The sequence below is a fragment of the Lentzea sp. NPDC005914 genome, assembly GCF_040629405.1.
In the GTDB taxonomy this organism is placed as follows: Bacteria; Actinomycetota; Actinomycetes; order Mycobacteriales; family Pseudonocardiaceae; genus Lentzea.
Map to the genome: position 1 here is coordinate 1 of NZ_JBEXVQ010000046.1, position 57,671 is coordinate 57,671.

The following is a 57,671-nucleotide window of genomic DNA, read 5'->3' on the forward strand; positions in this document are numbered from 1 at the left end:
GACCCGCTACGCCAAGCGCGTCGCCTACTACCAGGCCGAACTCACCATCGCCGCCATCGTGCTCTGGCTCCGATGACTTACAGGACACGCACTAGACCGTGCCGCCCTCCAGCACCGGCTTGAGCTTGGGTGCGCCGGGGCCGTGTGCGGCCTGCTCGTCGTCGATGTTCTGCAGTGCGCAACTGCGCAGCGAGAGGCAGCCGCAGCCGATGCAGCCGTTCAGCCGGTCGCGCAGCCGGAACAGCGCGTCGATGCGGGCGTCGAGTTCCGTCTTCCACGAGCGGGAGAGGCGTTCCCAGTCGGATTTGGTGGGCGTGCGGTTGTCGGGGAGTTGGGCCAGGGCGTCGCGGACGTCCTCGAGGCTCAGGCCCACGCGTTGTGCGGTGCGGATGAAGGCCAGGCGGCGCAGCACCGAGCGCTGGTAGCGGCGTTGGTTGCCCGCGGTGCGGACGGAGGCGATCAGGCCGCGGTCCTCGTAGAAGCGCAGCGCGGTGTGGGGGACGCCGCTGCGGTCGGCGACCTGGCCGATGGTCAGCATTTCCGGCAACTTGCTCACCCGATCATGGTAGCCGCTTGACCTCCAGCTTGGTCGAGGTTGAACAGTTGGTGGCATGCAACGGATACCAGAGCTGTTCGCGAGGATGACCGGGGACGAGAAGCACGAGTGGGCGGCGGCTTCCACGATCGACGTGCTCTGGGTCCTGTACGACAAGGTCCTGAACGTCACTCCCGCCACCGTCGACGACCCCGGCCGCGACCGGTTCCTGCTCTCCAAGGGGCACGGGCCGATGGCCTACTACGCGGTGCTGGCGGAGAAGGGGTTCATCGACGGGTCCACTTTGGACGGCTGGACGTCGTGGGACAGTCCGCTCGGCCAGCATCCCGATCGGGTGCTCGTGCGCGGTGTCGAGATCAGCAGCGGATCGCTCGGCCACGGGCTGCCGATCGCGGTGGGGACGGCGATCGGGCAGCGGGTCGCCGGGAGCGCTGGGCGGACGTTCGTGCTGGTCGGAGATGGTGAGCTGGACGAGGGCAGCAACCACGAGGCGATCGCGGTGGCGGCGCGGTTGAACGTCGCGAACCTCGTCGCGATCGTGATCGACAACCAGTCGGCGATGTACGGGTGGCCCGGCGGCATCGCGCGGCGGTTCGCCGTCGAGGGCTGGCAGACCACCGAGGTCGACGGTCGCGATCACGAGGCCATCTTCGCCGCACTGACCGCGCAGCACGACCGCCCGTACGTGGTCGTCGCCAAGATCGAGAGGAGCTACTGATGACGACGATGCGCCAGGCCTTCGTCAAGACCGTCAACGACGAGATCGGCAGGGACCCGCGGATCGCCGTCGTGACCGCGGTGATCTCCAGCAACGAGTTCCCGCAGGAGAACGAACGCGTCGTGGACGTCGGGATCCGCGAGCAGACCATGGTCGGAGTGGCGGGCGGTCTGGCGTTGGCCGGGCTGCGGCCGGTCGTGCACAGCTACGCGCCGTTTCTCGTTGAACGGCCGTACGAGCAGATCAAGCTCGACATCGGCCATCAGGACGTGGGCGCGGTGTTCGTGAGCATCGGCGCGTCCTACGACGACCCGGCGTGGGGGCGCACGCACCAGTCGCCGGGTGACGTCGCGTTGTTCGACACGTTGCCCGGCTGGACCGTTCACGTGCCTGGCCATGCGGACGAGGTCACGCCGTTGTTGCGACAAGCTTTGAAGGACGACAACCGGGTGTACGTCAGGCTTTCGCTGCACGAGAACACGCAGGCGTATCCGGTGGGTGAGGGATTCACCGCGCTGCGTCACGGAAAACGCGGTGTGGTGCTCGCCGTCGGACCGATGCTCGACCGCGTGCTGAAGGCCGTCGACTCCGAAAACGCCGACCTCACGGTGCTTTACGCGGCCACGGTCCGACCGTTCGACTCGGACGGACTGCTCAAGGCGGTGCGGGACACCGATCAAGCCGACGTCATGGTGGTGGAGCCGTACCTCGAGGGAACTTCATCTCATCTAATTTCCGAAGCCTTGCAACTAATCCCGCACCGTGTGCGTTGTATAGGCGTCAAACGACACGCAGAGCTCCGCAACTACGGCACGGCCGAGGATCATGACGCCGCGCACGACCTTGACGTGGTGGGGCTGGGGAGTGCTGTGCGGAGTTTCTTCAGGGGGTGAAGAAATGTTCGCAGTCATGGGGGATGACTGGACCGGCGCGCCTTCTCGCGCCGTCTGAGGGATGAAGTGGCCGGCGCGATCGGGCCGGATGCCCGGTCGCGCGGCCGCTGTTCGCAACGTCCGTCCGTTTCGGAACGCGAAAACCTTGGCATGTCTGCCTCGGGTCGCGGGGCGGACGAGGAATGATGTTGCTCGTGAGAATGCTGATCTGGACCCCGTTGAACGCCGCCGAGCTGCAGAAGGCCATGCACAGCGGCAACGTGGGCCCCGCGGCGCTGGTTCCGGTCCAGTCCGGCACGGTGCTGCTGCCTCCTCCGGCCACCAGGCTCGGCGAGGCCGCGTACATGGCGAACAGGGTCCGCAAGATCGGCGGTGGCGCCGCGCTGGCGGTGTGGAACGACGACGCCGCCCTGCTCTACCTCTTCACGACCTCGCTCGGCCGCGCCACGATGTGGGGCTCGCGCGAGGCGGTGCTGCGGCTGTCGGCGGAGGCGAAGCAGTCCGGACCGGTGGGAAAGCTCCTCGACCGCTCGACCGCGGGCCTCGTCAACCTGCGGGAGAAGGAGAAGTGGCAGCAGGACGCCATCGACAAGCTCACCGCGCTGTACCCGGCGGCCGGTCGCAAGGGCCCGCTCGCGCGCATTCGCGACTTCGAGAACGCGCGCCAGGCGATCCCGGACTTCTTCCGCGCGGCGGGACTGCCGGAGGTCGCTCAGGTCGCTGAACTCACGGAGGAGGGCCGCGCGGACTTCATGCTGCAGACGCTGGAGCCACCACGCGCGCAGCTGTGGCCGTTGGCGCTGTTCCTGCCGTTGATCGTGCTCATGGCGTTGACGACTGTCCTGCTTCACATCCCGACGGTCTTCTACTACCTCGTCGGCGCACTCCTGATCGTGTTGCTGGCCGGGGCGCTCGTCGTGCTGAGGCGGCGCCTCGTGCGGACGAAGCCGATCAACACCGTGTTGCCGGTCATACCGGTGACGCAGGGTGCCGCGCCGACCGACTAACCTGGTGGTCGTGGCACGTGTCGTCGTACTTGACTATGGATCCGGCAACCTGCGCTCGGCCGAGCGCGCGCTTCAGCGGGTCGGCGCCCATGTCGAGGTGACGGCGGACCCGAAGGCCGCGCGTGACGCCGACGGTCTCGTCGTTCCCGGCGTCGGTGCCTACGCCGCGTGCATGGAGGGCCTGAACTCCGTGCGCGGGGCCCGGATCATCGGTGAGCGCCTCGCGGGCGGCCGGCCGGTGCTCGGCATCTGCGTGGGCATGCAGATCCTGTTCGAGCGCGGCATCGAGCACGGCGTGCTGACCGAGGGCTGCGGCGAGTGGCCCGGCACCGTCGAGCGGCTCGAGGCGCCGATCGTGCCGCACATGGGCTGGAACACGGTCCGCGCGCCGGAGGGCTCGCAGCTCTTCGCGGGCCTCGACAAGGACACCCGCTTCTACTTCGTGCACTCCTACGGCGTGCGCCGCTGGGAGCTGGAGCCGGCCGAGCACCTCAGGCCGCCGCTGGTGACGTGGGCCGACCACGCGGGCGACGAGTTCGTCGCGGCCGTCGAGAACGGTCCATTGTGGGCGACCCAGTTCCACCCGGAGAAATCCGGTGATGCCGGAGCACAACTGCTGCGGAACTGGTTGACTACCTTGTCGTGATCACACGACTGTTGACGGCAGCCGCACTGACGGCTGCCTCCGTTGCTGTGCCTGGGGGCGCACTCGCCGCACCGGCTCCGTTCCACGACAACTTCGACGGCGCCGTGCACGCGTCACCGACGCTGGGACTGAACGACAACCTGAAGCACCGGCAGGGGACCGGTGCCGTGACCTACACCCGCACATCCGCCGGTGGGTCGGTGGAGGTCAACGACCCCAAGCATCCGGGCACGCTCCTGATGCGCTCCGGGCCGACCTTGGTGCGCCTCGACGCACCGTCCACCGGCTCGGCCATCTCCGCGAAGCTGGTCCCGGCCGGCTCGTCGACCGTGGTGCTCAGCCGCTCCGCCAACATCGCGGGTGAGGTGACCGACCCGGCCGTCGACCTCGGCTTCTCGTTGCGCGCCAACGGAAGCGTGCAGATCTACCAGGCCGGTCAGGTCGTGAGCACGCTGGACAGGTTCGCGAAGGCCCGCAAGGACGGCTCGTTCGACGTGACGCTGAAGTTCGGCAGCGCGCTCGACCTCACCGTCAACGGCAAGCGCACGACGGTAAAGCTCGAGCTGCCGACGGAACGGCAGTGGGTCTACCTCGGTCACTCCGGCACCGCGGCGGGGCTCGTCGACAACCTGACCATCGAACAGCTGAACTCCGACGACCTGCGCAAGCGGCCCGGCTCGACGCTGCGCTACTACGGCTACGTCGGCGCGTCCCCCTCGGCGGTGCGCGGTCACAGCAACCTGAACCTGATCGAGGTGGGGTCGGTCACGGCGGCCGGGCACCAGGTCGACGGGTTCGTGGCTCGAGACGGCGACACGGCGCGTCAGGTGAAGAAGCTCTTCCCCGGCAAGAAGGTCATGCTCGTGGTGGCCGCCTCGCAGGTCGACGACGCGTTCCAGGCGCCGGAGGAGGTCGACGGGGTCGGCTTCCGCGCGCCCTGCGCCGGTTACGACGAGCTCGAAACCCTGATGATCAAGCTGCAGGAGCGCGTTCCCGCCAAGGACCTCTTCCTGCTGCCGGAGTCCTCGCCGCAGGCACCGTGCGCGGACCTGGGCGATGCCGATCTCGCGGGCACCCAGTACCTGTACCTCGCGCTCATCCAGCAGTACCCGAGGTACGCGGGTTTCCTGGCCGCGCCCGTTCCCGCGCAGTTCACGCGCACCGCGGACGCCCAGGAGCGCGTGGCCGCCCTCGTACTGGGGGACGCTAGGCTGAGCGGGTGACGTTCACACTCCTCCCCGCTGTTGACGTGGCTGACGGCAAGGCCGTCAGGCTCGTGCAGGGCGAAGCCGGTACCGAGACGAACTACGGCGAGCCGCTCGACGCGGCCTTGCAGTGGCAGCGCGACGGAGCGGAGTGGATCCATCTCGTCGACCTCGACGCGGCCTTCGGCCGTGGCTCGAACCGCGACCTCGTCGCCCGCGTCGTCGGCGAGCTGGACGTGAAGGTGGAGCTGTCCGGCGGCATCCGCGACGATGCGTCGCTGGAGGCCGCGCTGGCCACCGGCTGCGCTCGCGTCAACCTCGGGACCGCGGCCCTGGAAGACCCGGAGTGGTGCGCGAAGGCCATCGCGGCGTACGGCGAGAAGATCGCTGTGGGCCTGGACGTCCGCATCACCGAGCAGGGCCACCGGGTCAAGGGCCGTGGCTGGACGTCGGACGGCGGCGACCTCTGGGAGGTCCTCGACCGGCTCGACCGCGACGGCTGCGCGCGTTACGTCGTGACGGACGTGTCGAAGGACGGCACGCTGACAGGTCCGAACCTCGAGCTGCTGAGCGAGGTCTGCGCCCGCACCGACGCCCCGGTGATCGCGTCCGGTGGCGTGTCCACTGTGGACGACCTGGTCGCGCTGTCGAAGCTGTCGCGCGATGGCGTGGAGGGCTCGATCATCGGCAAGGCCCTGTACGCCGGTGCTTTCACGCTCCCGGAAGCACTTGCTGCGGTCCGTTGACGACCTTCTCGATGTGAGCGGCCGCGGCCGCGTGCGTGACTCCGGTGGAGTGCAGCACGCGGGCCGCGGTCCCGTCTTTGTCGAGCAGCACGCCGAGCAGGATGTGCTCGGTGCCGATGAACATGTGGCCCATCCGGAGTGCCTCGCGCACGGCCAGTTCCAGCGACTTCTTGCAGTGCGCCGAGTACGGCTGCTTCTCCGGGCGCTGCTTGGCCTCGTTGTCGAGCCGGTGCAGGGTGGCGATGCGGGTGCTGCCGTCGCCGGACTCCAGCTTGGCGATGGTCTTGGCCGCGAGCCCCGCCGACTCGTCGAGCAGGCCCAGCAGCAGATGCTCGGTGCCGATGCGTTCGCTGAACCGCGCGTGGTGCCTCGCCAGCGCGATGACGCGGCGTGAGCGCTGGGTGTAGCGCTCCGTCGACGGCTTGCTCAGCTCCGGCGACTCCTTGGGCACGAACCGCTTCTGCGCTGCCTGCTTGGTGACGCCGAGGCTCTCGCCGATCTCGGACCAGCTCGCGCCGCCACGCCGTGCCTCGTCGACGAAGTGGCCGATGAGGTGGTCGCCGAGCTCGTTCAGCTGACCGCTCATCTCCACCGCCTTCGCGAGGCGCAGGAGGGCGTCGTCGGCTTCTTGAGCGACCGTCACGATGAGGTCGGTCAACTGGATCATGCGTCAACTTTAGGTTGACGATGAGTGTGGGGTCAACCTCGGGTTGACGCTCAATGTTGACGCTGGCACTCAATGTTGACGGGCGCGATCAACGTCGATGGGCGCGATCAACGTTGACGAGCTCAATCAACACGCACGGGTGACAACGTTGTCATCCCGCCAACGCAGTCCACGCTGCTTCGGGGCAGGCGATGTTGATCGCGCAGTCCATGTTGATGGGGCGCGTCAATGTTGAGTCAACGTCGATCGGCGCTGTCAATGTTGACTGCCTGAATCAACATGGACTGGCCGAATCAACATGGACTGGCCGAATCAACATGGACCGTGGCAGCTGGCGGGGTCAGCCGGCGGGCGTGATCTCGATGCCGACCGTGCCGGTGCGGCCCCGGCGCAGCTTGCTCCCGGTCATGGTCAGCCACCCCATCAGCCCGTACTTCTTCACGATCCGCGAACGGACGGCGTCGCTGGCGTCATCGTCCAGCAACCGGGCGCGCGCCTTGATCGACTCGCCCTTGGGGTTGCCGCGCAGGTCGCACGGGCCGATCTCGACGTCGCCGCTGCGCCGGATCCGCTTGACCTTGCCGGTGTCCTTGGCGCTCCAGGCGTAGATCACGTCGTCGGTGTCGCCGGGAGCGACCCAGACCGGCGTGGGCACCGGGGTGCCGTCCTTGCGGAACGTCGTCAGCAGCAGGTAGTCGCCACGGCCCAACTCGGTGATCATGGTGTCGCAGCGTAGTCCTCGGACGCCCCTTGTAGGCTTTCGCGCATGTCAGTGGCTGTTCGCGTCATCCCCTGTCTCGACGTCGACCGGGGCCGGGTGGTGAAGGGCGTCAACTTCACGAACCTCGTCGACGCGGGCGATCCCGTCGAGCTGGCCAGGGCGTACGACGCCGAGGGGGCCGACGAGCTGACGTTCCTCGACGTGACGGCCAGCAGCGGTGACCGCGAGACGACGTTCGACGTGGTCCGGCGCACGGCCGAGCAGGTGTTCATCCCGCTCACGGTCGGTGGCGGCGTGCGCAGCCCCGAGGACGTGAACAAGCTGCTGCGGGCGGGTGCGGACAAGGTCAGCCTCAACACGGCGGCGATCGCGCGGCCGGAGCTGCTCAGGGAGTGCTCCGAGCGGTACGGGGCGCAGTGCATCGTGCTCTCGGTCGACGCGCGGCGCGTGCCCGGCGGCACCGGCTTCGAGGTCACCACGCACGGCGGGCGCAACGGCACCGGGATCGATGCCATCGAGTGGGCCGCGAAAGGCCAGGAGCTGGGCGTCGGCGAGATCCTGCTGAACTCGATGGACGCCGACGGCACCAAGGCCGGATTCGACCTCGAGCTGATCGAGCTGGTGCGGCGTGAGGTCGACGTGCCGCTGATCGCCAGCGGTGGCGCCGGCGCGGTCGATCACTTCCCGCCCGCCGTCGCGGCCGGTGCGGACGCCGTGCTCGCGGCCAGCGTGTTCCACTTCGGGCAGCTCCGCATCGGCGAGGTCAAGGACGGCCTGCGCCAGGCGGGGGTCGTGGTGCGATGACGCCGGTCGAGGTGCGGGTGGCCTCGGCGGTCGCGTTCGGCGGGGCACTGGTCTTCTTCGTGGTCGGGCTAATCCTGTGGCGCTCGACCGGGGAGGCCGACGTGCTGAAGCTGCCGTCGTTCGTCGCGGCCGTCGAGCTGCCCGTGGCGGCGGCGTTGCTCCTCAGACTGCGGTTCATGCACTACCCGGCGATGGTCGTGTTCATCCTCGTCGCGCTGCTGCATCTCGTGATCGTCCTGGCCGACGGCCCGGTGTGGGCGCGCGTCGCGTCCGGCGTGCTGTCCGCCGTGCACATCTACGGAGTGGTCCTGCTCAACACCGGACCGTCTCGCGAACACCTGGGAGGCCCCAGTTGAGCAGCCCGCTCGATCCCGCCGTCTCCGCTCGGCTCAAGCGCACACCGGACGGCCTGGTCTGCGCGGTCGCCCAGCAGCGCGGTACCGGCGAGGTGCTGATGGTGGCGTGGATGGACGACGAGGCACTGCACCGCACCCTCACCACCCGCCGCGCGACCTACTACTCGCGCAGCCGCCAGCAGCTGTGGGAGAAGGGCGAGACGTCCGGCCACACCCAGTACGTGCACGAGGTCCGGCTCGACTGCGACGGCGACACGCTGCTGCTGACCGTCGACCAGGTGGGCGCCGCGTGCCACACGGGCGACCGCACCTGCTTCGACGCCACGGTCCTGCTCGCCGATGGCTGACATCACGCTCCGCGTCGAGGCCTCGGGCGAGAACCTGACCAGGGTCACCGCGGAGCTGCTCGAACTCCTGGCCACGGCCGCCAGGCTGGACGCGCGACGGCTGGACGCCCCGGTGGACGGCACCGCCCGCTCGATCAGCTTCGACGAGTTCCTGGCGATCGGTCCTGTGCCGCCGGACAAGGCGGGCGCGGTGTCCGCGGTGCTGGCGGAGTGGGCGAAGAACTCGAAGCGCAGGCTCACCCTCAGCTCCGGGGACGACCAGCTGGTCGTCGACGGCACCGCCGCGCAGACCGCGGTCGAGCAGTGGCTGGGTGAGCGCGGCTAGTCCAGCGAGCCGGTCAGGTACCGCTGCAGGTTGGGGCCGATCGCCTTCACCACGGTCTCGACGTCGACCGACGCCAGCGGTTCGAAGTGGACGACGTACCGGACTATCCCGAGCCCGACCATCTGCGTGGCGCACAAGGTCGCGCGCAGCTCGCGTTGCTCGGCGCCGATCTCCGCGAGCAGGTTCTTGAAGATCGCGTTCACGAAGAACGACTTCAGTGCGTTCGCCACTTCCTGCTGGCTGGTGACGCTGCGGATCAGCGCGGCGAAGGTGCCGCCGCCGGTCGCGTCCCAGACGCCCACGAAGGTGCGGACGATGCGCTCGCCCGCCTGCTCGACCGGACCGTCGACCAGCCGTTTGAGGATCTCGGCCGGATCGAACGGGAGCTGCAGCACGGACTGCGCGAACAGGCCTTCCTTGCCGCCGAACCAGTGGTTGACCATGGCGGCGTCGACGCCGGCGCGGGCGGCGATCGCACGGACCGTGGCGCCGTCGTAGCCTTTCTCGACGAACACCTCGCGGGCCGCCGCGATGAGCGCCGCCCTGGTGTCCTCGCCCGCGGCGCGGCGGCCTCGCCGTTTCTGGTTCACTTGCTCCACGCGGGTCATAGTTCAACAGATGTTGAATTTATGCAACAATTACCGGCATGGTGAGCGTCATCGGGGCTGTGGCCGCCGCTGGTCTGGGGGCCGTGAGCCCAACGCGCGAGGAGTTCCGCGAGCTGGCGGTCAACCGCCGGGTGATTCCGGTGGTGCGCAGGTTGCTGGCGGACGCCGAGACGCCGGTCGGTCTCTACCGCAAGCTGGCCGCTGACCGGCCCGGCACGTTCCTCTTCGAGTCGGCCGAGAACGGGCATTCGTGGTCGCGCTGGTCGTTCATCGGCGTGCGGTCGTCCGCGGCGCTCACGGCGACCGGCGGCGAGGCGTACTGGACGGGCACGCGGCCCGTCGGCCTGCCGGACGGTGGTGACCCGCTGGAGGCCCTGCGCGAGACCGTCGAGGTGTTGCGCACCGACCCGTTGCCCGGCATGCCCCCGCTGACGGGTGGCATGGTCGGCTACATCGGCTACGACGCGGTCCGGCGGCTCGAACGGCTGCCGGTCATCGCTGAGGACGACCTGAAGATCCCCGAGCTGGTCATGCTGCTCGCGACCGACCTGGCCGCGCTCGACCACCACGAGGGCACGGTCACGCTCATCGCGAACGCGATCAACTGGGACGACTCGCCGGAGCGCGTGGACGCGGCGTACGAGGACGCGGTGCGGCGCCTGGACGAGATGACGACGCAGCTGCACACGCCCGCGCCGCCGACCGCCGCGGTGTTCAGCAGGCCGAAGCCCGAGTTCCGGCGCCGGCGTTCGCAGGCGGACCACTTCGCGGCCGTCGAGAAGGCCAAGGAGGCCATCCGGGCGGGCGAGGCGTTCCAGGTCGTGGTGTCGCAGCGGTTCGAGATCGAGACGGACGCCGACGCGCTCGACATCTACCGGGTGCTGCGCGCGACCAACCCCAGCCCGTACATGTACCTGCTGCGCCTCGAGGGCTTCGACATCGTCGGCTCCAGCCCCGAGGCCCTGGTCACGGTGCGCGACGGAAAGGCGACCACGCACCCCATCGCGGGCACCCGCTGGCGCAGCGAGGACCCCGAAGAGGACGCGCTGCTCGAGAAGGACCTCCTCGCAGACCACAAGGAACGCGCCGAGCACCTGATGCTCGTCGACCTCGGCCGCAACGACCTGGGCCGCGTCTGCAAGCCGGGTTCGGTGCACGTCGTCGACTTCTTCAAGGTCGAGCGGTACAGCCACGTCATGCACATCGTGTCGACCGTGACCGGTGAGCTGGCCGAGGGCAAGACGGCCTACGACGCGGTCGCGGCCTGCTTCCCGGCCGGCACGCTGTCCGGTGCGCCGAAGCCGCGCGCGATGGAGCTCATCGAGGAGCTGGAACCCACCCGTCGTGGCCTCTACGGCGGCGTTGTGGGCTATTTCGACTTCGCCGGGGACGCGGACACCGCCATCGCCATCCGGACGGCTCTCGTGCGCGACGGGGTGGCCTACGTGCAGGCCGGTGGCGGCATCGTGGCGGACTCGGATCCGCTCGCCGAGGACAACGAGTGCCTGAACAAGGCGGGCGCGGTGCTCGCCGCGATCGCCACGGCCCAGACGATGCGGCCCGCCGTTGAAAGCTAGTCCACTGTGGATCGCCGCACTCCTGCTCGTGGGTGCGGCGGGTGCCTTCTGGGGCGCGGGATCCGTGCCACTGGCGCTGCTGAGCCTCGCCGCCGTCGCCGCGGCCGTGGCGCTCAGCGGCGTGGCGCGCCGGATCCTCGGCGTGTTGCTGGTCGTCGTGGGTGTGGCGGCGGCGTTCACCGGCCACTGGCTCGCGATCGCGGGCGGCGCGCTCGTGGTGGTCTCCGGCGTGCTTCAGGCAGCACTCGGGGCCCGGATGCCGAAGATCGGGATGGGCGGGCAGAAGTCCCGTCCGCGGGACGCGGAGACGGACATGTGGCGCGCTTTGGAGCGTGGGGATGATCCGACCGACGATAAGACCCCCGGCGGACCTTCCTCGAACGAGTGAAGATCATTCATCCACGTTCACGCATGTGACACGTGCACAACCTCGGCTAGCTGCGTGGACACAGAACCCCCGGTGGCTGAGGCGTTACTCCGCCGGGGTTAGCATCCCCCTAGCGGGAAGGGGAGCAAGACTGTGACGGTTCTCGAGTCGATCCTCGAAGGTGTGCGTGAGGATCTCGCCGGTCGCGAGGCTCAGTTGTCCTTCGACGTCGTCAAGGAGCGCGCGGCCAAGGCAGCCCCGCCGCTCGACGTGATGTCTGTGCTGCGAGGCCCCAACGTCGGTGTCATCGCCGAGGTGAAGCGCCGCAGCCCCTCCAAGGGCGCGCTGGCGGAGATCCCGGAGCCTGCCGAGCTGGCGGCCGCCTACGAGGCGGGTGGCGCGTCGGTCATCAGCGTGCTCACGGAGCAACGGCGGTTCGGCGGGTCGCTCGCCGACTTCGACGCCGTGCGCAGGACGGTGAAGATCCCCATGCTGCGCAAGGACTTCGTCGTCTCGCCGTACCAGGTGCACGAAGCGCGCATGCACGGCGCGGACCTGGTGCTGCTCATCGTGGCGGCGCTGGAGCAGAACGCGCTGGTGTCGCTGCTCGACCGCGTGGAGTCCCTCGGGATGACGGCGCTCGTCGAGGTGCACACGGCCGAGGAGGCCGACCGGGCTCTGGAAGCCGGGTCGAGCGTCATCGGGGTGAACGCGCGCAACCTCCACACGCTCGAGGTCGACAAAGACGTTTTCGGCAGGATCGCTCCCGGACTACCCTTCGAGACGATCAAGATCGCCGAGTCGGGTGTGACCGGGCCTGGCGACCTGATGGCCTACGCCGGAGCGGGTGCCGACGCGGTGCTCGTCGGCGAAAGCCTGGTGACCAGCGGCGACCCCAAGGCCGCCGTGAACAAGCTCGTGACCGCCGGATCGCACCCGGCGTGCCCGAGGCCGAGCCGATAAGGCGTTCTGCAGGAGGAGCTACTCGATGGGCCAGTTCACGCCCACGCCCCACGATCCCGACGAGCGTGGCCACTTCGGCCCGTGGGGTGGCCGGTTCGTCCCGGAAGCTCTGATCGCGGCGGTGGACGAGCTGTCCGCCGAGTACGACAAGGCGCGCATCGACCCGGAGTTCCTGGGTGAGTTCCAGCGTCTGCTCAAGGACTACGCGGGCCGTCCGTCGCTGCTGACGGAGGCCCCGAAGTTCGCCGAGCACGCCGGGACGCGCGTGTTCCTCAAGCGCGAGGACCTGAACCACACGGGTTCACACAAGATCAACAACGTGCTGGGTCAGGCACTGCTGACCAAGCGCATGGGCAAGAAGCGCGTGATCGCGGAGACCGGTGCCGGCCAGCACGGCGTGGCGACCGCGACGGCGTGCGCGCTGCTGGGCCTCGACTGCGTCGTCTACATGGGCGAGGTCGACACCGAGCGGCAGTCGCTGAACGTGGCCCGCATGCGGCTGCTGGGCGCCGAGGTCATCCCGGTGAAGTCCGGCTCGCGCACGCTCAAGGACGCGATCAACGAGGCGTTGCGCGACTGGGTCACCAACGTCGACGAGACGCACTACCTGCTCGGCACGGCCGCGGGCCCGCACCCGTTCCCGCTGCTGGTCCGCGACTTCCACCGCGTGATCGGCATCGAGGCGCGCGAGCAGATCCTCGAGAAGGCCGGGCGCCTGCCCGACGCCGTCGTCGCGTGCGTCGGTGGCGGGTCGAACGCGATCGGCATCTTCCACGGCTTCATCGACGACGCCGACGTGCGCCTGGTCGGTGTCGAGCCCGGCGGTTCCGGCATCGAGTCCGGCCACCACGGCGCGACTTTGACGGCCGGCACGCCCGGTTCGCTGCACGGCGCGATGTCGTACGTGATGCAGGACGAGGACGGCCAGATCACCGAGGCCCACTCGATCTCCGCGGGTCTCGACTACCCCGGCGTGGGTCCCGAGCACTCGCACCTGAAGGACATCGGCCGCGCCGAGTACTTCCCGGTGACCGACGCCGAGGCGATGGAGGCGTTCGCGCTGCTGTCGCGGACCGAGGGCATCATCCCGGCGATCGAGTCGTCGCACGCTCTGGCGGGCGCGCTGAAGCTGGGCCCGTCGCTCGGACCGGACGGTCTGCTGATCGTGAACCTCTCCGGGCGTGGCGACAAGGACATGGACACGGCCGTTGCGTACTTCGGCCTCGGAGACGGGGGACAGGCCTGATGTCGTTGTCTGACGTTTTTGCGACGGCGAAGGCCGAGTCGAGGGCTGCTCTGGTCGGGTACCTGCCGGCCGGGTTCCCGACGGTCGAGGGCTCCAAGGGGTACCTGCGGTCGATGGTCGAGTCCGGCTGCGACCTGATCGAGGTCGGTCTGCCGTACTCCGACCCCGTGATGGACGGCCCGACGATCCAGGCCGCCGCCGAGCAGGCGCTGAAGGCCGGGTTCCGGGTGCGCGACGTGTTCGACGTCGTGGCGTCGGTGGCCGAGGCCGGTGGGCGTGCGGTCGTGATGACGTACTGGAACCCCGTGCTGAAGTACGGCGTGGACGCGTTCGCGCGTGACCTCGCGGCCGCCGGCGGGCTCGGGATGATCACGCCGGACCTGGTGCCGGACGAGGCCGACGACTGGATGGCGGCCTCCGAGGCGGACGGGCTGGACCGGGTCTTCCTGGTGGCGCCGTCGTCGACGGAGGACCGCATCGACATGACGGCCCGTGCGTCGTCCGGGTTCCTGTACGCCACGGCGGTCATGGGTGTGACCGGTGCTCGTGACGTGGTGTCGTCTGCCGCGCCTGAACTGGTCGCGCGGGTGCGTGCGCATTCCTCGATCCCGGTGGGTGTCGGGCTGGGTGTGCGGTCCGGGGCGCAGGCCGCGGAGATCGCCGGGTTCGCGGACGGGGTGATCGTCGGATCGGCGTTCGTTTCCGCGGCGAACGAGGGCGACGCCGCGGTGCGCGCGTTGACCGCTGACCTGGCGAAGGGTGTGCGCTCGGCTGCCGCCATCGTGTGATGGCATGGAGTTCCTCCAACTGCCAGCTTGGTCGTATGTACAAGCCAGTTGTCCGCCCGGCGTGCCACACTGGTGGTCGCCGGGCGGTTTTCGGAGGTGATGCCCTGTGGCGGCTCCAGCTGAAGCGGCAGCAGCCGCTTACCTGCTGCCGAGGCACGTGGGCCCGTGGTCGCTCGATGACGTCTTGTCCTTGCCGGAGGACAACAGTCAACGTGTCGAGCTCGTTGACGGGATGCTTCTCGTGAGCCCGCTGGGGTCTTTTCGGCATCAGGAGTTGGTGTTCGACTCCGCGGCTGCCCTGCGCGCCGCGTGCCCGGACTACTTCCAGACGACGATCGAGCTGAACGTCCTGCTCGCCAGCGGCCGCCTCGTGATCCCGGACTTCACCGTCGTGAATCCGCGCGAGGTCGGCGTCATGTACCCGGTCTCGGACGTGGTGCTCGTCGGTGAGGTGCTGTCGCCGGCCACGCGGCTGAACGACCTCGGTCTGAAGCGCGAGCTGTACGCCCAGGCCGGTGTGAAGTACTACATGATGGTCGATCCCGAGCCGAAGGTCGCCGAGGCGATTCTGCTCGAACTCCAGGGCACCGAGTACGTCGAGATCGCGAAGAGCGTGAACGGCGTGTTGGAGATCGAGCGGCCCTTCCCGGTCACCATCACGTTCTAGCCGTAGAGCCACTCCAGCCGTTCGTGCAGGTCAGCCGTAGTCCAGGACGCGAACATCGCGTTGCGGGCGTCGGCGGCCGCACCGGCCGGGTGGTAGACCTCCCGTCCCATCAACCGTGAGACGTGGTGGACGCGCGCGGTCCTCGCTGCACGCAGAGACACGTACCGGGCAAAAGAGCCATTCACGTCCCGCGGATCGAACACCGACGAGAGGCACACGGCGTCCTCCAGCGCCTGGCACGCCCCCTGAGCCGCGTACTGCAGCACCGGATGAGCGGCGTCGCCGAGCAGCACGACGCGCGAGTCCTGCCAGGTGGTGATCGGCGAGCGGTCGCACAGCACCCAGGCCCGCCACTCGTCGGCCAGCTCCATGATCCGGGCGGTTTCTGCGCACAACGGCGTGAAGTGCCGCAGCACCTCGTCGTGCTCGACGGGCTTGCCGGTCATCGGGTCCTGAGCGCCGTTGTCGGCCGTGGCCACGAGGTTCACGTACCGCCCACCAGCGATGACGTACCAAACCACGTGATAGTGCGGCCCGGCCCAGAGCGTGACGACGTTCTCCTTGAGCTCGTGCGGCACGTCAGCAGCGGGAATGACCGCCCGGAAGGTCGTGTGCCCGGACACCTGCGGATCCCCGTCGCCCACGAGTTGCCGCCTCACCGCTGACCGCAGCCCGTCCGCGCCGATCAACGCCGTCCCGTGCACGAGGTCGCCCGACCGCAGCACAGCGGTAACTCCCGAAGCGTCCTGCGTGTAGGCCTCGACGCCGCTGTTCACCCGCAGGTCGACGCGCTCGTCGTTCTGGCACGCGTCGAGCAACGGCGTCAGCACGTCGTTGCGGTGGACCACGGCATACGTCCCGAACCGCTCCTGAAAAGCGGAGTCGACGGGCAACGCCGAGATCACCCCGCCGGAAACCCCGCAACGTAATCGCAGCTCATCGACGTGCACGGCCCGCGCCCGCACCACCGCGCCCGCACCCAGCGAATCGAGCATGCGGAACCCGTTGGGCCCGACCTGGATACCTGCGCCGATCTCCTCGAACATCGCGGCCGACTCGAGCACCGTCACGCGGTGCCCGGCCCGTGCCAGCCCGAGCGCCGTAGCCAGACCACCGATACCGCCGCCGACCACCAGGACCGTCATGCGTCCGAGTATCTCGGCTCGGCGATCACGATCTCCCTAAGAAGGCCTTGCGAACCTCATGCGAAGCTCACCTAGGTCGCGAACCCCTAACGAAGGAGCGTCGCCAGGAGACGCCACCGGGCCCACCGGTACGGTGAGCGCGTGTTGAACGGCATCCTGGCCACGATCCCGAGCCCCGACCAAGGTGTGTGGTACCTCGGTCCGCTCCCCATCAGGGCCTACGCGCTGTGCATCATCGCCGGCATCATCGTCGCCATCTGGTGGGGTGAGCGCCGCTGGGTCGCACGCGGGGGCATCAAGGGCGAGGTGACCGACATCGCCGTGTGGGCGGTGCCGTTCGGCCTCGTCGGTGGGCGGCTCTACCACGTCATCACCGACAACCAGAAGTACTTCGGGCCGGGGAAGAACCCGCTCGCGGCGCTCGAGATCTGGAACGGTGGCCTCGGCATCTGGGGCGCGATCGCCCTGGGCGCGGTGGGTGCGTGGATCGGCTGCCGGCGCAAGGGCATCCCGCTTCCCGCGATGGCCGACGCATTGGCGCCCGGCATCGTCGTCGCGCAGGCCATCGGGCGGCTCGGCAACTACTTCAACCAGGAGCTGTACGGCGGCGACACGACGCTGCCGTGGGGCCTGGAGATCTACCGCCGCGTCACGCCGGAGGGCCGCGAGGACGCGCTGGCGGGTGTGGCCATCGACCACACGCCGATCCAGGTCGTGCACCCGACGTTCCTCTACGAGCTGCTGTGGAACCTCGGTGTCGCGCTGCTGATCGTGTGGGCCGACCGCAAGTTCCGGCTGGGTCACGGGCGGACGTTCGCGCTCTACGTCGCGGGCTACACGGCCGGGCGGTTCTGGATCGAGCTGATGCGCACGGACGAGGCGACGCTGATCCTCGGCACGCGCGTCAACGTGTTCGTGTCGGCGCTGGTGTTCATCGGCGCGGTCGTCTACTTCATCGTCGCCAGGTCGCGCGGCGAGCGTGAGGACATCGAAGCCCTGCGCGGCACCGACAAGCCTGCGGACTCCGAACCTGTCGCGGCGGAGCCCGAAGCCGTCGAAGAGACCGAGGACAAGAGCTCCGAGGACACCGTCACCTCCCCGGAGACCGTCAAACCGGAGTCCGTCAAACCGGAGTGATCTGTGCGCGTGCTCGTCGTCGAAGATGACGACCGGGTGGCCAGAGGCCTGCTGACCGCGCTGCGGCACGCCGGCTACGAGGTGCATCGGGTGGCCACGGCCGCCGACGCTCTCAAAGCCGCACCGGCTGACGTCGTGCTGCTCGACCTCGGCCTGCCCGACGGCGACGGCCTGGACGTGCTGCGCGAGCTGCGGCACCGTCCGGGCACCGCGGTGATCACGGTGACCGCGCGCGGCGAGGAGCGCGAACGCGTGCTCGGGCTGCGGGCGGGTGCCGACGACTACGTGGTGAAGCCGTTCGGCACGTCCGAGCTGCTCGCCCGCATCGAGGCCGTCCTCAGGAGAACCCGCACCCACCGCGCCGGGCCCGAGAGCGACGGGCCGATCCAGGTCGGCGCGCTGCAGATCTCCGCCTCGACCCGCGCGGTCACGCTGGCGGGGGAGCCGTTGTCGTTGACGCGCAAGGAGTTCGACCTCCTCGCCCTGCTCGCGACCAGGGCGGGTGAGGTCGTGAGCCGCGACTTCATCGTCGACCAGGTGTGGCAGGCGCACTGGGAGGCGCCGTCCCGGACGCTGGACACCCACATCGCGGCGTTGCGCGGAAAGCTCGGCGGCCACATCAAGATCGAGACGATCAGGGGCGTCGGCTACCGCCTCGCCACGTGACGAGCCTCCGAGAGACATCCGCGGACGGGTGCGGAACAATCGCGGCTGATGCTCCGCCGACTGCTCGTCATCACCGTTCCGCTGCTCGTCGCCCTGGTCGCGGCGCTCGGCATCCCGTTGGCGTCCGCGGTGGTGCAACGCGAAACCCAGACCACCTACCTCGACCGGCTCGGTGACGCGCGACGGTTCGCCTCGCTGGCCGAGAGCGCGCTGCAGTCCGACCGGCTCCTCGCGCTCGACTTCGAGATCCAGCGCTACGACCAGCTCTTCGACATCCCGGTCGCCCTGGTCAGCGCCGACAAGCGGGTGCTGCTGACCTCGCGTCAGGGCTTCAACCCGACCAACGATCCCGAGGTCACCACGGTCCTCAACGAGGCGCTCAACGGCATCCAGCCCGACGTCGCCTACGCGGCCTGGCCGTGGCGCGGCGGCCCGATGGTCGTCGTCGAACCGGTCGGCAGGGACAGCGAAGCCGTGGCCGCGGTCGTGTCGATCTCGTCCACGAGCGCGTTGCGGGCAGAGGTGCTGCGCCAGTGGGGCCTGATGGCTCTGGCCGGACTCGCTCCGATGCTGGCCGTCGTCGCGGCGGCGTGGCCGATGTCGCGGTGGGTGTTGCGGCCGGTCAGCAGGCTCGACGAGGCCACCGCCGCGGTCGCCGCCGGCAACCTGGACGTGCGGGCGGACGAGGTCGGTGGTCCGCCGGAACTGCGCAGGCTCGCGAAGAGCTTCAACACCATGGTCGACGTCGTCGGCAAGGCCCTGAACAGGCAGAAGGCGTTCGTCGCCGACGCCTCGCACCAGCTGCGCAACCCGCTGGCCAGCCTCCGGCTCGCCGTCGACAACCTCGCGCCGCACGTGGACGGCGAGCACGGTCAGGAGGCCCACCAGATCGCCGTCGAGGAGGCCGAGGAGATGGGACGCGTGCTCGACACCCTGCTCGCCGCGACCCGCCTGGACAGCGCCCGCAAGACCGAGCCCGTCGAGATCGACCAGCTGCTCGCGACCCACCGGCCGGCCTGGCAGGCGCTCGCGAAGTCCTCCGGCGTCGGCCTCGAGATCGAGATCCCGGCCGGCCTCACCATGCAGGAACCGCCCGGCGGGCTCGGCAGCGTGCTGGACGAGCTGGTCAGCAACGCCATCCGGCTCGCCAACGCCACCGAGGTCCGGATCATCGGCAGGCCCGGCGAGCTGCACGTCGTCGACAACGGCGACGGCCTGAGCGCCGACGAACGGGAGCTGGCGCTGCAGCGGTTCTGGCGCGCCACCAAACACCAGAACGTCGCGGGCACCGGGCTCGGGCTCGCGATCTGCGCCGAGCTGATCGAGTCGGCGGGCGGCACGCTCACGCTGCACGACGCCGGGCCGGGCCTCGACGTGAAGGTCGCCCTCAGCGCTTGACGGACCGGAACCAGCGCGCGGCACCGTCGTGCAGCGGCACCAGACCGGTCGCGATGCCGGTGCGGACGTTGATGCGCGCCGCCTCCGGATGCCCCTCCACGATCCGCGCGGTCTCGGTGAACACCGTCCGGGTGACGATCTCGACGACGTCCGCGCTCAGCGACTCGTGCGCCAGCAGCAGGTTCGGCACGGAGAACGTCTTGTTGGACGGCAGTGCCTCGTAGGTCTTGCCGGGGATCGTCGCCGGGATGTACGGGCCGCGGAAGGTGTCGGTGAACTCGATCGCCTCCTGCCCGATGTCGATCAGCCGCACGTTGCCCTTCAGCGCGGTGATCGCGGGCGTCGGGATTCCGGTCAGCGCGAGCATCGCGTCCAGCGACCCCTCGGCCACCCGGCGCGACGCCTCGGTGTGCGCCATCCGTTCGTCCACTGCGGACACCTTGAAGTGGTTCAGCATCCGGGTGGCGGTGAACTCGGTGCCGGAACCGATGGGGCCCAACGAGATCCGCTTGCCGGCCAGGTCGCGGAACCTCTCGATGCCCGAGACCGCCGGCACCGCGATCTGCATGAAGCTGTCGTAGAGCCGCCCGACCGCGCGGACGCTGCGGGGGTCGTCGATGGGGTCCAAAGAGGACAACGCGAGCTGGGCCTCGCCGGTGCGCAGCAGCCGGAGGTTCTCCACCGACGCGCCGGTGGGCCGCGGGATGACCTTGGTGCCGGGCAGCTGCTCGGCCAGCGCCTCGGCCAGAGCGCCCCCGACCTCGCGGAAGACGGCACCGTCCGGCCCGGTCGCGAGCACCAGTTCGGCGGGTGCCTCGACCTTGCGCTGGGTACACCCCGCGAGACCGAGAGCGGCCCCTAGCAGAAGTGTGCGACGGCTGAGCGACACGGAAGAAGCCTAGCCGTTACGTCAGAGGTGTCTGAAGTTTCCGTGTGTCGGCTTGTAGCTGACCGTGGCGCGGCTCACCCTCACTCCCAACGCGAAGTTCAAGGAGGAACCGTGGCGACCACGAGCACAGGCCGCAAACCGATCTACAAGCACCTCTACTTCTGGGTGCTGGTCTCCATCGTGCTGGGCGCGGCCGTCGGCTTCCTGTTCCCCAAACAGGCGTCCGAGATGAAGTGGCTCGCAGACCTGTTCGTCAACCTCGTCAAGGTCGTCATCGCGCCGACCATCTTCGCGACGATCATCGTCGGCATCGCGGGCCTCGGGAACCTCGCCAAGGCGGGCGGGCTCGCACTGCGGACGATCCTCTACTTCACCGCGATGACCACGGTGGCGCTGGCGATCGGCCTCATCGTCGTCAACATCGTGCAGCCGGGTCACCACGGCGGCGAGATCCACCTGAACGCCGAGGCGGCCAAGGACACGCTCAAGTCCGCGTCCAGCGCCGAGACCGGGGTCACCGGCTTCATCCTGAGCCTGGTGCCGAAGTCGTTCGTCAGCGCGTTCACGGACGGGCAGCTGATCCAGGTGCTCGTGGTCGCGATCCTCGTGGCCGTCGCGGTCGCCGGCATGGGCGAGCGCGGTGCCAAGGTCGTGTCCGCGATGGAGACGCTCTCCAAGGTCATGTTCGGCATCATCAAGATCGTGATGTACGCGGCGCCGATCGGTGCCTTCGGCGGCATCGCCTACACGGTCGGCAAGTTCGGCGGCGGCATCCTCAGCAAGCTGCTGTGGCTGATGGGCTCGTTCTACCTGACGTGTCTGCTGTTCATCATCGTCGTGCTCGGCATCGTGGCGCGGATCGCGGGCTTCAGCCTGCTGAAGTTCCTGCGCTACATCAAGGACGAGATCCTGATCGTGCTCGGCACCTCGTCGTCCGAGTCGGTGCTGCCGCGCATGATGGTGAAGCTGGAGGCGGCGGGCGCGCAGAAGTCGGTCGTCGGCCTGACGATCCCGACCGGTTACTCGTTCAACCTCGACGGCACGTGCATCTACCTGACCATGGGCGCCATCTTCATCGCCCAGGCCACCGGTCACGACGTCTCGCTCGGTGTTCAGATCGGCCTGCTGCTGTTCATGCTGATCGCGTCGAAGGGCGCGGCGGGCGTCACCGGCGCCGGCCTCGTCACCCTGGCCGCCTCGCTGCAGGCGTTCGAGGCGCACTCGGCCATCCCCGCGGTCGGCATCGCGCTGATCGTCGGCATCGACCGCTTCATGTCCGAGGCCCGCGCCATCACCAACGTGATCGGCAACGGTGTCGGGTCGCTCGTGGTCGCGGCCTGGCAGAAGGGTCTCGACAAGGAGCGTCTCAACGAGGTCCTGGACAACCCGGACCTGGTGGACGTGGACGACCTGCTGGAGAAGCAGCACACCGAGGACAAGCTGGCCACCGCTCAGTAGGCGTCCGTGGCCGGGGGCGTCTCTCCCCGTCTCCGGCCACGTGACCAGAGCAGGCCTCATGAATGCCGAGGCCCCCTTCTCCCCGCATGCGGCGCGGGAAGAAGGGGGCCTCGGTCTTTTGGTCCTGAACAACGGAGTGGACGGTGGCCAGGTGGCTACAGCTGGTCGCGAGTGAACGTCCACTAACTGAGACGACAGTGGTCGGACCAGGCAGGACGCTGGCTTACCCACTGAATCCAGTGTCAACACGTGAATGTCGCGCAGCTCTCAACACGCTGGCTGATGTTGAACACTCGGTTACGCTTACGCGGCTGTAACGAAGCTCGACGTCCGCTGCAATGTCGCTCAGCGCTGGGAAATCGTTACGCTTCCATGACCTAGATCACCCATTGGCGGGTGTCCCTGGGTTTCGCGGCTGTTAAAGTCGCGTCAACACGCGGGCCATCGTCGTCCCGTGCTCCCACCTGTTGGTTCGAGGTCTGAGCACGAGGACATCCGTTCTTTACGCGAGGACGACGAAGGAGGTCTGCGCAGTGATCTTCTCCGCCATCCCCGGCCCCCAGGGTCTTTACGACCCGGCTGATGAGCGCGACGCCTGCGGTGTCGCCATGGTGGCCGACATCCAGGGCAGGCGTTCGCACGGCATCGTCGTCGATGCGTTGACAGCACTGGCGAACCTGGAACATCGAGGTGCCGCGGGCGCCGAACCCACCTCGGGTGACGGTGCGGGCATCCTTCTCCAGTTGCCGGACGAGTTCCTGCGCGCGGTCGTCGAGTTCGACCTGCCGGAACGCGGGCAGTACGCGGCGGGAATCGCATTCCTGCCGTTTGAGTCCGAAGAACGCACTTCGGCAATGGAACAGATCGAGCGCATTGCCGAAGAGGAGAACCTCGTCGTTCTCGGCTGGCGCGATCTTCCGGTCGACGCGGAGAAGGCGAATGTCGGCCCGACCGCCCTTTCCGTGGCTCCGCACTTCGCGCAGCTGTTCGTGAAGGGCACGCGGGACGAGGCCGGCGTCGCGCTGGACCGCCTGGCTTTCTGCCTGCGCAAGCGGGTGGAGCACGAGGGCAGCGTGTACTTCCCGTCGCTGTCCGCGCGCACGATCGTCTACAAGGGAATGCTGACGACCGAGCAGCTGCCGGCGTTCTTCCCCGACCTGCGCGACGAGCGCCTCTACACGGCGATCGCGTTGGTGCACAGCCGTTTCTCCACGAACACGTTCCCCTCGTGGCCGCTCGCGCACCCGTTCCGGTTCGTCGCGCACAACGGTGAGATCAACACCGTCCGCGGCAACCGCAACCGCATGCGCGCCCGCGAGGCGTTGCTGGACAGCGATCTCATCCCCGGCGACCTCGCGCGGCTGTTCCCGATCTGCGACCCCGACGGGTCCGACTCGGCGTCGTTCGACGAGGTGCTGGAACTGCTGCACCTCGGCGGTCGCAGCCTGCCGCACGCAGTGCTGATGATGATCCCGGAGGCGTGGGAGAACCACGCCACGATGGACCCGAAGCGCCGCGCGTTCTACCAGTTCCACGCCTCGCTCATGGAGCCGTGGGACGGCCCGGCCTGTGTCACGTTCACCGACGGCGAGCTCGTCGGCGCGGTGCTCGACCGCAACGGCCTGCGCCCGGCCCGCTGGTGGCAGACCAAGGACGGCCGGGTCGTGCTGGCGTCCGAGACCGGTGTGCTCGACGTGCCGTCCGACCAGGTCGTCGCGAAGGGGCGCCTGCAGCCCGGTCGCATGTTCCTGGTGGACACCACCGAGGGCCGCATCGTCGACGACGAGGAGTTCAAGTCGGGCCTGGCCTCGGAGTCGCCCTACGACGAGTGGCTGCACGCCGGCCTGCTCGACCTCGGCGACCTGTCGGACCGCGAACACGTGGTGCAGAGCCACGAGTCGGTCGTGCGCCGCCAGCTCACCTTCGGCTACACCGAGGAGGAGCTGCGGATCCTGCTCACGCCCATGTCGATCATGGGCATGGAACCGCTCGCCTCGATGGGCACGGACACGCCGGTCGCCGCGCTCTCACAGCGTTCCCGGCTGCTCTACGACTACTTCGTGCAGAACTTCGCCCAGGTCACCAACCCGCCGCTGGACGCGATCCGCGAAGAGATCGTCACGTCCGTCAAGCGCGTGATGGGTCCTGAGCAGAACCTGCTCGACCCCGGCCCGGTCTCGTGCCGCCACGTGACGCTGGACTACCCGGTCATCGACAACGACGAGCTCGCCAAGCTCATCCACATCAACGACGACGGCGACCTGCCGGGCTTCGCGTGCACCGTCCTGTCTGGACTGTACGAGGTGGACGGTGGCGGCGAGGCGCTCACGGCGGCGATCGAACGCGTGCGCCGCGAGGCGTCGGAGGCCATCGCGAACGGTGCCCGCACGCTGGTGCTGAGCGACCGCGACTCCGACCACCGCATGGCCCCGATCCCGTCGCTGCTGCTGGTCTCCGCGGTGCACCACCACCTGGTGCGCACCAAGGAACGCCTGCGCGTCGCGCTCGTCGTCGAGTCCGGCGATTGCCGCGAGGTCCACCACGTCGCCGCGCTGCTGAGCTACGGCGCCGCCGCGGTGAACCCGTACCTCGCGTTCGAGACGATCGAGGACCTGATCAGCCAGGGCGCCATCACCGGCGTGCCCGCGCACAAGGCGATCCGCAACTACGTCAAGGCGCTCGTGAAGGGCGTCCTGAAGATCATGTCGAAGATGGGCATCTCGACCGTCGGTGCCTACACCGCGGCGCAGATCTTCGAGGCGGTCGGCCTGTCGAACGACCTGCTGGACGAGTACTTCAGCGGCACGCAGTCCAAGCTCGGCGGCGTCGGGCTGGACGTGCTGGCCGAGGAGGTGGCGCTGCGCCACCGCCGTGCGTTCCCGGACAACCCCACCGACCGCGCGCACCGCAGGCTCGAGGTCGGCGGCGAGTACTCGTACCGCCGCGAGGGCGAGGTGCACCTCTTCACGCCGGAGACGGTGTTCCTGCTGCAGCACGCCACGAAGACGCGCAAGGAGGACGTCTTCCGCCAGTACACGGCGGAGGTCGAGCGCATCTCGCGGCAGGGCGGCACGTTGCGCGGCCTGTTCAAGTTCCGCACCGAGGGCCGCACGCCGATCCCGATCGACGAGGTCGAGCCGGTCAGCTCGATCGTCAAGCGCTTCAACACCGGCGCCATGTCCTACGGCTCGATCTCGGCCGAGGCGCACGAGACCCTCGCCATCGCGATGAACCGGCTCGGTGGCCGGTCGAACTCCGGTGAGGGCGGCGAGGACCGCGAGCGCCTGTACGACCCGGAGCGCCGTTCCGCGGTCAAGCAGGTCGCGAGTGGACGGTTCGGCGTCACGAGCGAGTACCTCGTGAACTCCACGGACATCCAGATCAAGATGGCGCAGGGCGCGAAGCCCGGCGAGGGCGGCCAGCTGCCCGGCTTCAAGGTCTACCCGTGGATCGCGCGCACCCGGCACTCCACGCCGGGCGTCGGTCTCATCTCGCCGCCGCCGCACCACGACATCTACTCGATCGAGGACCTGGCGCAGCTCATCCACGACCTGAAGAACGCGAACGAGCAAGCGCGCGTTCACGTGAAGCTGGTCTCCTCCATCGGTGTCGGCACGGTCGCGGCGGGCGTCGCCAAGGCCCACGCGGACGTCGTGCTGATCTCGGGTTACGACGGTGGCACCGGTGCCTCGCCGATGAACTCGCTGAAGCACGCCGGAACGCCGTGGGAGATCGGCCTCGCCGAGACCCAGCAGACGTTGCTGCTCAACGGTTTGCGCGACCGCATCACCGTCCAGGTCGACGGTGCGATGCGCACCGGTCGTGACGTCGTCGTGGCCGCGTTGCTGGGCGCAGAGGAGTTCGGCTTCGCCACGGCACCGCTCATCGTCGCGGGCTGCGTGATGATGCGCGTCTGCCACCTGGACACGTGCCCGGTCGGCGTCGCCACGCAGAACCCCGACCTGCGCGCCCGCTACACCGGCCAGGCCGACCACGTCGTGAACTTCTTCGAGTTCATCGCGCAGGAGGCCCGCGAACTGCTGGCGGAGCTCGGTTTCCGCACGATCGACGAGGCCGTCGGTCACGCGGAGCTGCTCGACAAGGACGACGCGATCGAGCACTGGAAGACCGCGGGCCTGAACCTGAACCCCGTGTTCGAGGTGCCCGAGACCCCGTACCCGACGGCGAAGCGCAAGATCCGCGACCAGGACCACGGCCTGGACAAGGCCCTGGACCGCACGCTGATCCAGCTCGCCGAGGCGGCGCTGGAGGACGCGCACCAGGTCACCCTCGAACTGCCCGTCCGCAACGTCAACCGCACGGTCGGCACGCTGCTCGGCGCCGAGGTCACCCGCCGCTACGGCGGCGAGGGCCTGGAGGACGACACGATCCGGGTGAAGCTCACCGGGTCCGCCGGCCAGTCGCTCGGCGCGTTCCTGCCGCGCGGCATCACCCTGGAGATGGTCGGCGACGCGAACGACTACGTCGGCAAGGGCCTGTCCGGCGGGCGGATCATCGTCCGGCCGCACGACGACGCGCCGTTCCGCGCCGAGGAGCAGGTGATCGCGGGCAACGTGATCGGCTACGGCGCCACGGCCGGCGAGGTGTTCCTGCGCGGCCGGGTCGGCGAACGCTTCTGCGTCCGCAACTCCGGCGCCCTGCTGGTGGCCGAAGGCGTGGGCGACCACGCGTTCGAGTACATGACCGGTGGCCGGGCAGTGGTGCTCGGGCCGACCGGGCGCAACGTCGCGGCCGGCATGTCCGGCGGTATCGCGTACGTGCTCGACCTGGACCCGTTGTCGGTGAACCAGGAGATGGTGCAACTGCAGCGCCTCAACGCCGAGGACCTGCGTTGGCTCAAGGACGCCATCACCAAGCACCACAAGGCGACGGGTTCCGCCGTCGCCGCGTCGCTGCTCGGTGACTGGACCCGGCGAGCCGGTGCGTTCACGAAGGTCATGCCCGGCGACTTCCAGCGAGTGATGGACGCGATGCGCCTCGCTCGCGCTGAGGGCCGGGACGTCGACCAGGCTGTCATGGAGGCGTCGCGTGGCTGATCCACAGGGTTTCATGAAGTACTCCCGCTCCGACGCGCCGAAGCGTCCGAAGCCGGAACGGTTGCAGGACTGGAACGAGGTCTACCTCCACGAGGAGCCCGCCGAGCGCAACGCCGCCGTGCGCACGCAGGCGACGCGGTGCATGGACTGCGGCATTCCCTTCTGCCACAGCGGAACTGCGGGCTGTCCACTCGGGAACCTGATCCCGGAGTGGAACGACCTGGTGCGCCGCGGCGACTGGGAGCTCGCCTCGGATCGCCTGCACGCCACCAACAACTTCCCGGAGTTCACGGGTCGTCTGTGCCCGGCGCCGTGCGAGGCCGCCTGCGTGCTGTCGATCTCGCACGACGCGGGTGGCGCGGTCGCGATCAAGCGGGTCGAGGAGACCATCGCGGACATGTCCTGGGAGAACGGCTACGTCCAGCCCGCCCAGGCGACCGTGTCCTCCGGCAAGCGCGTCGCGGTCGTCGGTTCCGGACCGGCCGGCCTGGCCGCCGCTCAGCAGCTGACCCGTGCCGGGCACGAGGTCGTCGTGTACGAACGGGACGACCGGCTCGGTGGCCTGCTGCGGTACGGCATCCCCGAGTTCAAGATGGAGAAGAAGGTCCTCGACCGGCGGCTGTCGCAGCTTCGCCGTGAGGGCACCAAGTTCGTGACCGGCTGCGAGGTCGGCGTCGACATCACGGTCGAGCAGTTGCGCGCGGAGTTCGACGCCGTCGTGCTGGCCGTGGGTGCTCTGCGCGGCCGTGACGACAAGACGACGCCGGGCCGTGAGCTCGCCGGTGTGCATCTCGCGATGGACCACCTGGTGCCCGCGAACCGCGCCGTCGAGGGCGACGGCCCGTCCTCGATCTCGGCCGAGGGCAAGCACGTCATCGTCATCGGCGGTGGCGACACGGGCGCCGACTGCTACGGCACCGCGACCCGCCAGGGCGCGCTGTCCGTGACGCAGCTCGACCAGTACCCGATGCCGCCCAACGTGCGCGACGACGACCGCTCGCCGTGGCCCGTGTGGCCGCACATCCTGCGCACCTACCCGGCGCACGAGGAGGCCGGCGAGCGCCGCTTCACCGTGGCGGTTCGTCGCTTCGTGGGTGACGACGACGGCCACGTGCGCTTCATCGAACTGCAGCAGGTGCGGGTCGAGAAGGACTCGTCCGGCCGCCGCTCGGTCGTGCCGCTGTCCGACGAGATCGAGGTCCTGCCCGCGGACATGGTGCTGCTGGCGATCGGCTTCGAGGGCGTCGAGCACATGCGGCTCCTGGACGACCTGGGCATCTCGCTGACCACGCGCGGCACGATCTCGTGCGGCTCCGACTGGCAGACTTCGGCGCCCGGTGTGTTCGTCTGCGGGGACGCGCACCGCGGTGCTTCCCTGGTGGTGTGGGCGATCGCGGAGGGCCGGTCCGTGGCCAACGCTGTGGACAGCTTCCTCACCGGGTCCTCGAACCTGCCCTCGCCCGTCATCCCGAACCAGCTTCCGCTCGCTGTGGTCTGACAACGGCGTCAGATCAGCGGAGAGCAGCATGACGCCCCGGCCGACAACGACGTCGACCGGGGCGTTCGCCTTTCGATAGCGTGCTCGGCGTGGAGAGCGCCTCGGAGTGGCCGTATCAGCCCGTCGGTGACGGGTTCAGGACCGTCGGGTGGGAGTGGATCGGCGGTGAGGTGCGCGAGCGGTACGTCACGGGTCCGCTGGCCGCGGCCGGCTTCGGGTACCTGGCGGAGATCATCGACAGCGTTCTGGCGAGCGGAGTGCGGGATCGGCTGTGGGTGAGCACGGCCATGCACGACCTCACGATCGTGCCCGCGAACGTTGGCCAGTGGGAGTCGATCTTCGTGGTCTCGCCGGCGAACTATCCGTTGCTGCGCGGCCACATGGGGCTCGCCTTCTGGAGCGAACACCGGCGGTGGGAGTACCGGCAGTACAAGGTCGAGGACGCGGTCGAGGCGTTCTGGGAGATGGTCGAGGAGAAGTTCGGCATCACGCGTTAGGCGTGCACGAGTCCCAGCCGACACGCTTGCACACCGCCCGCACCGGTTCGTAGGCCGAGTCGTCCACCTTCGCGTACCCCCACGCCGTGGCGTCGCCGACCGGGCACTCGCCCTGGCAGAACCCGTTGGCGCGCAGGTAGTCCGCGGTGGCCTTCGTCTGCAGGGCCGAGACGATCCGCTGCCGCAACGGCTCAGGCAGATCGTCCGCCACCGCGAGCGGCGCACCGGGGATCGGCTCCGACGTCCAGATCTTCGTCAGCTGCCCCGGCTGGATCTGGCCGCGTTCCACCAGGTGCCGGTCGACCATCTCGTCGAACGCGAACCCGGCGTCGCACTGCTTGTTCGCCACCGCGAGCACGGTGGCCTCGTGGCCGCTGGTGAACACGCGCACGGTGTCGCGCACCGGGTCGATGCCGATGTCCAGCAGTGCCGCGCTCGGGTAGAGGAAGCCGGACGTGGACACGCGGTCGGGGTAGCAGACCTTGCGGCCGCGCAGGTCGGCCAGCGACGAGATGCCCGAGTCGGCGTGGGTGAAGCCGAAGCCGCGGTACGACGGCAGGACGCCCTTCTCCTTGACCTGCGCGGAAATCGGCGTGATGCGGGCGCCGCGCTCGCGGGCCACGACGTAGGACTGCGGGCCGAACGCGCCGATGTCGATGGAGCCGTCGCGCATGCCGTCGATGAGCGCGTCGTAGGTGGTGGGTTCCTGCACGCGGATCTCCACGCCGGTCTCGCGGCGCAGCATGTTGATGATGGGCAGGAACGTCTGCTGCGTCGTGATCGAGCTGGCGGTCGGGATGCCGCTGAACACCAGGGTCTGTTGCGGAGGCGCGGCGTCGCCGGACGACGGCTTGCAGGCGGCGACCAGCAGCAGTACCAGTAGGAAGCGCTTCATCGCTGAGCTCCTGAGCAGGTGTCGCGGTAGGTCAGTTCGGGGAGGTACTGCTGCCACTCCAGCGGGCTCAGGCCACCGCCGGCCACACCGCAGGCGCGCGCCACGACGTCGTCCAGCAGCGCCATGTCCCACAGGACCGTGGTGCCGTCCGAACCGGCGGTCGCGAGGACGGAACCGTTGGGAGCGAACGCGAGGGAGTTCACGGCCATCCGGTGACCTTCGAGCTGACGGCCGACCTGGCGCGGCTGGTTGGGGTCGGTGATGTCCCAGACGAGCGTGCTGCCGGTGGAGGTGCCGGCGACCAGCTTCGTGCCGTCCGGGGCGAAGGCGAGGGCGGTGACTTGCTTGTTCTGACCCAGTGGCTGGCCGATCGGATGCGGGTGGTCGGGGTCGGAGATGTTCCACAGGATCGTCGTGCCGTCGATGCTGCCCGCGGCGAGAACCGTGCCGTCGGAGGAGAACGCGGCCGCGCTCACGCTGTTGTTGTGTCCCGCCAACGGTTTGCCGATCGGCTTGCGAGAGGGGACGTCCCACAGCACCACGGTGTTGTCGCCGCCCGCCGTCGCGTCCACGTTGCCGTGCGAGGCCAACGAGTAGAGCCGGGAGGGCGCCGTTCCTTCGCTGATCTTGCGCGGCTGGTACGGATAGCCGACGTCCCAGCGGATCTGGTGGTTGTCGGACCCCGTGGTGACGAGCGTGTCGGCGCCCTCGAACGCCACGGACTTCACCAGCATGCCGTGCCCGGTCAGCGGTAGCCCGATCCGGCGCGGCCGGTCGGCCATCTCCCACACGATCGCCGGTCCGTGCGTGCTGCCGCTCACCAACCGCAGTCCGTCCGGGGAGAACGCCAGCGACGACACCGCACTTCGTTGCCCCACCAGGGGATCGCCCATCTGGCGTGGCTGTTCGGGCGTGCTGATGTCCCACAGCACCGTGGTGGCGTCATAGCTCCCCGCGGCGAGAACCGCCGAGCCGGGGGAGAACGCGACCGACGAGACGACGCCGCTGTGCCCGGTCAGCCGGGTGTGCGTGCGACGAGCGAGGTGCCACAACGTGGTCGTGCCGTCCGAACCACCGGTCGCCAGCAACGTCCCGTCGGCGCTGAACGCCACCGAGGTCACGGCCTTGCGGACGTTGTCGTTCAGCGGCTCATCGGGAACCGGGTGCTCCGGTGAGCTGATGTCCCACACGACGACGGTTCCGTCGTGACTGCCGGTCGCGATCTTCGTGCCGGAGAACGCGACCGACGAGACCCCGACGCCCTGGCTCTTGAACGGCTTGCCGATCTGCGCCGGCCGCACCCCGAGCGACCACAACGTCGTGGTGCCGTCCGAACGACCGACCGCCAGCAACGTCCGGCTGTCGTCGAATGCCACCGAGGTCACCGGCGGCCCGGGCGGCAGGCGGTGGCGCCGTGATGTGTCCCCGGTGTCCCACAACAACACCGAGCCGTCCGAGCCGCCGATCGCGGCGACGTCGAGCGTCAGCGCCACCGACGCGACCACCGCGCCGGTGCCGGACTCGCGGGACAGCAACCTGGGCCTGTCGGTGAGGTCCCACAGGCCCACCGTGCCGTCCGTGCTGCCGACAATGGCCGTGTGCCCGCTGGGACCGAACGCCACCGCGGACACCATCTCGCCGAACGAGCCGCCGTAGCGCGTGGTCAGCAACGTGTTCACCAGCTCGGTGTTCGTGTCCGAGCTGGGCGCGAGGTCGTGCGCGGTCAGCCCGAGACGCAACGCGAGCTGCGGCGACGAGTTGCGTGCGACCTGTGCCTGCGCGACGAGTGCGCGCGCTGTCGCCGTGTCACGTTCGACGCTCGCGTTGCGCCATTGCAACGCCGCGACGCCCGCCGCTCCAACGGCTGCCACGAGAAACACGGCCAGCCAACTGACCGTGCGGCGACGGTCGTGGCGTCGTTGCCGTTGCAGCAGACGGATGCGGTCGCGGCTCCTCACCAGGAACTTTTGCGCGTTCTCGGACAGATCGTCGTGAGCCACCAACGGTTCGATGGCGGCGAACGTGTCCTCGTTGAGCAGCAGGTGGTCCGCGTTCGCCCCTTCGATCCACTGCGAGGCGTCCAGCTCGACTGACTGCACCGCCCGCAGCCCGATCAGCCGGTCGTCGATCGCGCTCCGCAGCGGTGGCCACACCGTGAACAGCGCCTCGTGCGCCACGCCGATCCAGCGGCCCCGGCTGTCGCCGCTCGCGGTCAGCAGGCGGTGCCGGACGAACACCTCCAGCGCCCGTTGCGCCACCAGGTCGAGCTGGGCCAGGTTGACGCGCTTGCGGGCCGGCCTGCCGGTGCCGTCGAGCGTGGCCAGCGACGCGAGCCGCGAGAGCAGCTCGTCCCTGCTCAGCCCTGTCTCCGTGACGGCGAGGTCCAGCACGTCGTCGGCGTGACGCGCGAGTGCGCCGTGCACGCCACCGAGGTGCTCGTACCGTTCGCTGGAGAGCGTTCCTCCTCTGGGGACGTTCATCGCCAGGTGCTGCAACGTGAACGCGAGCATCGGCAGCGCCTCGCCGCTCTCGGTGTCCTCCACGAGCCGGGCCACGAGCTCGGGGTGCACCTTCAACCCGGCCACGCGGGCCGGCCCGGTGATGACGACGTTGAGCACCTCGCGCGCGAGTGGCGCCAGCACGTAGCTGCCGATGTGGACGCCGGCCAGTTCGGGCAAGGTGCGCAGGTCGTCCAGGAACTCCGACCGCAGCGTGGCGATCACCCGCACGTTGTCGCCGAGCGCGTCCTTGAGCAGCGTCGCGACGGTCTGCCGGTCGCTCTCGCCGGCCCGCGTGAAGAGCTCCTCGGCCTGGTCGATGGTGATCAGCAACCGGCGGTCCTCGTCGACCAGCTCCGCGGCCACACCGCGCAGCCCGTCGCGGAGCAGTCGGTCGCGGGCCTCCTGCCTGGACCAGTCGAGGCCGACGCGTTCGGCGGTCTTGCGCGCCGAGCGGGACAGCGCGTCCAACGGGTCGCTGCCCGGCAGCCACGGCGGCATGACGAGCCAGCGCGGGTCGTCCGCGAGCTGGGCCAGCAGACCGGCCCTGACCAGCGACGACTTGCCGCACCCCGAGGGTCCGACGACGGTGAGGATCCCCGGGCCGCGGCGCACCTTGCGGGCCAGCGCGCGGGTTTCCTGGTCGCGGCCGAAGAACACCGCGCTCAACGACGTCGTGAACGCGTCCAGGCCGGGGAAGGGCTCCTGGTCCTTGGCGAGCTTGCGGCCACCGGCGTCGAACTGCCGCAGCGCCCTCTCCAGGTGCTCCCGCGCGGTGGCGTGCGGGATGTGGTTGAGGTGCGGGATCAGGCGGTGGATGACGCTTTCCCCGGCCTGCACGGGCAGCAGCAGGCAGCCCAGCGCGTCCGCGATCGCGACCTCGGCGGTGCACCAGCTCGACGCGATCGAGGCCTCGCTGACGACGCACACCACGGCGTCCGCGCGCCGCAGCTCGTGGTGCAGGCGCTCTCTCCAGGCCTCGCCCACGCGAATGCCGTCTTCGGGGTGGACTTCGAGGAACGTCTCGTGGTCGCCGTCGAGCCAGTCACGGATCTGCCTCGCGATCGCCACGTCCTGCGTTGCGTGGCTGATGAACACCCTCGCCACGACGGCCTCCTTCGACAGTCGGTCACCGATTGTGCACAGCAGGGTTGGGGCGGGTACCGGTTGTCCTTGTATTGGCACCTCTACAACGCAGTGGCGGTTGCTCGCCGCATACGTACGTCTCCGTGAAACTCGAATCTCTTTCGAGTGAATCTGCTCCTGAATGCGGGCGAACTCAGTCTCGGATATCGCGAAGGTTGTCCACTTCGGGCGAAACTGGTAGCTGTAGATCAACTCGGTCGGGGGGTGAGCATGCGCAGCGTTCTGCTCGCTGTCGTGATCGCCCTGTGCGCCGTGCTGGCACCGGCGGTCACGCCCGTGCCGATCGGCGCGCCGCCGCCGAAGTCGAAGACCTCCGTGCCCAAGGAGGAAGCACCCCGCGAGGAGCGTGAGACGAGCCGGTTGCGCCTCAAGGCCGCCGCCGTCGAGCGGGTGTCCAGGTTGGTCATGCCGTCGCTCGTGGCCGAGTTCGCGCACCGTCTCGCGCCCGCTGTCGTGCTCGTGTCCGCCGTCGAACCGATAGTCGTCTGGCGCACACCCCCTGCACTGCAGGTGTTCCGAAACTGATCCTGGTCGCCCCCACCGGATCGAACCGAACACTTTTCCTTAGCAGTGAGGAATTCCATGGACTTCCATCGCTTTGTTCAGCATGCCCGCGCACACGCCAAGTCGCGTTCCCAAGCGGCAGGACGACGTCTCGCGGCCGGCCAGCAGCCGACGACGATGTTCATCACGTGCGCCGACTCGCGCATCGTCACGGCCGAGATCACCGGTGCGGAACCGGGATCGCTCTTCGAGCTGCGGACCGCGGGCAACGTCATCCCGCCGTACTCGCTGACCGCGCCGTCGGGCGAGATGGCCACGATCGAGTTCGCGGTGCTGCAGCTCGGGGTCAGCGAGATCGTCGTCTGCGGCCACTCGCACTGCGGCGCGGTCGCTGGCCTGAACGGCGCGGCGATCGACCACCTGCCGGCGATGCGGGGATGGTTGCGGCCCAGGCACAAGGCTCGGCAGCCGGATGACCCGGCGATGCGCTCGGAGGGGCAGGAACACGTCCGCGCGCAGCTGCAGATCCTGCTGGAGTACCCGTTCGTGGCTCAGCGCGTCGCCGACGGCTCGTTGCGCGTGCACGGCTGGTTCTACGACATCGAGACCGGCGAGGTCTCGGCGGGCTCCGAGCACGCTTTCCTGCCGCTGTAAGGGAAGAGGTACTGGGCCGACCTCGGTGCGTCGGTCGTGGTGTTCCTCGTGGCGCTGCCGCTGTGCGTGGGTGTGGCGGTGGCGTCCGGGGTGCCGGCCGAGCTCGGCATCGTGACCGGAGTGGTCGGCGGCGTCGTCGTCGGCCTGCTGCCGGGCAGCACGATGCAGGTGAGCGGACCGGCCGCCGGGCTGACCGTGCTGGTGGCGGATGCCGTGGGAAAGCACGGGATCCAGGCTCTCGGCGTGATCGTGCTGGGCGCCGGGGCACTGCAGATCCTGCTGGGCTTGGCCAGGTGCGGGCGGTGGTTCCGCGCGATTTCCCCGTCGGTGGTGCAGGGCATGCTCGCCGGTATCGGGTTGGTGCTGGTGTCCGGTCAGCTCCTACACCTGGCGGTCTCCCCGGTGGCGCTCGCTCTCGGGCTGCTCACCGTCGTGATCATGCTGTCGTGGCAACGGACTCCGTTGCGCGTCGTGCCGGGCGTGCTGGTGGGTGTGGTCGTGTGCACCGCGCTGGCTTCGGTGTTCGCGTCGCCGGTGGCGCGCATCGACGTCGGCGAGCTGTCGGCGGACGTGCACCTTCCGGACTTCTCGTTGCTGAGCTCCGGAGTTCTCGGCACCGCGGTGGTGTTCGCGCTCGTCGCCTCGGCGGAGAGCATGTTCAGCGCTGCCGCCGTCGACCGCATGCACACCGGTCCGCGCACGCGCTACAACCGTGAGCTGGTCGCGCAGGGCGTGGGCAACACGATCTGCGGCCTGCTCGGGGCGTTGCCGATGACGGCGGTGATCGTGCGCAGTTCGGCCAACGTGACGGCTGGTGCTCGCACTCGGGCCGCACGGGTGCTGCACGGTGTCTGGCTGCTGCTGTTCGTGGTGCTGCTGCCGGGGTTGCTGACGTTGATCCCGGTCGCCGTGCTGGCCGCGGTGCTGGTGCACGCCGGGTGGAAGCTGCTCGGTCTCCAGCAGGTGGTCACGCTGTTGCGCACGGACAGGGCGGAAGGTTTCGTGCTGGTCCTGACCGCCGGCCTGATCGTGGCCACGGACCTGCTGACCGGCACGGTGGCGGGTCTGCTCGCCGCCGTGGTGAAGACGGCCTGGGACGTGTCCAGGCTGTCGGTCGTCGAGACGCCCGAAGGGGTCGCGCTGCGCGGCAACGCGACCTTCCTGAGGCTGCCCCGGTTGCTGGACGCGCTGGATCGCGTCGACCGGGAGCACGTCCGCATGGACCTGAGCGGGGTCAGGCACCTCGACCAGGCCTGCGGACAGGCGATCGACCAGTGGGTCGACGAGTCGCGCCGGGCGGGCAGGACCGTCGAGCTGGTCGGGAGGTAGGAATCGGCGCCGCGGCCGTGGGGGTCGCGGCCGCGGCGCCTCTATTCAGTTGGTCCTGGTGAGCAGTGCCCAGTCGGCCACTAGTGGCTCGTGAACTGCCCGCGAACGGCTCCACCCGGGAACGGGCCCGTGTGCAGGTTCGAGTAGAAGTCCTTCGGCGACTTCTTCAGCGCGTCCAGCGTGGCCTTGTCCGCGGTGGCCGTGCCCGAGACCGCGAAGATGCCGTTCGGCACCGCCGTGCCGAAGAACGTGATCTTCACCGGGCCGTTGACGCCCTTGGCGCCCTGGTGGACGTGGCCGAGCGTCGGCGCGTCGATGTTCACCCACGCCAGCGAGAAGTCGACACCGCTACCGGAAGGCTGCACGAACGTGACGGCCTGACCGTCCGGGTCGCCGACCTTCGGGCCACCCTGCACCGGCACCTCGTTGCGGCCGTTGGAGAACGCGCGGACCTTGCCGCCCTTGATGATGTCGAGCGGGTTGACGTGCTTGCCGAGCGGCTTGAGCTGGGCGCGGACGGCACCGCCGGGCTTCTCGGTGCTGTGCAGGTTCACGTAGAAGCCCGCGGGGTTCTTGCGGATGTCGTCAGCGAGCTTCGGGTCGATCACGGTCTGGCCGGCCGCCGCGGACAGCGTCTCCGGCATGGGCGTGGCGAAGAGGCCGACCTTCACCGGGCCGTTCTGACCGGCCACGCCCTGGTGGATGTGGCCGAGGGTGAGCTGAGACGTCTTCTTCCACTCGACCGCGAAAGTCACGCGATCGCCGCGGACCTCGACCAGCGCCTTCGCTGAGGCGTCCTCGTCGCCCACGGCCGGACCACCGGCCGTCGGGACCTCCTGCTTGCCGTCCAGGTCGGCCGAGAAGAACGCCGGCTGGCCCTTGACCGGCGCGGGAGCGGGCTGGGTGGGGTTGGGCGCAGGGTTGGTGGGTGCGGGGTTGTGGCCGCCGTGCTCGTCACCGTGGCCACCGTCGGCCTTCGTGGCGGTCGGCTTGTCCTTCGAGCCACCGGCGTCGATGTTCAGCGTCGGACCGTCGGCGGTGAAGTTCTGGAAGACCGAGCCGCCGTTCTTGACGACCACGCGGACCTCGATCGGTCCCTTGTTCGGCTTGACGGTGAAGGTGCGCGACTCGCCCTTCTTGGCGCCGTCCAGGCAACGACCTTCCAGGACGTCGGCCGCGCAGAAGGTGGCCTCGTAGCCGGCCTGGTTCGTGATCTTCACGGTCACGGCGTCCTGGGCAGCGGACGCCGGCGTCACCACGGTCAGCCCAAGTGCGGCGCCCAGAAGGCATGCGGCAGCGACAGTTTTGTTGCGAGACATGGGATGTACTCCAAGGCTCCTCAGTGGGAGTCGGGGGGTCTGGCGGACCCGACACCACCAACACGGACCCCGGCGCGGATCGGTTCAAAGAAAGTTCGTTAGTGAACCGAACGACGTCCGCCCACGTGTCGACGGTGGAACAGGGACGACCACTTGGAGACGAAGATGCGCGCACGTATGGGAATTCTGCTGCTGCCGGCACTGCTCGCGGGACTCGCTGCCTGCGGAAACGAGGCGCCGCAACAGGTTGCCCAGCAGGAGACGCCCGCCAGGACCGAGGTGAAGGTCGCGCAGTCCGACCTCGGCCCGATCCTGGTCGACCAAACGGGACGGACGCTCTACGCATTCACCAAGGATGAAAACAAGTCCAGCTCGTGCGACGCCGACTGCATCGCCGTCTGGCCCGCCCTCACCACGCAGTCCACAGTGGACGCCAAGGACGGCGCGGACATGGCGCTGGTCTCCCGGGTCGACGAGAGCTCGCAGGCCGTGTACGGAAAGTGGCCGCTCTATTACTACGTGGGAGACCAGGTCGCCGGTGACCTGAACGGCCAGGGCGTCGACGACGAGTGGTTCGCGATCGCTCCGGACGGCAAACTCGTAAAGAAGAACTGATGAACACTAGGCCGTTCGGGTGTATCCGGCTAACGGTCCTGTGGCATGTGTCGACCCTGCAGATGAACCAACAGGGGGCGACACATGACCAGCGCAGGTTTTGACGCGAAGTTCCTCGGCACCGCCGCGGGGCTCCCGGTGCTGACCGACTCGGGCGCCGGCGACGCGGTCCAGCTCGACGGCTCGACCACGATCGACTACACGCACTTCTCGCTCGCGTTGAGCAAGACGCGCAAGTTCGCGATCTGGGTCGCGTGGAACATCGACGGCGGCGAGATGAAGGCCCTGAGCCGCAGCAACATCCCGTTCATCAAGGACCCCCGGATCCCGGCGCAGTTCCAGACCGGCGACGAGCTCTACCGCGACAACAGGCTCGACCGCGGGCACCTCGCGCGCCGTGCGGACCTGTGCTGGGGTCCGAAGCCGGAGGCGCAGAGGGCGAACAAGGACTCGTTCTTCTTCACGAACATCACGCCGCAGATGGACGACTTCAACCAGAGCACCAAGGAAGGGCTCTGGGGCCGGCTGGAAGACGCGGTGCTCGAAGACGTCGACGTCGACAACCTCAAGGTCAGCGTCTACGGCGGCCCTGTCTTCAACGCCGACGACAGGGTGTTCCGCGGCGTGCCGATCCCGCGTGAGTTCTACAAGGCGATCGCGTTCGTGGTGGACGGCGAGCTGCGCTGCAGCGCGTTCCTGCTCACGCAGAACCTCGTCCTGGCCGAGGCGCTCGACCTGGACGAGTTCCGCGTGTTCCAGGTGTCGGTGGCCGAGCTGGAGAAGCGCGTGAGCTTCACGTTCCCGGCCGAGTTGCACGCCGCCGACACGGCTTCCGTCCAGCTGCTCGACGAGGAAGACCGCAAGCCGCTGGGGAGCCTCGCCGACATCAGGTGGTGACGCGAACCCCTGGCAGCTCCTGACGCAGTTCCTCCAGCCGCTGCACCGACTCCGGCTGGTGCACGACGAGGTGCTCCAACGCCGGCAGCACGCGCAGGTCGTGCGCCGGCGGCAGGCCGAACACCTCCAGCGTCGTGATGGTCGGCCACCGCTGCAGCCCCGCCAGCGAGTAGGGCGGGCGGTGGTCGATCGCCAGCTCGCGCAACGCGGGCAACGACGGCAGCGCGGCCAGCCCGTCGTCGATCGCCGAGTCGCGGATCTGCAGGCGCCGCACCGAACCGCCCTCCAGGGAGTCCAGCTCGACCCGGCTGAAGTGCAGGTGCAGCTCGTCGAGGTTCTTCACCGGTGACAGGTCGATCCGCCCGAGCGGGCGGCACCGGCTCATGTGCAGCTCCCTCAGGGAACGTGAGCCAGCCAGCGGCGTGAGGTCGCGCATGACCTCGTTCTGCCACAGCTCCAGCCGGTGCAGCGACGGCATCGCGCCCAGCGGGTCGAGCGGGTTGATGTTGCCGATGCAGCGCACGTACCGCAGCTTCGACAGGTGCATGATGAACTGGATCCGGTGCCAGCCGCGAACGTCCACCCTGCGGTCGCCGAAGTCCACTTTGGACAGCACCGTCTTGGCGTAGTTCTCCGCGTCCGGCGTGTTCCGCCACGCCCGCAGCAGCTCGTCGATCACCATCGCGTGGTCCACCGCCACGAACTCGGCGATCCGTTCCCACGCGCCCTCGCCGCCGATGTTGGCCAGTGTCCGCACGATGTACGCGGCCTCCTCGGTGGCTTCGGGGCCGGGCAGGAGATCCACGACGAACGAGCCGGCCTCGGACAACGCGTCGGCGTGCGCGAAGCTCTTCGGCGGGATCAGCGAGGCGGCGGCGGACGTGACCTGCGCCCGCGCGGTCTCCGGTTCGATCACGTCGGCCTGCTCGAGGCACGCCAGCGCGAGCAGCCGCAGCTTGTCCCGTCCGCGCTCGTCCTTGCGCGTGTCGTCGTTGCCCGCCAGCAGTTCCATCAGCACGCGGGCCCGTTCGCGTGGGCGGGCGTGCGCGACGGCCATCACCACGACGTCGTGCCACTCGTCGAGATGTGCCCTGTCCACCAACAGGTTCAGGTCACCCGCGTCCACGACCTCCTTGGCCGCCAGGTAGTCGCGGAAGGTCCGGTGCACGAACTGCACGCGTTCCGACGAGACCTCCCGCAGCAGCCCGGCCCGTTCGAGCAACCGCTGCATCGCGTCGTGCGGGTCGATCTCGTGCGACCGCAGCCCGCGCATCGCGTTGCCGAGCCGGTGCACGGCTTCCTCGCGCGGCACCATCAGCTCCCGGTTGCGCACCAACGAGTACGCGAACCGTTGCAGCAGAACGAGCTGTTCCTCCTTGGAGAACGACGGCAGCGCGAGCCCGCGGTCCTCGTCCCACCGCACCAGCAGCAGGTCCAGCGCCGCCTCGTACAGCGACCGCCGATCGCGGGGCAGGTGCATGTTCCGGTCCTGGTGCAACGCGCACAGCAACCCGGCCAGCAACGGGCTCGACGCCAGCCGCCTCAGGTCGGGCCGCTTGGCCAGCGTCGCCACCAGCCGTGCCTCGCACTCGGTCAGCCACACCCGCGCGTCCCTGGTCAGCCCCGGTTCGTCGCGCGCGGCGGTGTGCCAGGCCTCCACGAAGTCGCGCACACCCTTGTCGCTCAACGGCAGCAGGTCGAACGTCTCGAAGCCGACGTCCTCCAGCCAGTCCTCGGGGACGGCCGCCGGACGGGTCGTGATCGCGTACCGGGCGTCCGGATAGGCGTTGACGAGCTGCACGAGCCACAGCCGTGCCTCGGCTCGCCGCTCCCACACCAGCTCGTCCACGCCGTCGACGAGGACGAGCGCGCGCCCTTCCTTGAGCCGCGCGGTGACCCACCCGGCCGGCTTCTCCTCCTCGATCATCGAGGCGGTCGACGAGATGAACTCCTCCGGCTTCGGCAGCGTCGTGTACTGGCGCAGCGGCACGAAGAACGGCACCAGCCCGAGCCACTCGTTGCCCGAGGTCCGCGTCTCGCCCAGCGCGTTCATCGCGAGCCAGCGCAGGAACGTCGTCTTGCCCGCGCCCGCACCGCCCCTGATCAGCACCCTCGTGGTGTCCGCCAGCGCGGCCGCCACCGGCAGTCCGGCGCCGGTCAGCTCGTCGGTGTCGCCGACCCGTGCGACCGCCAGCGACACGTACGAGCTGTCGAACGAATGCCTGCGCGGCGCCCGTCCGCGCGACACCCCGAACAGCTCCAGCCCGCCCAGCGAGTGCGCGACCTGGTCGGCGTAGCGGTCCTCGAAGTCCCGGTGCGACGACGTCAGCGCGAGTTGCTGCTGGTCAGCGAGTCGCGCCACGGCGTCGGCGGTCGCCCGGCCCATCCGGAACATCTCCACCGCGAGCCGCCGCGCGTACTCCGGCTGCGACCACACCAGCTCGACGACGGCGACGCACACCCGCAGCAGCAGCGCGTCGTACACGGCCGTGGCCAGGTCGGACAGCCCTGCGGCCCGGCGGATCTGCTCCGACTTGGACATCACGTAGGCGCGCAACGACTCGGGCGTCAGCATCACCCGCAGCGCCTCGTCCTCGCGCAACGGCAGCGCGACCTCGAGGGACTCGCGCACCGCGTCCACAGCGGCCTGCCACTCGTGCTGCTCGACGGTGCTCAGCTCACCGCGGGCGAGCTCACTGCTGACCCGCTCGACCAGCGGTCCCGGCCTGGTCAGCTCGCGCTGGCGCTTCTTGTCCCTGGAGCCTTTGTGCACCACGTCGAAGAGACCGACCAGAACGCGTTCCAGCACGGTCTCCAGCACCATCAACAGCCCGGCGGAAAACGGATCGGCCACCCTTCCAGTATCAGTACCTGATCACCAGTCGAACCGGAACTTCACCAGCTGTTCATACGGGCACAGCGACCTTGCGGAGGTGACTGATGGCGAACTCGCGCGTCGAGCCGTCCTCGCAGTCCGCCGTGAGCACGCCTTCGAGGTGCTTGCCGGGCGTGATCACGTGCGTCTCCAGCTGCCGCGGCCCGCTCGCGTACTTGATCTCCACAGGGCGGCCGTCCACCAGCGCCGACGCCAGGATCAGCACTTCCTCGTCGCGCAGGAACACGTTCTGGTCCCGCAGCATCCGCGCCGCGCTGGCCCGTGGCGTGCCCCTGCCGACGGCCGGGCGTTCCTGCTCGACCAGCCGGAGCGCGAGCTGGGTCAGCTCCAGGTCGTCCAGCTCGGCCCGCCACCATCCGTCCTGCCTGCGCTCACCCCTCGCCGGTGCCCGCCGCCGTTCCATGTGCTCCACAATGGACTGATCACCCGCGTCGAGCCCGGTCGGCGCGTAGCCGGCCCTGCGCAACGCCGTCAGCGTCTCGGCCATCGGTTGCGCGGACGCCAGCACGGTCGGCGCGAGGAACCGCAGCTTCAGCGACGCCAGCCGCTTCGACTTGACGATCTCCTGCAACAACATCGGATCCTCGGCCCGCACACAGCTCGCCACCTCGGTCACCGTCAGATGCCCGTGCCGCCGCGCCACGTCCTGCACCTGGTACACGATCACCTGCGGCAACGGCGATTCCGACACGGCCGCGAGCTTCGCGATCACCTCGTCCGCGGTGAGCCCGCCGTCCAGCGCACGCCGCACCGACCCGGCGGACAGTCGCCACACGCGCGCGGCGTCGTTGTCCTCCAGATCTGCCACCAGGTTCAGCGTCGTGCCGAGCTCCGGCGACGGCAGCCCGTTCACCACCGCCGTCATGTCCGTCTGGAACGCGGCCTTCTCCGCGGCCGGCGGCATCAGCTCGGCAGCCGCGGCGTCGGTGTCGCCGCTGTTCAGGACCGCGGTGCCCAACGGCGTGAGCGCGCCGCCCGCGATCAGCCCCAGCGACTCCATCTCGCTCATCACCGCGGCCGTCGCACGCGGGTCGTGCACCGCAGGCCGCTCCCACACGAGGTCGGCGACCAGTTCGTCGATGTCGGTGAAGGCTTCCTCCCGCGAGAACCGCTCCAGCGCGGTGCGCCTGAGCGCCAGCCCGGCCGCTCCGGTGTAGTCGCGCAACGCCGCCCGCGCCTGGTCCGGCTCGGGCCGCCAGTCCATCCGCCGCCATGCGTTGACCAGCGCCGCGAGCCTCGCTCCCGGACGCGACCCGAGCCACGAGTCCGCGTGCTTCGTCGGCAGCAGCCGGGAGCGTTCGATGCCGATCAGCTGCGCCTCGACCGCGAGCTCCAGCCACAACCGCAGCACGCCGTCCGCGACCCGCAGCGCCCGCGCGACCCGTCGAATCTCGACAGTCGCGACGCCACCGGTGTAGCGGGCGTCGAAGCTGTCCTGTTCGCAGTGGGCCAGCAGCCGCGCGACACCGTCCACAGTGGACATCGCGGCGACGACAGGAGAGGTCGTGGACGCCTTGCGCTTGGCCGGTGTCCTCGGTCGTAACGTGAGCTGGTCGCGTTCGGCGCCGTTCGCCCGCACCGAGTTCACCGCGATGAGCCTGGCCCCGTCCGGCCACGCCAGCGCCCGTTCCTTGAGCTGCGCGAAAGCCCGTTCGAAGTCGCTCGTCGAGCAGTGCAGCTCAGCGCACACCGTGTCGATCGAGCCGGTGTTGCCCTGGGCCACGATCGCGCCGAGCACGTCGAGCGCGCCCTGGTCCAGTGTGTCCTCGGCGAGGTGCACCGAGTCCGAGTCGGTGAGCTGCGTCGCCAAGTCCTTCAACGTGCGGATGTAGCGGTCCGCCACGTCACGGCGGTGCACCAGTAGAGCGGCCACCTCTTCGGGCTCGAGGGTGTGAAGCCAGGTCGCGAGCGCGTTGATACGGCGGGCCATTCATCTGATTATGGCCCTGATTGTGTGCGCTCAAACGAATTTCACGCTCATGGGCGATCGGCCTAGGCTGACTCGGTGACGTTCAGCGGTTTCGGCGAGTACGCCATCGACTTCTACGACGGCCTCGAACTGGACAACTCGAAGGCCTACTGGGACGACAACAAGGAGACGTACCTGCGCGACGTGAAGGCGCCCATGGAGGCGCTGCTCGCCGCGCTGGAGAAGGAGTTCGGCGAGGGCAAGGTGTTCCGGCCGTACCGCGACGTGCGGTTCTCCAAGGACAAGACGCCCTACAAGACGCACTGCGGCGGCGTCGTCGAAAAGGGTCGCGGCGGCGGTGCCTACTACACGCAGGTGAGCTCGGAGGGGCTGGTGACCGGTGGCGGTTCGTACCACATGGCCCCTGACCAGCTCGCCCGTTACCGCGCCTCGGTCGACGCCCACGGCGTGCTGCTGCGCAAGATCATCGACAAGCTGCTCAAGCAGGGCTGGCAGCTGCACGGCGACGTGATGAAGTCGAAGCCGCGCGGGTTCGCCGACGACCACCCCCACCTCGACCTGCTCAAGCACCGGTCGATCTGGGTGCGCAAGGTCTGGGAGCCCGACGACGTGCTGCACGAGCCGGGGTGCCTCGACCGGGTGCGCAAGTCGTGGCGGCAGCTCAAGGAGTTCAACGCGTGGTGCGAGGACCACGTCGGCGTGAGCGAATCGCCGCGGCGATAGCCCAGCCCAGGCCGATCCCGGCCACGTCCACCAGCGCGTCGAGCACGTCACCGCTGCGGTGAAGAGGCGTGATGAGGGCTTGGAGGACCTCCGAGACGGCCGCGTAGAGGACCAGCCAGACCAGAATGCGAGAAATCTTCGCGTAAAGGCCGGTGAACGCCAGCAGCGCGAACAGCAGCGTGTGAATGACCTTGTCCGTGCCGGGCGGGGCGGTCGGCACACCTGACTCAGGGGTGAACAGCACGACGACGCTGAGCAACGCTGCGATCACGAACGGGAGTACTCGACCCATGGTCCGAACATTACTGAGTGGTAGTTCGGGATCGGTCCAGGAACGAGGTCTACTCTCTCTAGACGTGAGTCGACGCGCAAAGATCGTCTGTACCCTCGGTCCCGCCACTGGCACGCCGGACAAGGTCCGCGACCTGGTAGCGGCCGGTATGGACGTGGCCAGGATGAACTTCAGCCACGGCAGCCATGCCGACCACAAGCAGGTCTACGACATGGTCCGCGCGGCAGCCGACGAGTCCGGCCGCGCCGTGGGCATCCTCGCCGACCTCCAGGGCCCCAAGATCCGCCTCGGCCGGTTCGCCGCGGGCCCTGTCGACTGGAACACCGGCGACGTGGTCCGCATCACCGTCGAAGACGTCGAAGGCACGCACGACCGCGTGTCGACGACCTACAAAGAGCTCGCCAAGGACGCCAAGGTCGGCGACCGCCTGCTCGTGGACGACGGCAAGGTCGGTCTCGTGGTCGTCGACGTCGAAGGTTCCGACGTCGTGTGCGAGGTCACCGAGGGCGGGCCTGTCAGCAACAACAAGGGTCTCTCGCTGCCCGGCATGGACGTCTCCGTGCCCGCGCTGTCCGAGAAGGACATCGAGGACCTCGAGTTCGCGCTCTCGCTGGGCGTGGACTTCATCGCACTGTCGTTCGTGCGCTCGCCCGCGGACATCGACCTGGTCCACCAGATCATGGACCGCTCGGGCAGCAAGCGCCTCCCGGTGATCGCGAAGATCGAGAAGCCGGAGGCCGTGGACAACCTCGAGGCCATCGTCCTCGCGTTCGACGGCGTCATGGTCGCCCGCGGTGACCTGGGCGTCGAGTTGCCGCTGGAGCACGTGCCGCTGGTGCAGAAGCGAGCGATCCAGATCGCCCGCGAGAACGCCAAGCCGGTCATCGTCGCGACCCAGATGCTCGACTCGATGATCACCAACTCCCGTCCGACCCGCGCCGAGACGTCCGACGTCGCGAACGCGGTGCTGGACGGCGCGGACGCCCTGATGCTGTCCGGTGAGACCTCGGTGGGCCGCTACGCCATCGAGTCCGTGCAGACCATGGGCCGCATCATCGAGGCCGTCGAGACCGAGTCGGTCGTCGTGCCGCCGCTGACCCACGTTCCGCGCACCAAGCGCGGCGTGATCTCCTACGCGGCCCGCGACATCGGCGAGCGCCTCAACGCCAAGGCGCTGGTCGCCTTCACGCAGTCCGGTGACACGGTCCGCCGTCTGGCCCGCCTGCACACGCACCTGCCGCTGCTGGCGTTCACGCCGGAGCCGGCGGTGCGCTCGCAGCTCGCGCTGACGTGGGGCACCGAGACGTTCCTGGTCCCGCGTGTGGAGTCGACGGACGAGATGGTCCGCCAGGTCGACACGTCCATGCTGGAGATCGGCCGCTACTCCGCCGGTGACCTCATGGTGGTCGTGGCCGGATCGCCTCCCGGCACCATCGGGTCGACGAACCTCATCCGGGTGCACCGCCTGGGCGAGGACGACCACGCGTAGCGCGTGTTCCGGCTCTCAGCCGGGTCTGTCGTGATGCCGGCCCCGCGCCCTCATACTGGAGGGAGCGGGGCCGGTGCCTTGCTGAGATCTTGAAGACGATCGTGCCGCTAGGGAGAGTTCTGCCGTGACTGAGGCCGCCCGTGCCGCTGCTTTGTCGCCTTCGGGCCTGAGCGGCCAATCCGCAGTGGACGACCTGGTCGCGTTGCTCGACCTGGAACGCATCGAGGAGAACATCTTCCGAGGCGTGTCGCCCGCCGAGTCGCCGGTGCGCGTCTTCGGTGGCCAGGTGGCGGGCCAGGCTCTCGTGGCCGCCGGTCGCACCGTGCCCGTCGAACGCCGCGTGCACTCGCTGCACTCGTACTTCATCCGGCCCGGCGACCCGCGCGTGCCGATCGTGTACGAGGTGGACCGCATCCGGGATGGACGGTCCTTCACCACTCGGCGCGTCGTCGCCGTGCAGCACGGCAAGGCGATCTTCACCCTGTCCGCCTCGTTCCAGTTGGAGGAGCAGGGCAACGAGCACTCGTCCGAGATGCCTGCCGTGCCTTCGCCGGAGTCGCTGCCGACGTGGAGCGAGCAGGCCGAAGGGTACCTGCTGCACTCGTCGAAGTTCCCGCGGCCGATCGACGTGCGGTACGTCACCGAGCCGCCGTGGGAGTCGCGTGAGGACGGTCCGGGCGAGGCCGCGTCGCGCGTGTGGATGAAGGCGGACGGCAAGCTGCCGGACGACCCGATGCTGCACATCTGCGTGATGACCTATGCCTCGGACATGACGTTGCTGGACGGGGTTTTGGCCAAGCACGGCGTTTATTGGGGCCTGGACAAGGTTCTGGGTGCGTCTTTGGACCACGCGATGTGGTTCCACCGGCCGTTCCGCGCCGACGAGTGGCTGCTCTACGACACCTCTTCGCCTTCTGCCTCGGGGAACCGCGGACTGGCGACCGGCCGGTTCTTCTCGCAGGACGGTCAGCTGGTGGCGACCGTCGTGCAGGAGGGCCTGATCCGGGTGCTCAAGTCGTCCACCTGACGGACTGAGAAAAATCCGGGCCGGACGGAAACCTTTCCGGCAGCAGCGGCAACCAGGTGCTGAAGACGATCGAGCCCTGGGAGTTGCTGCGATGAAGAAGTCCGCGTCCACATCGGACCGGCGGCGGAAACCCACCCGCCACCGCAGGACGATCGCCCTGGCGTTGAGCGCCTCGGCGGTCGCCGGGTCCTGCCTGTCCTACGTGCTGTTCACGAAGGACTCGGACGCGGTGGCCGTGGACGCCGCCGCCTACTACCAGTTCGTCTCCGCGAGCAGCGGCAACGCGCTGGACGTGGCGGGCGGGGACGGCGCCGACGGTGTGCGGATCCAGCAGGAGCAGCCCGCCACCGGGTCCGCCAGCCAGCAGTGGCGGGTCAGGCCGGCGGGAGAGGGTTTCTACCAGCTGGTCAACCACAACAGCTCGAAGGTCCTCGGTGTGCGGGACACCGGCGTCGAGCAGCAGTCGGACACCGGGGCGCCCTCCCAGCAGTGGAAGATCAGCGAAGCTGGCGACGGTGATGTGAAGATCGTTTCGCGGGGTAGCGGGATGGTGCTGTGCGTGAACGACGGCCCTGACGCCCAGGCCGTCGTGCAGGCCGCCGACCAGGGCGGTGCCGGGCAGCGGTGGAAGCTCGCGAAGGCGGCCGCTCCCGCCACGCCCAAGCCTCCGGCCGTGATCGCGCAGCCGAAGCCTTCGCCGGCCACGTCCGCCGCACCGTCCACATCGGTCCCCGCGGCGTCCGGCAAGTACTCCTGGCGCAACGTGCCGATCGCGGGTGGCGGGTTCGTCACCGGGTTCGTCTTCAACACCGGCCGCAAGGACGTGTTGTACTCGCGCACCGACATGGGTGGCGCGTACCGCTGGGACGCCAAGGCGGGCCAGTGGATCCCGCTGACCGACTGGGCCGGGGACTGGAACCTGCTGGGCATCGAGAGCATGGCGACCGACCCGGTCGACCCCGAGCGCCTGTACCTCGCGACCGGCACCTACACCAACGAGTGGGCCGGCAACGGCTCGATCCTGCGCTCGACCGACCAGGGAAAGACGTTCCAGCGCACCAACTTGCCGTTCAAGCTGGGCAGCAACGAGGACGGCCGGTCCATGGGCGAGCGGCTCGTGATCGACCCCGCCGACCACGGCACGCTGTACCTCGGCACCCGCAAGAACGGACTGTGGCGCAGCACCGACTACGGGGTGACGTGGAGCCAGGTCTCGAGCTTCCCCGTCAAGGACGGCGGCAGCAGCGGTGTCGGCCTGTCCTTCGTGACCTTCGGGCCGGCCGGCAGCAAGACGATCTATGTGGGTGTCGCCGACAAGACCACGTCGCTGTACCGCTCGACCGACGGCGGCGGCACGTGGCAGGCCGTGCCCGGTCAGCCCACCGGGTATCTGCCGCACCACGGCGTCCTGTCCGGTGACGGCACGCTGTACCTGACCTACACCGACGTTCCCGGGCCGAACGGCGTCAAGGCCGGATCGGTGTGGAAGTACACGCCGTCCAGTGGCGCCTGGAAGGACATCTCGCCCATGCCGGGCAACGGTTTCGGCTTCGCCGGTCTCGCCGTGGACCCGCAGCGACCGGGCACCGTGATGGTCACGACCCTCGACCGCTGGTGGCCGTCGGACGAACTGTTCCGCTCCACCGACGGCGGCGGCAGCTGGAAGGCGCTGGGCGAGACGTCCGTGCGTGACGCGTCCGGTGCCCCGTACGTCGGCACCGGCATCGGTCACTGGATGGGCGCGATGGCGATCGACCCCTTCGACTCCGGCCACGTGCTCTACGGCACCGGGTCGGGCCTGTGGGCGAGCAAGGACGTGACCGCGGCGGACAAGGGCGGCTCCACCCACTGGGCGATCCCCGTCAAGGGCCTGGAGGAGACTGCGGTCCTCGGCCTCGTCACGCCACCGGGCGGCAAGCTGGTCAGCGCTCTCGGCGACATCGGCGGGTTCCGCCACGACGACCTGAACAAGGTGCCGGCCGCGGCCTCGTCCGGACCGCGGTTCTCCAACACCACCGGTATCGACTTCGCGCAGGCCAAGCCGAACGTCGTGGTCCGCGTCGGCAACAGCAGCGAAGCGCGCGGCGCCTACTCCTCCGACGGCGGTGCCACCTGGACCGGGTTCGCGGGTTCTCCGGTGAACGGGGCGGGCGGCGGCACCGTGGCGGTCTCGACCGACGGCGCCACCGTGGTGTGGACGGCCTCCGGGCAGTTGCCGTACGTCTCCACCGACCAGGGCAAGACCTGGAAGGCGTCCTCGGGCCTGCCGTCCGGCACGACGGTCGTGGCCGACCGCGCCACGCCGAGCACCTTCTACGCGCTGAGCCGCGGCACCCTGTTCGCCAGCACCGACGGCGGCAGGACGTTCACCGCACGCGCCACCGGTCTCGCCGATGGGCGCGTCAAGGCTGGCACGGCCGGGGACCTGTGGCTCACGCACGGCGGCGGCCTCCTGCACTCCACCGACGGCGGGGCGAGCTTCACGAAGGTCAACGGCGTGCAGGGCGCCGACGGCATCGGCTTCGGCAAGGCCGCTCCCGGTGCCCAGCACGAGGCCCTGTACCTCATCGGCACGGTGAACGGCGTCACCGGGATCTTCCGGTCCACCGACGACGGCGCGGCCTGGACGCGGATCAACGACGACCGCACCCAGTTCGGCGGCAACACCGGCGGCGTCATCACCGGCGACCCCGACGTGTACGGCCGTGTCTACGCGGGTTCCAACGGTCGTGGCGTGCTGATCGGCGAGCCGTCCTGATCACCGGTCGGCCACGGCCCATGCCCCGGGCCGTGGCCGACCGGTCTACTAGCACAACAGGTACCCAGCAACGAACAGGTACCCAGAAACGCCAGGTACATTGCCGCCCAACGGGGGCACGGCAGGGAGAGGGCAAGCGAGGCCCATGCTCGTCGACCACAGATCGGCGGAGTTCCACGACTTCTTCGAACGCCACCACGCCGAACTGGCCCGCCTCGCGTGGCTGCTCACCGGTGAGGCGGATGCCGCCGACGATCTGGCCGCGGACGCACTGGTCGCGTTGTGGCAGCGCTGGGACCGGCTGCGCGGGGCAGAGCATCCGCTCGCGTACGCCCGTGGCGTGGTCGCGAACATGGCACGGGAACGCATCCGGGCCGCGACGCGCGAACGGCGGCGGATCGCCCTGTTCTGGTCTCGCGGCCCCGAGCAGGTGCGGAGCCCGGACGTCGCCGCGGTGGTGGACGTGCGGGCGGCGCTGGACGGGTTGCCGTTCCGCAAGCGGGCCTGTGTCGTGCTGCGGCACGCCTTCGACCTGTCGGAGAAGGACACCGCGCTCGCGCTGGGCATCTCGGTCGGCGCGGTGAAGAGCCAGACCTCGAAGGGGATGGCCGAGTTGGAACGTGTGCTCGGTGCGCGAGCGGACGTGGTCATGGGAAGGGGGAACCAGTGACCGAGCGGATCAGCAGGCGACTGCGGGAGGCGGCCGAGGCGCATCAGCCCGACCGCGTCCGGATGCTCGCCCGTGTCAACCAGGGCATGGCCGCCAGCACGACGACTCGTCCCGTGTCCGGCATCAGGAGGTCCTGGTCCAGGGTGACACTCGCCGGCGTGACCGCGGCAGGTGTCCTGGTCAGCGCCGGACTCGCCTTCGCGGGCTTCGTCCAGACCGGACCGCCCGCGGAGACGACCATGCCCGCCACCCCGAACTCGGTGAGCACGCCCAGCCCCGCGCCGCCCAGTCCCACCGGCAGCTCAACGCCCCCGGTCATCACCCGGCAGGACCCGCCGCCCGACCCGAACCCGCCGTCGAGCCCGGAGACCAAGACGGCGGACGGGCCGTTGTCGTCGAAGGGTTCCGTCAATCCGAACAGCCACACCTTCTGGACCCAGGACGACCTGGTCCTCGACGTTGCCGCGCCGCTGACCAAGCTCACGGTGGAGGTGCACATCGGCCAGACCGGTGGCGTGCAGAGCACCGGCCAGTGGCAGACCGCGCCGAGTGACGACTTCACCGTCACCGTGAAGGAGATCGACGGTGAGGTGGTCTACCGCTGGGAGCTCAAGCCCGGTCGCACCGTTCCCGCCGCACGGCAGGACTTCGCGGTGCAGTACAACCACGGCAGCGGCGCTCGTGACGGCAAGGCCGACCGGTACGGCGTGATGGCCACGGCGGCGGGTCGCGACTACGCGGTGTGGGGCGGCTTCAAGTCCTAGTCGGCACGGCGGCGGCGGTGCGTGGGCCGCAGGTTCGCCGGAGGCGTCAGCGCACGGGTCTCCACCCGCTCCAGCACCACCGAACTCGTCAGGTTGCGCACCTCGGTCCGCGACGCGATCTTGTCCATCAGGAACGCCTGCAGGTGCGTGGAGTCGGCGACCGCGATGTGGATCAGGAAGTCGGCCTGGCCGGACACGTGGAACACCGCGCGCGTCTCGGCCTGAGCCATCACGAACGCGCGGAAAGCCGCCACCACGGGCCGGGTGTGCGGCCGCACGTTCACCGCCACCACCGCTTCGAGAGGCAGCCCCGTGGTGGCCGGATCGACGACGGCGTGGCAGCCGGTGATCACGCCCAGTTCGCGCAGCCGCCGCACCCGTTGCAGACAGGACGAGGGCGCCAGGCCGACGATCTCCGCCAGCGCGCGGTTGCGCAGGGTCGCGTCGTTCTGCAACTCCTCCAGGATGTGCCAGTCGACCGAATCCAGTTCGGCTTGTTCGCGCATAAGCGAACATCGTACTGACCAGCTGGAACGCGGCAGAACAAAGCACAACGATCGGCGGCATGCACATCGCGTGGACGTCGTTCCTGGTCGCCCTGCTGATCATCATGATCGTGCCGGGGCCGGACTTCGTGCTGATCATGGGGAACGCGGTGCGCAGCCTCAAGCGAGGCACCCAGGCCGCGCTTGGCGTGGTCACCGGGCTGCTGGTCCACGCCACGCTGGCCACGATCGGCCTGTCAGCGCTCGTGGCCGCGGTGCCGACAGCTCTGCTCGTGGTGAAGGTGATCGGTGCGCTGTACCTGGCCTACGTCGGCTTCATGACGCTGAGGACCGCGAACAAGCCCGCCCAGGACCAGGGCGGCAAGGGCAACGTGTTCCTGCGCGGGATGCTGTGCGATCTGTTGAACCCCAAGGTGATGCTCACGTTCCTGAGCCTCATCCCGCAGGCGATGGACCCGAACAGCGCGCCACTGCCGCAAGCCGCACTGCTGAGCGCCGTGACGGTCGGAGTCTTCGCGTTGTTCTGGGTCATCGTCGTGCCGCTGGCGCGTCAGCTGGGCACGCTGCTGAGCAGGCCCAGGATCCGCGCCACGTTCGAGCGGGTCTGTGGTACCGCTCTCATCGGCATGGCGGCGTCAGTTCTCGCCGCCTGACTCCCACGAGACGGACAGCTCGTCCCGGGTTCCGAACCGGATCAGGTGCCGCTCCACGACGTCCTGCAGCCGCGCCACGTCCTCCTGCGACGTGCAGACGACGCGCATGATCAACGCGTCGGACGAGGCCTCGAACTCGGCCAGGCCGAGGGAGAACCGGACGAAACCGCGTGTGTCCTCCCAGGACCCTTCCAGATCCTTGTGCGTGAAGTGCTTCACCAGCTGCGAGCCGTACCTGGAGGCGCGGTCGGTCGCCGAGCGTCCCACGCTCGTGAATTCCGTCATGCAGCCAACTTACGCCTAGCAATACGTACCGGCACGTGACGCGGTTCACCTGGCAAAACGGAGTCTGAGAACACCCTGTGACGTCTCGCGTAAACAGGAAGAACACGGCAGGCTGTCGCGTATGACGGAAGGCAAAGCACGTATCGCGGTCACCGGTCTCGCCACCATGGGCAGCAACCTCGCGCGCAATCTCGCGCGCCACGGCTTCAAGGTGGCCGTGCACAACCGGACGCCCGCGAAGATGAAGGCCCTGCTCGACGAGCACGGCCACGAGGGTGACTTCGTCGGCGCCGAGACGCTGCAGGATCTGGTCGACAGCCTGCAGACGCCGCGTCAGATCATCATCATGGTCAAGGCGGGTGGCCCGACCGACGCCGTCATCGACGAGCTGAGCGGGCTGCTGGAGCCCGGCGACATGGTCATCGACGGTGGCAACGCGCACTTCAACGACACGCGCCGCCGTGAGGCCGCGTTGAAGGAGAAGGGGCTGCTGTTCGTCGGCGCCGGCATCTCCGGTGGCGAGGAGGGCGCGCTCAACGGACCCAGCATCATGCCGGGTGGTCCCGCCGAGTCCTACAAGCACGTCGGGCCGGTCTTCGAGGAGATCGCGGCCAAGGTGGACGGTCAGCCGTGCTGCGTGCACGTCGGACCGGACGGCGCCGGGCACTTCGTGAAGATGGTGCACAACGGCATCGAGTACGCGGACATGCAGCTGATCGCCGAGGCGTACGACCTGCTGAGCCGCATCGGCGGGCAGACGCCGGCCGAGATCTCGGACGTCTTCACGCAGTGGAACTCCGGCGACCTCGAGTCGTACCTGGTCGAGATCACGGCAGAGGTGCTCAAGCACGTCGACGCCGACGGAACCCCACTGGTGCAGGTCATCGAGGACGCGGCCGAGCAGAAGGGCACCGGCCGCTGGACCGTGCAGGAGGCGCTGGAGCTGGGCGTCCCGGTCACCGGTATCGCCGAGGCCGTGTTCGCGCGCAGCCTCAGCGGCCACACCGACCAGCGCAAGGCCGTGCGCGAGGCGTTCGGTGCGAACGAGGTCGTCGCGAAGCCCGACGCGGAGCTCGTCGACGACGTGCGCCAGGCGCTCTACGCGTCGAAGGTCGTCGCGTACGCGCAGGGGTTCGACATGATGCGCGAGGCGTCGAAGAACTTCGACTGGAACATCGACCTCGGCGCGATGGCGACGATCTGGCGCGGCGGCTGCATCATCCGCGCGCAGTTCCTCAACCGCATCCGTGAGGCCTACGACGCGAACGCGGATCTCGCGTCTCTGTTGGTGGACAACTACTTCCGCGACGCCGTGCAGAACGCGGAGGCCGCTTGGCGCAGGGTTGTGGTCCGTGCGGTCGAATCCGGTGTTCCGACTCCTGGCTTCGTGTCCGCTTTGGCCTACTACGACGCGCTTCGCTCGGAAAGGTTGCCTGCCGCTCTCGTTCAGGGACAACGGGACTTTTTTGGCGCACACACGTACAGGCGCATTGATCGGCCCGGTAGTTTCCACACGTTGTGGTCGGGTGATCGATCAGAGGTGGAAGCGTGAAATTAGGAATTCTGGGGGCGGTCGTCGCTGCGACGGCAGGGTTGACTCTGACGTCGAGCGGCGGCGCGGTGGCCGTCGGAAACGAGGCACTGACCCGCGATCTCGACACGATTCTCGCCGACAGCGGGCTCAAGGGCGCCGACGTCGGCATCACCGTGCGGGACGCGAACACCGGTGAGACCGTCTACACGAGGTCGGGAAACAGGCGCTCGCAGGTCGGATCGAACCTGAAGGTGCTCACCACGACGGCGGCGCTCGACCTGCTCGGACCGGACTACCGGTGGAAGACCGAGCTGCAGTCGTCGGGCACGCAGGACGGGTCGACGCTCAACGGCGACATCGTTCTGCGCGGCACCGGCGACCCGACGATGTCCGCGCTGCGCTACCAGGCGCTGGCGGACACGTTGAAGAGCAAGGGTGTCACGTCGGTCAGCGGTTCGCTCGTGCTGGACGACACGGCGTTCGACTCCCAGCCGTACGGTTTGGGCTGGGCGTGGGACGACGAGCCGTACTCGTACAACGCGGAGACCTCCGCGCTGACGCTGTCGCCGGACGCGAAGTTCAGCGCCGGCACGGTCGTCGTGCGCGTGAAGCCGGGTGCCGCGACAGGTGACCCGGTTCAGGTGAGCGTCGAACCGGCGAACGACCAGGTGCAGATCCGGAACACGGCGACGACCAACGGCGACGCCGGTATCACGGTCGAGCGCGAGCACGGCACGAACGTGATCAACGTCAGCGGCTCCACCTGGGTGGAGACGACGGCGCTGTCCACCGTGAAGGACCCGACCTCCGTGGTCGGTTCGGTGTTCCAGAAGGCGTTGGCGGCCAACGGTATCCAGGTCGCGGGTGGTATCAAGCGGGGCAAGGCGCCGCAGGGTGCCGCGGTCCTCGCGTCCGACCAGTCCACGACGCTGGGCCAGCTGATGAACCCGTTGCTCAAGAACAGCAACAACATGCTGGCCGAGGTGCTGGTCAAGTCCGCGGGTGGCTCGTTCACCAACGGTGTCAACCAGCTCAGCCGCAAGTGGGCCGGTCTCGGTGTCGACCCGAACTGGGTCGAGATCTTCGACGGTTCCGGTATGTCCAGGATGGACCAGATGGCGCCGGACGACCTGGCGTCGATCCTGATCAAGGCGAAGTCCAAGCCGTGGTTCGGCACGTGGCAGTCGTCGCTGCCGGTCGCCGGCCGGGACGGCACCCTCGTCAACCGCATGAAGGGCACGCCGGCCGAGGGCAACGTGATCGCCAAGTCCGGGTCGATGTCCGGTGTGTCGGCGCTGAGCGGCTACGTCACGACGCAGGCCGGTCGGCAGCTCGTGTTCTCGCTCGTGCAGAACAACGTGGTGCTGTGGGTCAGCCCCAAGACGATCGAGGACAAGGTCGCCGTGAGGCTGGCGTCCGACGGCGGTGCCCAGGTGGCCACGCCGAAGACGCAGTCCGTTCCGGAGCAGCGCAAGGCTCCGGCCGAGAAGCGCACCAAGGTTCCGGCCAAGGACCGCTTCGACGTGGAGTGCAGCTGGATCGGCACCTGCTAGCAGTGTGAAGTGCTGAACTGGAGCCGCCTCGGGAAACCGGGGCGGCTCCAGTGCTTTCTAGGCCGGAGACGGCACGGGCTCCAGCCCGTTGCGGTCCGGGTCGACCAGGTAGACGCGGGCGTTCGAGATGTCGAAGTACATGCCCTTCAACGTCAGCGTGCCCGCCGTGATCGCTTCCCGCACGCACGGATAACCGAGCAGGTTGTCCAGCTGCTGGGCCACGTTCGCGACGGCCAGCCGGTCGGCCACCGGAAGGTCCGCGCACCCCGGCGAGCTCGGCGCGTGGAACCGGATCAGCGACGGTTCGGCGTTGCGCAGCCACGAGTGCAGGTTCGTGCCGCGCGAGGCGGATCCCTTCACCAGCGCCTTCATCGCGCCGCAGTCGGAATGTCCACAGACGACGATCGTGCTGACGTTGAGGATCTCCACGGCGTACTCGATCGCCGCGCCGACGGACCGGTCGTCCGCGGTGGACATCGGCACCAGGTTGCCGATGTTGCGCACGCAGAACAGGTCACCCGGCCCGGACGTGGTGATCAGGTTCGGCACCACGCGGGAGTCCGCGCACGTGATGAACAGCTGCTGCGGCTGCTGCCCGCGCAGCGCCAGCTCGTGCAGGAACGGACGCACCAACGGCGCCGACCGCCGTTCGAACTCGTGCATTCCCAACAGCATCGGGTCGCTCTCCGCCGATGAACGCTGGGCGGGCAGCGTCACGGGTGAGCCCTGCCAGTGCGACCACGGCGCGAACCAGCGCGGCAGCGGGCCGGGCAACGTCTTGCGGCGCCCCGGTTTGCCCTGGTCGGCCCGGTCGTACCAGGTGTCGTGCACCTCGTCGACGCGCACCTGGCCGCCGAGCCGTTCGTAGCCCTCGCGCCAGTCGTTGATCGCCTCGTAAGACGCGTGGTCCAGGTAGTCGACGTGCAGCTCCAGCACCACGTGCTCGCCCAGCGGCAGCCGCCTCAGCTCGCGCACGAGCCGCCCGACTCCCAGGAACACCAACGATCCGCGCACGCACACCCGGTTGCCCTCGACCCGAACCGAACAGTGCGTCAACCGGTACAACGCGCGCAGCAGCGCGATGGCGAGCCCGACCACGACACCTTCGAGCAGTCCGAAAAGGACAACTCCGAACGCGGTCGCCGCATACACCGAGAACTCACGGTGCTTCCACAACGTCCGCATCCGGTCCACCGACACGAGCCGGAGGCCCACGACGAACAGCACGCCCGCCAGCGCCGCCAACGGGATCATCTCCAGCACGGAGGGGAACGCCAGCACCGCCACCGCGATCCACACGCCCTGCAGGATGGCGCTGTAGCGGGTTTTCGCGCCCGCGGCGACGTTCGTGGAGCTCCGCGCGAGCCCACCGCTGATCGGCAGCCCGCCCAGCGCGCCCGCGAGCACGTTCCCGGTGCCCTGCGCGATCAGCTCCTTGTCCAGCCGGGCCCGCGGCCCGTCGTGCAACCGGTCGGTCGCCACCGCCGACAGCAACGACTCCATGCTCGCCACCAGCGCGACCGTGACGATGGCCGTGACCACCGCCCCGACGCTGCCCCGCGGCATCTCCGGGAACACCAGCGCGTGGCTGTCCGGCAGGTCGACCCGCGCGACGTCCAGCCGCAGCACGAACGCAAGCGCAGTGGCCAGGCCGACAGCCACCAGCGGCGCCGGTACCAGCGAAGCACGCGGAACCCGTGGCCACAGCAGCAAAGCCGCGGTCGCGACGGCACCGGCCACCAGGGACCCGATGTTCGACGAAGCCAGTTCTCCCGGCAGCAG

Annotated in this window: 51 protein-coding genes and 1 pseudogene (1 of these 52 running past the window's edge); 37 read left to right on the forward strand and 15 right to left on the reverse strand. The window is 69.1% G+C overall.

Going from position 1 to position 57,671, the window contains the following annotated elements:
- Positions 1-91: 91 nt before the first annotated feature.
- Positions 92-556 (reverse strand): redox-sensitive transcriptional activator SoxR, encoded by a 465-nt coding sequence (soxR, locus tag ABZ345_RS41150; RefSeq protein WP_359860398.1) that lies wholly within the window; start codon positions 554-556, stop codon positions 92-94.
- Between the two features lie 55 nt (positions 557-611).
- Between soxR and ABZ345_RS41155 the strand changes: the two genes are divergently transcribed.
- From ABZ345_RS41155 to priA, 6 genes are all read left to right on the forward strand, one after another.
- Entirely contained in the window at positions 612-1,274 is a 663-nt protein-coding gene (locus ABZ345_RS41155; protein WP_359860399.1) for a thiamine pyrophosphate-dependent enzyme, read from the forward strand.
- Positions 1,274-2,167, forward strand: a complete 894-nt coding sequence (locus tag ABZ345_RS41160) for a transketolase (protein ID WP_359860400.1) — start codon at positions 1,274-1,276, stop codon at positions 2,165-2,167. Before ABZ345_RS41155 ends, ABZ345_RS41160 begins: the two co-directional genes overlap by 1 nt.
- Before the next feature lie 194 nt (positions 2,168-2,361).
- Positions 2,362-3,174, forward strand: a complete 813-nt coding sequence (locus ABZ345_RS41165; RefSeq protein WP_359860401.1) for a hypothetical protein — start codon at positions 2,362-2,364, stop codon at positions 3,172-3,174.
- 10 nt (positions 3,175-3,184) lie between these two features.
- The gene (gene hisH, locus ABZ345_RS41170; protein WP_359860402.1) at positions 3,185-3,820 is read left to right on the forward strand and encodes an imidazole glycerol phosphate synthase subunit HisH; all 636 of its coding nucleotides are present in this window, start codon (positions 3,185-3,187) and stop codon (positions 3,818-3,820) included.
- Positions 3,817-5,043: a hypothetical protein gene (locus tag ABZ345_RS41175; RefSeq protein WP_359860403.1), complete on the forward strand. Its 1,227-nt coding sequence runs from the start codon at positions 3,817-3,819 to the stop codon at positions 5,041-5,043. The genes hisH and ABZ345_RS41175 overlap by 4 nt, the downstream gene beginning before the upstream one ends.
- Positions 5,040-5,771 (forward strand): bifunctional 1-(5-phosphoribosyl)-5-((5-phosphoribosylamino)methylideneamino)imidazole-4-carboxamide isomerase/phosphoribosylanthranilate isomerase PriA, encoded by a 732-nt coding sequence (priA, locus tag ABZ345_RS41180; protein ID WP_359860404.1) that lies wholly within the window; start codon positions 5,040-5,042, stop codon positions 5,769-5,771. The genes ABZ345_RS41175 and priA overlap by 4 nt, the downstream gene beginning before the upstream one ends.
- Here priA and ABZ345_RS41185 read toward each other — a convergent pair.
- Positions 5,737-6,438: a Clp protease N-terminal domain-containing protein gene (locus ABZ345_RS41185; RefSeq protein WP_359860405.1), complete on the reverse strand. Its 702-nt coding sequence runs from the start codon at positions 6,436-6,438 to the stop codon at positions 5,737-5,739. The two genes, priA and ABZ345_RS41185, sit on opposite strands and share 35 nt — an antisense overlap.
- A gap of 340 nt (positions 6,439-6,778) precedes the next feature.
- Complete coding sequence (locus ABZ345_RS41190) at positions 6,779-7,159, reverse strand: PPOX class F420-dependent oxidoreductase (protein ID WP_359860406.1); 381 nt, start codon at positions 7,157-7,159, stop codon at positions 6,779-6,781.
- A gap of 45 nt (positions 7,160-7,204) precedes the next feature.
- Here ABZ345_RS41190 and hisF point away from each other — a divergent pair, with 45 nt between their 5' ends.
- From hisF to ABZ345_RS41210, 4 genes are read left to right on the forward strand one after another with little or no spacing between them, the layout of a single operon-like run.
- Complete coding sequence (gene hisF / locus ABZ345_RS41195) at positions 7,205-7,963, forward strand: imidazole glycerol phosphate synthase subunit HisF (protein WP_359860407.1); 759 nt, start codon at positions 7,205-7,207, stop codon at positions 7,961-7,963.
- Complete coding sequence (locus ABZ345_RS41200; protein ID WP_359860408.1) at positions 7,960-8,319, forward strand: hypothetical protein; 360 nt, start codon at positions 7,960-7,962, stop codon at positions 8,317-8,319. Before hisF ends, ABZ345_RS41200 begins: the two co-directional genes overlap by 4 nt.
- On the forward strand, positions 8,316-8,666 hold the full coding sequence (gene hisI / locus ABZ345_RS41205; RefSeq protein ID WP_359860409.1) for a phosphoribosyl-AMP cyclohydrolase: 351 nt from the start codon (positions 8,316-8,318) through the stop codon (positions 8,664-8,666). The genes ABZ345_RS41200 and hisI overlap by 4 nt, the downstream gene beginning before the upstream one ends.
- Positions 8,659-8,991, forward strand: a complete 333-nt coding sequence (locus ABZ345_RS41210) for a hypothetical protein (protein ID WP_359860410.1) — start codon at positions 8,659-8,661, stop codon at positions 8,989-8,991. Before hisI ends, ABZ345_RS41210 begins: the two co-directional genes overlap by 8 nt.
- Here the strand turns inward: ABZ345_RS41210 and ABZ345_RS41215 are convergent.
- A complete protein-coding gene (locus tag ABZ345_RS41215; RefSeq protein ID WP_359860411.1) occupies positions 8,988-9,599 on the reverse strand; it encodes a TetR family transcriptional regulator in 612 nt (203 codons plus the stop codon). The genes ABZ345_RS41210 and ABZ345_RS41215 overlap by 4 nt on opposite strands.
- Positions 9,600-9,637: 38 nt before the next feature.
- On the opposite strand from ABZ345_RS41215, the gene ABZ345_RS41220 reads away from it, so the two are divergent.
- The 6 genes from ABZ345_RS41220 (at position 9,638) to ABZ345_RS41245 (ending at position 15,207) form a co-directional block, all read left to right on the forward strand.
- Complete coding sequence (locus ABZ345_RS41220; protein ID WP_359860412.1) at positions 9,638-11,176, forward strand: anthranilate synthase component I; 1,539 nt, start codon at positions 9,638-9,640, stop codon at positions 11,174-11,176.
- Positions 11,166-11,564 carry a Trp biosynthesis-associated membrane protein gene (locus tag ABZ345_RS41225; RefSeq protein WP_359860413.1) on the forward strand — a complete coding sequence of 133 codons (399 nt, stop codon included), beginning with the start codon at positions 11,166-11,168 and terminating at the stop codon, positions 11,562-11,564. Before ABZ345_RS41220 ends, ABZ345_RS41225 begins: the two co-directional genes overlap by 11 nt.
- Positions 11,565-11,696: 132 nt before the next feature.
- Positions 11,697-12,506, forward strand: a complete 810-nt coding sequence (gene trpC, locus ABZ345_RS41230; RefSeq protein ID WP_359860414.1) for an indole-3-glycerol phosphate synthase TrpC — start codon at positions 11,697-11,699, stop codon at positions 12,504-12,506.
- 25 nt (positions 12,507-12,531) lie between these two features.
- A complete protein-coding gene (gene trpB / locus ABZ345_RS41235) occupies positions 12,532-13,752 on the forward strand; it encodes a tryptophan synthase subunit beta (protein WP_359860415.1) in 1,221 nt (406 codons plus the stop codon).
- Positions 13,749-14,540 (forward strand): tryptophan synthase subunit alpha, encoded by a 792-nt coding sequence (gene trpA, locus ABZ345_RS41240; protein ID WP_359860461.1) that lies wholly within the window; start codon positions 13,749-13,751, stop codon positions 14,538-14,540. Before trpB ends, trpA begins: the two co-directional genes overlap by 4 nt.
- Before the next feature lie 106 nt (positions 14,541-14,646).
- Positions 14,647-15,207: a Uma2 family endonuclease gene (locus ABZ345_RS41245; RefSeq protein WP_359860416.1), complete on the forward strand. Its 561-nt coding sequence runs from the start codon at positions 14,647-14,649 to the stop codon at positions 15,205-15,207.
- Here the strand turns inward: ABZ345_RS41245 and ABZ345_RS41250 are convergent.
- Entirely contained in the window at positions 15,204-16,352 is a 1,149-nt protein-coding gene (locus ABZ345_RS41250; protein WP_359860417.1) for an FAD-dependent monooxygenase, read from the reverse strand. The two genes, ABZ345_RS41245 and ABZ345_RS41250, sit on opposite strands and share 4 nt — an antisense overlap.
- Before the next feature lie 144 nt (positions 16,353-16,496).
- Between ABZ345_RS41250 and lgt the strand changes: the two genes are divergently transcribed.
- The 3 genes from lgt to ABZ345_RS41265 are packed head-to-tail and all read left to right on the forward strand — an operon-like array spanning position 16,497 to position 19,553.
- Positions 16,497-17,489, forward strand: a complete 993-nt coding sequence (gene lgt, locus ABZ345_RS41255) for a prolipoprotein diacylglyceryl transferase (protein ID WP_359860462.1) — start codon at positions 16,497-16,499, stop codon at positions 17,487-17,489.
- A gap of 3 nt (positions 17,490-17,492) precedes the next feature.
- Positions 17,493-18,155: a response regulator transcription factor gene (locus tag ABZ345_RS41260; RefSeq protein ID WP_359860418.1), complete on the forward strand. Its 663-nt coding sequence runs from the start codon at positions 17,493-17,495 to the stop codon at positions 18,153-18,155.
- A 48-nt stretch (positions 18,156-18,203) separates the two neighbouring features.
- The gene (locus tag ABZ345_RS41265) at positions 18,204-19,553 is read left to right on the forward strand and encodes a HAMP domain-containing sensor histidine kinase (RefSeq protein ID WP_359860419.1); all 1,350 of its coding nucleotides are present in this window, start codon (positions 18,204-18,206) and stop codon (positions 19,551-19,553) included.
- Here the strand turns inward: ABZ345_RS41265 and ABZ345_RS41270 are convergent.
- A complete protein-coding gene (locus tag ABZ345_RS41270) occupies positions 19,543-20,442 on the reverse strand; it encodes a TAXI family TRAP transporter solute-binding subunit (RefSeq protein ID WP_359860420.1) in 900 nt (299 codons plus the stop codon). The two genes, ABZ345_RS41265 and ABZ345_RS41270, sit on opposite strands and share 11 nt — an antisense overlap.
- A 111-nt stretch (positions 20,443-20,553) precedes the next feature.
- Between ABZ345_RS41270 and dctA the strand changes: the two genes are divergently transcribed.
- From dctA to ABZ345_RS41290, 4 genes are all read left to right on the forward strand, one after another.
- Positions 20,554-21,900, forward strand: a complete 1,347-nt coding sequence (gene dctA, locus ABZ345_RS41275; protein ID WP_359860421.1) for a C4-dicarboxylate transporter DctA — start codon at positions 20,554-20,556, stop codon at positions 21,898-21,900.
- Positions 21,901-22,433: 533 nt separating this feature from the next.
- Entirely contained in the window at positions 22,434-26,957 is a 4,524-nt protein-coding gene (gene gltB / locus ABZ345_RS41280) for a glutamate synthase large subunit (RefSeq protein ID WP_359860422.1), read from the forward strand.
- The gene (locus ABZ345_RS41285; protein WP_359860423.1) at positions 26,950-28,455 is read left to right on the forward strand and encodes a glutamate synthase subunit beta; all 1,506 of its coding nucleotides are present in this window, start codon (positions 26,950-26,952) and stop codon (positions 28,453-28,455) included. Before gltB ends, ABZ345_RS41285 begins: the two co-directional genes overlap by 8 nt.
- A gap of 89 nt (positions 28,456-28,544) precedes the next feature.
- Complete coding sequence (locus ABZ345_RS41290) at positions 28,545-28,952, forward strand: hypothetical protein (protein WP_359860424.1); 408 nt, start codon at positions 28,545-28,547, stop codon at positions 28,950-28,952.
- On the opposite strand, the gene ABZ345_RS41295 is transcribed toward ABZ345_RS41290, so the two are convergent.
- Positions 28,942-29,847: a phosphate/phosphite/phosphonate ABC transporter substrate-binding protein gene (locus tag ABZ345_RS41295; protein ID WP_359860425.1), complete on the reverse strand. Its 906-nt coding sequence runs from the start codon at positions 29,845-29,847 to the stop codon at positions 28,942-28,944. The two genes, ABZ345_RS41290 and ABZ345_RS41295, sit on opposite strands and share 11 nt — an antisense overlap.
- The gene (locus tag ABZ345_RS41300) at positions 29,844-33,452 is read right to left on the reverse strand and encodes a TIR domain-containing protein (RefSeq protein WP_359860426.1); all 3,609 of its coding nucleotides are present in this window, start codon (positions 33,450-33,452) and stop codon (positions 29,844-29,846) included. The genes ABZ345_RS41295 and ABZ345_RS41300 overlap by 4 nt, the downstream gene beginning before the upstream one ends.
- Before the next feature lie 249 nt (positions 33,453-33,701).
- Here ABZ345_RS41300 and ABZ345_RS41305 point away from each other — a divergent pair, with 249 nt between their 5' ends.
- The 3 genes and pseudogenes from ABZ345_RS41305 to ABZ345_RS41315 all read left to right on the forward strand — a co-directional run.
- Positions 33,702-34,016, forward strand: coding sequence for a hypothetical protein (locus tag ABZ345_RS41305; protein WP_359860427.1), 315 nt, complete (start codon positions 33,702-33,704; stop codon positions 34,014-34,016).
- A 57-nt stretch (positions 34,017-34,073) separates the two neighbouring features.
- Entirely contained in the window at positions 34,074-34,649 is a 576-nt protein-coding gene (locus tag ABZ345_RS41310; protein ID WP_359860428.1) for a carbonic anhydrase, read from the forward strand.
- Positions 34,650-34,673: 24 nt separating this feature from the next.
- A pseudogene (locus ABZ345_RS41315) lies at positions 34,674-35,978 on the forward strand (SulP family inorganic anion transporter); the annotation flags it as partial.
- An 80-nt stretch (positions 35,979-36,058) separates the two neighbouring features.
- Here ABZ345_RS41315 and ABZ345_RS41320 read toward each other — a convergent pair.
- On the reverse strand, positions 36,059-37,297 hold the full coding sequence (locus tag ABZ345_RS41320; RefSeq protein WP_359860429.1) for a CHRD domain-containing protein: 1,239 nt from the start codon (positions 37,295-37,297) through the stop codon (positions 36,059-36,061).
- A 165-nt stretch (positions 37,298-37,462) separates the two neighbouring features.
- Here ABZ345_RS41320 and ABZ345_RS41325 point away from each other — a divergent pair, with 165 nt between their 5' ends.
- Both ABZ345_RS41325 and ABZ345_RS41330 read left to right on the forward strand, forming a co-directional pair.
- A complete protein-coding gene (locus tag ABZ345_RS41325) occupies positions 37,463-37,912 on the forward strand; it encodes a hypothetical protein (RefSeq protein ID WP_359860430.1) in 450 nt (149 codons plus the stop codon).
- Between the two features lie 84 nt (positions 37,913-37,996).
- A complete protein-coding gene (locus tag ABZ345_RS41330) occupies positions 37,997-38,809 on the forward strand; it encodes a DNA/RNA non-specific endonuclease (protein ID WP_359860431.1) in 813 nt (270 codons plus the stop codon).
- On the opposite strand, the gene ABZ345_RS41335 is transcribed toward ABZ345_RS41330, so the two are convergent.
- A complete protein-coding gene (locus tag ABZ345_RS41335; RefSeq protein WP_359860432.1) occupies positions 38,799-41,663 on the reverse strand; it encodes an NACHT domain-containing protein in 2,865 nt (954 codons plus the stop codon). The two genes, ABZ345_RS41330 and ABZ345_RS41335, sit on opposite strands and share 11 nt — an antisense overlap.
- A gap of 52 nt (positions 41,664-41,715) precedes the next feature.
- Entirely contained in the window at positions 41,716-43,635 is a 1,920-nt protein-coding gene (locus ABZ345_RS41340) for a helicase-associated domain-containing protein (protein WP_359860433.1), read from the reverse strand.
- A gap of 75 nt (positions 43,636-43,710) precedes the next feature.
- Between ABZ345_RS41340 and ABZ345_RS41345 the strand changes: the two genes are divergently transcribed.
- Positions 43,711-44,358: a DUF2461 domain-containing protein gene (locus ABZ345_RS41345; RefSeq protein ID WP_359860434.1), complete on the forward strand. Its 648-nt coding sequence runs from the start codon at positions 43,711-43,713 to the stop codon at positions 44,356-44,358.
- On the opposite strand, the gene ABZ345_RS41350 is transcribed toward ABZ345_RS41345, so the two are convergent.
- On the reverse strand, positions 44,306-44,650 hold the full coding sequence (locus ABZ345_RS41350; protein ID WP_359860435.1) for a VanZ family protein: 345 nt from the start codon (positions 44,648-44,650) through the stop codon (positions 44,306-44,308). The genes ABZ345_RS41345 and ABZ345_RS41350 overlap by 53 nt on opposite strands.
- Before the next feature lie 64 nt (positions 44,651-44,714).
- On the opposite strand from ABZ345_RS41350, the gene pyk reads away from it, so the two are divergent.
- From pyk to ABZ345_RS41375, 5 genes are all read left to right on the forward strand, one after another.
- A complete protein-coding gene (gene pyk, locus ABZ345_RS41355; RefSeq protein ID WP_359860436.1) occupies positions 44,715-46,139 on the forward strand; it encodes a pyruvate kinase in 1,425 nt (474 codons plus the stop codon).
- A 124-nt stretch (positions 46,140-46,263) separates the two neighbouring features.
- Entirely contained in the window at positions 46,264-47,166 is a 903-nt protein-coding gene (tesB, locus tag ABZ345_RS41360; RefSeq protein WP_359860437.1) for an acyl-CoA thioesterase II, read from the forward strand.
- A gap of 91 nt (positions 47,167-47,257) precedes the next feature.
- A complete protein-coding gene (locus ABZ345_RS41365) occupies positions 47,258-49,924 on the forward strand; it encodes an RICIN domain-containing protein (RefSeq protein WP_359860438.1) in 2,667 nt (888 codons plus the stop codon).
- Between the two features lie 145 nt (positions 49,925-50,069).
- Positions 50,070-50,594 (forward strand): SigE family RNA polymerase sigma factor, encoded by a 525-nt coding sequence (locus ABZ345_RS41370; RefSeq protein ID WP_359860439.1) that lies wholly within the window; start codon positions 50,070-50,072, stop codon positions 50,592-50,594.
- The gene (locus ABZ345_RS41375) at positions 50,591-51,358 is read left to right on the forward strand and encodes a hypothetical protein (protein ID WP_359860440.1); all 768 of its coding nucleotides are present in this window, start codon (positions 50,591-50,593) and stop codon (positions 51,356-51,358) included. Before ABZ345_RS41370 ends, ABZ345_RS41375 begins: the two co-directional genes overlap by 4 nt.
- Here the strand turns inward: ABZ345_RS41375 and ABZ345_RS41380 are convergent.
- Positions 51,355-51,864: an Lrp/AsnC family transcriptional regulator gene (locus tag ABZ345_RS41380; RefSeq protein ID WP_359860441.1), complete on the reverse strand. Its 510-nt coding sequence runs from the start codon at positions 51,862-51,864 to the stop codon at positions 51,355-51,357. The genes ABZ345_RS41375 and ABZ345_RS41380 overlap by 4 nt on opposite strands.
- A 59-nt stretch (positions 51,865-51,923) precedes the next feature.
- Here ABZ345_RS41380 and ABZ345_RS41385 point away from each other — a divergent pair, with 59 nt between their 5' ends.
- Complete coding sequence (locus tag ABZ345_RS41385) at positions 51,924-52,517, forward strand: LysE family translocator (RefSeq protein ID WP_359860442.1); 594 nt, start codon at positions 51,924-51,926, stop codon at positions 52,515-52,517.
- Here the strand turns inward: ABZ345_RS41385 and ABZ345_RS41390 are convergent.
- Positions 52,500-52,802, reverse strand: a complete 303-nt coding sequence (locus ABZ345_RS41390) for a DUF2218 domain-containing protein (RefSeq protein ID WP_359860443.1) — start codon at positions 52,800-52,802, stop codon at positions 52,500-52,502. The two genes, ABZ345_RS41385 and ABZ345_RS41390, sit on opposite strands and share 18 nt — an antisense overlap.
- A 121-nt stretch (positions 52,803-52,923) precedes the next feature.
- On the opposite strand from ABZ345_RS41390, the gene gndA reads away from it, so the two are divergent.
- Positions 52,924-54,354: an NADP-dependent phosphogluconate dehydrogenase gene (gndA, locus tag ABZ345_RS41395; RefSeq protein WP_359860444.1), complete on the forward strand. Its 1,431-nt coding sequence runs from the start codon at positions 52,924-52,926 to the stop codon at positions 54,352-54,354.
- Entirely contained in the window at positions 54,351-55,889 is a 1,539-nt protein-coding gene (gene dacB, locus ABZ345_RS41400) for a D-alanyl-D-alanine carboxypeptidase/D-alanyl-D-alanine-endopeptidase (RefSeq protein WP_359860445.1), read from the forward strand. The genes gndA and dacB overlap by 4 nt, the downstream gene beginning before the upstream one ends.
- A 57-nt stretch (positions 55,890-55,946) precedes the next feature.
- Here the strand turns inward: dacB and ABZ345_RS41405 are convergent, their stop codons facing one another.
- Positions 55,947-57,671 carry the 3' portion of a SulP family inorganic anion transporter gene (locus ABZ345_RS41405; protein ID WP_359860446.1) on the reverse strand. Its footprint extends 483 nt past the window's final position, so the window shows 1,725 of its 2,208 coding nt (coding positions 484-2,208); the start codon falls outside the window, past its right edge; its stop codon occupies positions 55,947-55,949.

What these genes read in the sequence shown, in the direction of transcription:
- ABZ345_RS41155 (WP_359860399.1), top strand. Translation starts at nt 612, where the DNA reads ATGCAACGGATACCAGAGCTGTTCGCGAGGATGACCGGGGACGAGAAG.
- ABZ345_RS41160 (WP_359860400.1), top strand. Translation starts at nt 1,274, where the DNA reads ATGACGACGATGCGCCAGGCCTTCGTCAAGACCGTCAACGACGAGATC.
- ABZ345_RS41185 (WP_359860405.1), bottom strand. Translation starts at nt 6,438, where the DNA reads ATGATCCAGTTGACCGACCTCATCGTGACGGTCGCTCAAGAAGCCGAC.
- ABZ345_RS41190 (WP_359860406.1), bottom strand. Translation starts at nt 7,159, where the DNA reads ATGATCACCGAGTTGGGCCGTGGCGACTACCTGCTGCTGACGACGTTC.
- hisF (WP_359860407.1), top strand. Translation starts at nt 7,205, where the DNA reads ATGTCAGTGGCTGTTCGCGTCATCCCCTGTCTCGACGTCGACCGGGGC.
- ABZ345_RS41200 (WP_359860408.1), top strand. Translation starts at nt 7,960, where the DNA reads ATGACGCCGGTCGAGGTGCGGGTGGCCTCGGCGGTCGCGTTCGGCGGG.
- ABZ345_RS41210 (WP_359860410.1), top strand. Translation starts at nt 8,659, where the DNA reads ATGGCTGACATCACGCTCCGCGTCGAGGCCTCGGGCGAGAACCTGACC.
- ABZ345_RS41215 (WP_359860411.1), bottom strand. Translation starts at nt 9,599, where the DNA reads ATGACCCGCGTGGAGCAAGTGAACCAGAAACGGCGAGGCCGCCGCGCC.
- ABZ345_RS41220 (WP_359860412.1), top strand. Translation starts at nt 9,638, where the DNA reads ATGGTGAGCGTCATCGGGGCTGTGGCCGCCGCTGGTCTGGGGGCCGTG.
- trpB (WP_359860415.1), top strand. Translation starts at nt 12,532, where the DNA reads ATGGGCCAGTTCACGCCCACGCCCCACGATCCCGACGAGCGTGGCCAC.
- ABZ345_RS41250 (WP_359860417.1), bottom strand. Translation starts at nt 16,352, where the DNA reads ATGACGGTCCTGGTGGTCGGCGGCGGTATCGGTGGTCTGGCTACGGCG.
- ABZ345_RS41265 (WP_359860419.1), top strand. Translation starts at nt 18,204, where the DNA reads ATGCTCCGCCGACTGCTCGTCATCACCGTTCCGCTGCTCGTCGCCCTG.
- ABZ345_RS41295 (WP_359860425.1), bottom strand. Translation starts at nt 29,847, where the DNA reads ATGAAGCGCTTCCTACTGGTACTGCTGCTGGTCGCCGCCTGCAAGCCG.
- ABZ345_RS41305 (WP_359860427.1), top strand. Translation starts at nt 33,702, where the DNA reads ATGCGCAGCGTTCTGCTCGCTGTCGTGATCGCCCTGTGCGCCGTGCTG.
- ABZ345_RS41310 (WP_359860428.1), top strand. Translation starts at nt 34,074, where the DNA reads ATGGACTTCCATCGCTTTGTTCAGCATGCCCGCGCACACGCCAAGTCG.
- ABZ345_RS41320 (WP_359860429.1), bottom strand. Translation starts at nt 37,297, where the DNA reads ATGTCTCGCAACAAAACTGTCGCTGCCGCATGCCTTCTGGGCGCCGCA.
- ABZ345_RS41325 (WP_359860430.1), top strand. Translation starts at nt 37,463, where the DNA reads ATGCGCGCACGTATGGGAATTCTGCTGCTGCCGGCACTGCTCGCGGGA.
- ABZ345_RS41330 (WP_359860431.1), top strand. Translation starts at nt 37,997, where the DNA reads ATGACCAGCGCAGGTTTTGACGCGAAGTTCCTCGGCACCGCCGCGGGG.
- ABZ345_RS41340 (WP_359860433.1), bottom strand. Translation starts at nt 43,635, where the DNA reads ATGGCCCGCCGTATCAACGCGCTCGCGACCTGGCTTCACACCCTCGAG.
- ABZ345_RS41350 (WP_359860435.1), bottom strand. Translation starts at nt 44,650, where the DNA reads ATGGGTCGAGTACTCCCGTTCGTGATCGCAGCGTTGCTCAGCGTCGTC.
- ABZ345_RS41365 (WP_359860438.1), top strand. Translation starts at nt 47,258, where the DNA reads ATGAAGAAGTCCGCGTCCACATCGGACCGGCGGCGGAAACCCACCCGC.
- ABZ345_RS41370 (WP_359860439.1), top strand. Translation starts at nt 50,070, where the DNA reads ATGCTCGTCGACCACAGATCGGCGGAGTTCCACGACTTCTTCGAACGC.
- ABZ345_RS41380 (WP_359860441.1), bottom strand. Translation starts at nt 51,864, where the DNA reads ATGCGCGAACAAGCCGAACTGGATTCGGTCGACTGGCACATCCTGGAG.
- ABZ345_RS41385 (WP_359860442.1), top strand. Translation starts at nt 51,924, where the DNA reads ATGCACATCGCGTGGACGTCGTTCCTGGTCGCCCTGCTGATCATCATG.
- ABZ345_RS41390 (WP_359860443.1), bottom strand. Translation starts at nt 52,802, where the DNA reads ATGACGGAATTCACGAGCGTGGGACGCTCGGCGACCGACCGCGCCTCC.
- gndA (WP_359860444.1), top strand. Translation starts at nt 52,924, where the DNA reads ATGACGGAAGGCAAAGCACGTATCGCGGTCACCGGTCTCGCCACCATG.